Here is a 56,982-nt window from a genome sequence, read left to right as displayed (position 1 = left end):
TTTTAGGGAGTGAGTACAAACGTTTTGAAATCGGTTTGGACAAGGACAATCAGAACGAAGTTCACATCACTTATGGAAGCAATTCGGCACTTACATTCAACGATGCAAAGGAATACAGGAAAGTAAGTTTAGAATACCAAAGTTTGGTGATGTTGCGAATTGGTTATGCTCTCGGTTTACACCACTTCCATCGGCTTTCACTCAGTCTATCGAAGCCATTTTTCATCCAAGGGGAGAAGAATCCAGAGACGGAAATCCAAGAAGCGGAAATTCTTAGAACTACGATGGAAAAGCTCGCGTTAGAGAAATTTTTTGAAGACCATCCCCAATATGATCCTTACAAAGCACCGATGATTGGAGAAAAAGAATGGGAATCCATTACGGGAGAGGTCCAAAAACTTTGGAAGGTGGAGTTGGATGAAATCAGTCGTGTGAAAGTGGAATGACCCAAGGGGTTGGTTCTGCCACCGCTTTTTCCAATCGGTTTAGATAAGATATTTTTGGAATTTCATAAGCACCCAATTGCCAAGTCACATGATTGAGTTGTTGGGTGTCAAATAAGACAAAATCAGATTCTCTTAGTTTCGCAAATAGATGGTAAAGGGCAACTTTTCCCGCATCTGACTCAAAGGAAAACATACTCTCCCCTGCAAAAAACTTTCCAATCGCCACTCCATACACCCCACCCACCAAAACATTTTCCGAATTCCATACTTCTATGGAGTGGGCCCAACCTTGTTTGTGTAGTTCCTTATACCCTTCAATGAAACCGGGTGTGATCCAAGTATTATCTTTTTCACGATACGCACACGCTTGCATGACAATGGGAAAGGCTTCATTGAAGCTGACACGAAAACGATTTTGTTTTACCTTTCGTAATACGGTTTTTGAAAAATGGACTCGATTCAAATCAAAAATCGCACGAGGGTCAAGGCAATACCAACGGATTGGATCTTCTGACCAAGGGAAAATTCCATGAGTATATGCATATAACAAACGCTCAACGGAAAAGTCACCACCAACGGCAACTAAGTCTTCCCTCCACTCTCGTGGGTTTTTGAAAAATTGTGCAAAACTCCTTTTTGTCAAGGTTCCAAAACTTCCTTTGGGTAATCGTAAACAATTTTGACTTTTAAACTTTTTCCATTTTCATCATTGATATTGGAGAGTCCTTCAAATTGCAAAATACGTCGTGTTTGCACATCATACACCAGTAAAAATGGTTTTACGACTTGTTTCAAAACAAAGTTATCAATTTCCAAACGTAAATAGAGTGCTTGCCTTCCCTTCCATTCTCCATCTTTGATTTTTAAGACCGCAAATTTATAATCATCTAACTGTACTGGTGCGATAAAATGAAAGGAGAGCCTCGTCCCATTTGCCAATTCGTCCCAGTGGTTCCTTACAAAATAATCAAATCCACCATCGAGTACGGCTGGAGATTTTGGTGTGTAGGTCTTTTCGGAAAGTGGATCTTCTTTTTTCCTTTTGAAAAAAAGGCGGACAGATTTCCCTTTTACATCGGCACCTTCCGTATACCCATCCCTCTCATCCACAGTTTTGAAAGTGGGGACTTCTGGGTTTTGGTCAAACTCAATGTGTTTGGAACCAAACACTTTCCCATTTGCATCCTTGTACTGGATTTCGGAGTGAGTGTGCTTTCCATTATTATAATATTCTTTATGATTGTCCGAATACATGTACTTTCCAGTGGAAAGGTCATAGGCTTTACCAAAATACTGGTACTTTGGTTTTTCTGCCAGAAGTGGCAAAAAGGATGGAAAAACTATGGCGAAAATTAGAATTTTACGTATCATATTGCTTAGACCATGAAAAAATACAGACTGACCGACCAACGGACACTTTTAGGGATCGTTTCCAAACTCACCACCACTGTTCTGCAGGACCGTGACACCAAACAAAAGATCACATTAACCAATCCCGTTGCCGTCAACGATATCTTAAAATCAGTCCATATCACAATTGAAACCACAGAACCATTGGTTTCCAAACCCAAATCTCTGGTCTGTGTTCTAAAAGAAAATCGAGTGGAACTCCGGGTAAAACCTGTGAACCCCTACCAAGATGATTTACTCCAAGTTTACGAAATTTTGATCGAACCGCTGGAACGATCTGCCAAACGAGCTGCCATCGAAGACATCGCCGCCTATGAAGTGCAAATGGCACAAACAGCCGATTTGGGAACCGTCATTTCTATTTATGGGAAAACATCAATCATCAACCAGGCTTTGAACCAATGGCAAGTCCACTTGGAACAAGTTTTAACCAATTTCGGATACTTTATCAAAAAAGTTCAAATTGGGTTTTATTATGCAGCAGACACCCAACTCATGGAAGCTTTGGCTACATCAAAAGCTCCGTATTACGTACGTGATGCGAATCGCAGAATTTTTTATACCGACAGAGGGTTTTATAGCCCTAAGAAACTAAGTGAGATATATGTTCGCTCCTATTTAGATTCATTATTGCTAAGTAACACAAAATCTACTTTGATCTTTCCATTTTTTTCAAATGGTAAAGTATTACTTGGTTATTTTGAAATCATCAGCAATTTACCCGACTTAGGAAATGTTTCCCTCCAATCTGATATTGAGGGTCCAGAAGGCATAGGGCCACTGTTATCATTTTTGGACCAAAAGGCAGAAGAATTTGTTTTCCAACTTGAATTTGCTTATGCTAAAGATTGGGAAACTGTGATTCGCACAACACCCGTTAGGGACATTAGCCAGGATGGACGAGGAATTGGTATGACCCTTCCCAAAGGCACCAATTTAGAAGCAAGGCCCATTGGATCTCCTGTATCGTTCCAATTAAAAATCAACTCTTCACCATATACTTTTTTTGGAAGTTTGCGGAGTCTAAAAAAAGGAGAGAATGATACCACACAGATTGGTTTACAAATTTTCCAATGTGATAAAACAGAAGGTATGTCACTCCTTAGCACCTACGCATCAAATTTAATTGGAGAAGCTGTCTCATGACACCCGAGCAGTATGAAACGATCCTAACAATTTTAACAGAAATCCGAAACCAAGGGGGTTCAGATCCATATCGTTTGGCTTTGTATTTGGTTCCCCATATTGGGATCATCTTTGGTACCACATTTTTGTTTTTTTTGTTTCAGTGGTGGCATAAACAAAAAATGGCCCTCATCCAATCCGGGCAGTACAAATCATGGAGTTTTGACATCAGATTGTATTCATTTTTCCTTGGTCTTTTGTTGACATTCACTGGATTTGCCTTATCGTTTGTATTTATACTCGTCTTAGGTCGTTCTATGGCGATGTTAGGAGGGTTAATCCCATTCGCAATTGGACTCGGTCTCTTGACCTTCTACAAACAACACAGGTAACAGAGACCAAACGGAAATGCAACGATGAGGACTGGAATTCCATCCAGTTGGTCTTACGGGGCAATGTGTCTCAATTTGAAGTACTGATGAAACGGTACGAAGGAATGGTATACTCTCAAGCAAGGAAGGCATTTTTAACGAAAGAAGAGGCAGAGGATTTCACACAAGATGTATTCCTAAAGGCCTATGAATCGTTAAGTCAATTCCGAGGTGAGGCACAATTTTCTACTTGGTTATTCCAAATTGCCAAATTTCACATAACAAAAGTTAATAAAAAGAAATCCCATATCCAAGCTGACTGGACAGAAGATGTCGCAACTGTTCCCGACAATTCCAAACCTTCCACAGTGGAAGTGTTAGACAAAGAAGAAACCCATCATATTTTACATTCCCTCATCTGTAAACTTCCTAAGTCCTACCAGTTACCAATTCGATTGCATTATTTTGAAAACAAACCTTTAAAAGAAATAGCAAATGATCTCAATATCAAACTGGGAACCATCAAAAGTCATATCTCAAGAGGCAAGGAACTCTTACGAAAATGGTGGTCACATGAAATCGAAGGATAAAAACAAATTGGTTCCCGATTCATTTGGAGATGTGGATCCCTTTCTCAAATATGCCGAGGCCCCTTCGATCATTAAGATCCGTGTCCTTGGGCAAATTTTACCCTTAAAGTTTTTATTTTCTTCCTTATTTGTATCGTTTTTGCTTTTACTCATTCCGTTTGGAACCATGCTTTTTACGATCAAACAAGACACAGACTCGTTGTATTTGTTACCACTTCTCATCAGTTCCAGTTTATTCTTTTGTTTTTATTCACTCGTACTTGGCTTTTTACTCCTCAATACAAGAATTCCTTTTCTGAATGCATGGAAAGAGAAACTTGGATTTGAAGAGGTTTGATCATTCGTGAAAGTCATATTCGTTTTTTTTGTTTTCCTTTTTGTTTCCTCCATTTCCGCTGAGGTTTTACCTTCCGCTGAAGAATTTTTGAATATGGATTTGGACAAGTCCATTCGATTGGTAGAGTCCCTTTCCAAAGAAGATTCCAAAACATTGGTATCAGAACTCCGAATGGAAATGAAAAAATCTTACCCGAAAGCAGATCATTTTTATTTCCTCATCTCCCACCTGGAAGAAATCCAAGCCATCGAAAAAGAACAAGCTCGACTCAAATCATTACTTTGGGTGTATACCTTGGCATTTGTATTGTTCACTGGATTTTTGGGTTTGATTTTACTCCGCCAAAGGAAAGCAATCCGAGACATCAACCAGATGCTTGGTCATTAAAAAGGAATCGATTTTTTGTCATGGTTTTGTATTCTTTTTGTAACGAACCCATGTTAACTTGAAATATATTCATGAAAATATTGATTGTAGATGACGAAGAAGACATTGCAGGCCTAATCCAATTCCACTTGGAAGAGGAAGGTTTCCAAACCGAAGTTTGCCATAATGGAATGGAAGTTTTACCTCGTTTAGAAAAAAACCTACCTGACGGAATTATCTTAGATTTAATGTTGCCTGGCATCGGTGGTATGGACCTTTGCAAACGGATAAAAGAAAAATACCCGCAAATCCCTATCCTTATGGTGACTGCAAAAACTGGGGAAACTGATGTGGTTTTAGGCCTTGAGCTCGGAGCCGATGATTACATTCGTAAACCATTTAACATTCGAGAACTAGTCGCAAGGGTGAGAACTGTAACTCGAAGGACCACTGACCCAAACCAAGAAGTCCAAGGCACAATCACAACGGGAAAAATCCAAATCAATCCAACTGCGCACAAAGTTTTTGTAGAAGGAACAGAAATTGATTTAACCTTAATTGAATTTAAACTATTACAACTGTTTGCTGGCAATCCTGGTGTTGCATTTTCTAGGGACAAATTATTAGACCGCATTTGGGGAAAAGACGTATTTGTCACCGATCGAACTGTGGATGTCAATATCAAACGCTTAAGAGACAAACTGCTCTCCGAAAAAGAACGACTCGAAACCATTCGCGGAGTCGGTTACCGATTCCGAGATGCGTAGTTTTTTTTCCACTCTCCTCCTTCTCAACTGGGGTTTGTTACTGGTACTACTCACCCTTGCACTCGGCGTATTTTATATTTATGACCTAGTCGTACCTGCTGTACGCCCTCTCATTTTATTTAGCTTTGTACTCATTGCTATTTTTGGTACCTTCTATATTTCCACAAACATTGCCATGCGGATCACAGATCCACTCGCCACTGTCGAAAAAAAAACCAAAGAAATTAATGCAGGTGATTTTGGTGTAGAATTGTCATCACCTGAAATCCGTGAGTTGGCAACACTCGCTTCGTCCATCAATGAAATGGCAAGACGACTAAAAGTACAATTTTTGGATTTAACAGTCGAAAAAGAAAAATTCAATTATTTACTTCAAAACTTAAAAGAAGGTGTTTTTGCAATCGATCGCAATCATAAGTTTTTATTTTTAAATCGAAATATTGCTGACACTTTGATCGAACAGAATTCCCAATTCAAAGAGTTTGCCCCTTCCATCAAAAACAAAGAATTATTAAATTTTATCACCGACAAAATTAAATCGGGAAAGGAAGGTAAAACCGAATTCCAAGATGGACTCCATTTTTACACTGCACGCATTTATCCAATTAAATCCGATGCAATGGTCCAACTTTATATTGGTGTGATTTCTGATATTACAGAAGACCGCCAAAACCAAATGATTCGGGAACAATTTTTTCAAAATGCTTCCCATGAATTGAAAACCCCAATTACATCTATTAAAGGTTATGCGGAAACACTCGAATATAAATTAAAACTAAATCCTGATTCCAATGAACGTAAGTTTTTAGATGCCATCCTTAGGAATACGGAAAGGCTCATTCGCATTGTGGAAGATATGTTGACCGTCTCTCGATTGGAAAGCCACAAAACCGTTTTGAATCTGACAGATGTATCGTTATCAGAACTTGTAAAAAATGTTTCAGAATCCCTTGGAGTGATTTATTCCCAGAAAAAACAAAATTTGATCTTAGACATACCCATTGATTTAAAGGTGAAGGCAGATCGATTGCTGTTAGAAGATTTGTTGGTCAATTTGATTTCCAATGCATCCGCATACAGTCCGGAAGGTTCTAGTGTGATTGTAAAAGCGAGTTCTTTAGAGGAAAATCATTTGATCCAAGTGATTGACCAAGGGATTGGAATTTCTGCGGAAGATGCAGAGAGGATCTTTGAACGTTTTTTTAGAGTGGATACAAATCGTTCCCGAAAGGAAGGAGGCACGGGACTTGGGCTTTCCATTGTGAAACACATTGCGAGGCTCCATTCCGGTGAGGTTTCTGTATCTCCGAACCCCAAGGGTGGGTCCATTTTCTCCTTTGTTTTTCCTAAAAAATAGATTCTCGTAAGAGAAGTCCCCGGATAAAATATTGGTATCCGGTAGGTAATTATGAAGTATCCTTTGGGTTTTTTCTCCTTTGGCAAAAACATTGGTATCAAAGATACTAGTTTGGATTTTGCAGTGATTTATTCTGATGTACGTTGCCATGCCGCAGCAGTATTCACACGGAATAATTTCCCAGGGGCGCCTATCTATGTCGGACGAGACCACATCCAAGATGGTTTTCTGCAAGCCATCGTCATCAATTCCAAAAACTCAAATGTAGCAACAGGAGAAAAGGGAATCCAAGATTCTTACCAAATTTGTGAATCATTGGCGAAATCATTACAAATCAAAAAAGAAGATATCCTACCATCTTCTACCGGAGTGATTGGAGTTCCACTTCCCATTGAAAAAATCTTAAACGCTTGTGCGAGTGCCAAAGAAAATTTAAAACCTGGAAATTTAGATGAAGTGGCTGAGGCTATCATGACCACAGACACCAAGAAAAAAATTTCTTACCGCACAATCAATCACAACGGAAACGAAGGAGTGATGTTTGGAATTGCGAAAGGTGCGGGGATGATTGAACCGAACATGGCAACCATGTTGTCGTATATCCTATGTGATTATCTACCTGAATCAAAAGACCTAAAAGGGATTCTCAAGCGAGTGGTAGACCAAACCTATAATTGTATCACAATTGATTCCGATACATCGACAAGTGATACTGTTGTTTTGATGTGTTCTGGAAAACTAGGAACGATCCCTGATGGACTGTTTGAATCCAATTTAAAAGAAATTGCAACAGAACTTTCCAAAAAAATTGCAAGAGACGGTGAAGGAGCAAGTAAGTTAATCGAACTCACCGTGAAACACGGTCGAGACGAAAGCCAAGTCACAAAAATTGGAAAATCGATTCTCAACTCACCACTAGTAAAAACTGCCATTTACGGAGGGGATCCTAATTGGGGACGATTCATTATGGCGATCGGGAAAGTTTTTGATGAACCAATACCGTATGAAAATTTAGAAATCCAACTAGGTGGAATTTCAGTCAAAGGAGCAGATCACGAAACCAAATCAAAGTTAGCCGAATATCTCAAATCCAATGAAGAAATTTATATTCTTGTGAAATTAAATACAGGTAAGTTCGAAAAAACGTTTTGGAGTTGTGATTTTACTGAAGGTTACATTCAGGAAAATGCTTACTACACAACATGATTTCGCATAAATTAAAAAATACGTTTAAATTTTTTTTACCGTCGAGTTACCAACTCAAACTCTCTGTAACCAATTTATTCACTCGTACTGTTTTTATTTTATTCGTTTATATTTCTTATTTTATTATCTTATCCCAGATTCCAGAACCGATGTCATACCGCCTGGAACTTGCACTTTTACTTACCTGTGCCTTTTCTTTGATTTTATACCTTCCATTAATTGAACGACTCACACGTTTGATTCGAACAAAATTTTTGTCGGAATACCTGACAGAAGATGCAGAATCCTATCGCCAGGCAATCAAACGATTTAACTTTGATGCCTTAATCAAAAATGTATTCCCCGATATGGTGAAAATTACCGGTAGCCAATCTGGGACCATGGCCGTCCTCACACAAAATGGAACGTTTGCCTTTCACTCCTATTTTAGAGGGAGGCAAAAAAAACTTAGCCCAACCAAAGACATTTTGGTTAAAACAAGTTTCCAATCATTTTTACTTGCAAATCGAAATGGGGCATCCGTTGCGAATACGTTCTCAAACGAAGACATTAATAATGACTTTATGGAACTTCACGCGAATTATATATACCCATTTATCTTTCGCGAAAAATTGTTTGGTTTTATTGCTGTATCCAATATTCCCAATTCTGATGCAAGTCACAGTTTATCTTTGTTAGCTGGTCAATCGGCATTAACGATTCATAATCATATTCTTTCTTACCATATCTCAGAAAACAAAAAATACCAAAAAGAAGCAGAGTATGCGGTTCGAGTGCAAAACCTACTAGAAACCGGTACAATTCCAAAATTAATTGGATGGGAAATTACACCTTTCAAACGCACAAATCGGAATTTAATCGAATTTTTCCAAGTGGAAGACGGAAGTTGGTTTTTTGTGATCCTGAATGCGGGAAAATCTTACCAACATATTGGAATCATACTTTCTTATATTTTAGGAGTTGTGTACTCGCAATCCAGATTAAAATTATTAAAAGGATTTTCTGATATTAAAACTTTAATTCAATCCACCTTTCAAAAGTTAGACTGGAAAGAAAACTATGAAATGATCATTGGAAAAATTGGTTATTCTGAGTTGTACATCATCCAAGAAGGTAAACAATTTAAAATCTTACGTAATTCTGAAGAAGTCGTCGCAAGTATGGGTTGGAAAAATATGATCAGTATGGACAAAGGACCCATCATCATCCAACAACGCGGTGAACCTGTTTTAAAATTTAATTTTATCGAGTCAGAATTAAAATGAGAGAACTTGCGATCACAATCCTCTCATCACTATTGTTTTTTTTACTCCTATTTTTTTCTTTTTTAGGAGTGCAAAACAGTTCCAAACGACTTCCATTCTATTATTATCCATCAGGACTTATCGTTAATATTGGTGAAGAAAATCGCACCCACTGGGGAAATGCCATCGAGTCTTCCGATTTGGAAAACTTTGAATCTAACCAGGATTTATCCAAAATAGATACGTATCGTTTAAAAATTCGAAATTCAGATGGGACTTTCTATGAAGAAGAATTCAAACTAAAAAATGTTCGTAAAACGGATGTTTTGGGAGTATTTTTTTCTGATTTATTTTTAGCTTTTTTTAGTTTAGCGATTGCAGTTTATTTTTATTACTCAACTCGAGATGCCTTAATCTTTGGATTTTTTCTAAATTTTGGACTCATCATCCTATCCAATGTTTTTGTTTTGGCATTTAAAAATTCTATTTTTTTATTCATCCTGACTCTATATTTGGGAAGTTTCCTCCAATACCATTTGATTTACCGCCTTCGTGGAAAAGAAATCAATTCTAAGTGGCTGTTACCACAAGTGTTGATTTCGTTCATTATGGCAATGATTGCTTCTCAAGAAAAATATGACATGATCTTAATTGAACGTATTGCAATCGTCGCACACGCAATCACTGTTCTGTTTGGATCCATCAATATCATCGCAAACGTTTTTGAACTCATTCGTTCCAAACCACAAGAGGAAGCACTTTTAAAACGATTGGTTCTCGTGATATCAATAGGGCTTTATGTGGCACTTCCTACAAGTATTCTGTTTTTTGATGGTTATCCTTGGTTTTATGTCCATCGCTCACTTTTTATCATAACCTATTTACTTTTTATTTTAAGTTTTTTTTATGGAACCTATCGTTACACCTTTGTTCCTTCTTTTGTTATCTTCACACCTAGTCTCGTCACATTAATATTAGTTGGTATCATTTTAGGTACATACATTGGTTTTATTTTTGTATTAGATTATGTATTTCCCATCCGTTACTTGAAAGACCGATGGGTGTTTAATTTTATCTTTTTGTTTTTAGTCACTGCGTATTTGATCCCACTCAAACTTAAAGTAAAGGAGTTGTTTGATTATTGGTTCTTTGAAAAAAATCCAAAACTTAGCGCTGGCATCAACAAAATCACAGCTTTATTGTCGTCCCCCCTTTCTATGAGAAAAACCATTCTCACGATCAATAATACAGTCAAACAAACTGTAAATGTATCCAACATCATCATTCTGATCCCTGGTGACCAATTTGCCAATACTGACTTAAGGAATATCAATTTCATGAGAATCTCACCTCAGTCAGAAATTTGGAACTACTTCAAAAGTACGGACCGAGTGACGGTCACCTCTCATTTAGAATATGGAATTGGTTTAAGAGAAACACTTTATAATTTTCTAAAGGGATTACAAATCCAATTGGCCTTCCCCGCCTACGACTCATCGTCTAACAAAAAGAATATTCAGGCAATGATCTTAATCGGGGAAAAATTGGATAAAAAATATTTTTCCATCGGTGAATTAAAGTTTATCAATGAAGTTGTGAAAATTTCAGGTATGTTACTCGAAAACTATAGTTTACTCGAAGATGAAATTCAAAAACGAAAAATCGTCAGGGATATCCAAACAGCTTCTATAGTCGACAATACTCTACGTTTAATTTTACCAAGTGAAATCAAAGGGATCGATTACGGATATATCTCCAAACCAGCCGTTGGAATTTCTGGTGACTATTTGGATATCATTCCCATATCCAATACAAAAATGATAGTACTGTTAGGCGATGTGGCCGGCCATGGATTAGGGACTGGATTTTTAGTGAGCGCAATTAAGGGAATTGTAAGAGAACAACTCCGTAATGGAACTTCTCTCGAAGGATTGTTCAGAGAAATCAATAGCTTCTTTCGTGCGAGATACAAGGGGAATGAATTTATGACCTTACTCGGAGGGATTTTTGATTCCACAGAAAATGTATTCAAATATGTGAATGCAGGACATCTTTCTCTCATCGAAATGCGCACAGATGGCCAAATCAAATTGCATTCAAAAACACAAAGGGTACTTGGGATTTTGGAAACCGATTACCATGTCCAAGAACTTAAATTATTACCCGGCACCAAATTGTATTTATATTCAGATGGGATCACGGAAGCCTTTAGTGAACGCGATGAAATTTTTGGGGAAGAAACCCTCATTGACTTTTTGCATTACAATGCTCACAAATCGGTAAAAGAACTCCCCGCCCTCCTAGACCAGAGAATGACCCAGTTTCGTGGCAACCGCGAACAATCTGATGATATTACATTTATTGGTCTTTCTTTTAGCCCAAACTAGCCGATACTTAAATCGATGATGGCAGAGAAACCAGTTAAGTTTGTCATTTTTTTATCTCTCATTTTGAGTTTAGTGGCGTTTTGGGATCACCAATTCACATCTTATCTAAAAGAATTTGTGGTTCTCATTCATGAGATCTGCCATGCCACAGCCGCCCTCTTTAGCGGTGGCGTAGTCAAGGGCATAACCTTACACGGAAATGAAGGTGGCGAAACCATTGCAATCCCAGCTTCGTTCCGAGGTTCCTTTATCCTCGTTGTATCAGCAGGTTATATCGGTTCTTCCCTGGTTGGGGCTATGTTATTACGATTAGGATTCCAAGGACGTCATGCTCGCCAAACAATGATTTTGTTTGGGTTGTTTTTAATCTCCGTCAGTGTATTGTATTCGAAACTCGGAGATTTGGCCTATTTTACAGGAATCTTTTGGGGTGTTGGAATCCTCGTAGTCGGAATGTTAGGTGAAACTGCATCCATCCTATCCCTTGTATTTTTGGGGACGAGTATCTCTTTGTATTCCTTGTATGATTTATCCGATTTTGCAGACCGTTTGACAGAAACGGATGCTGGGATCTTAGCATTTTGGATGGCTGGACTTGGCCCAGAGGATTTACAAAACGAAGAAATTCCAACTGTGGTCATCATTTTGGGTTACCTCATTGCAACACTTTGGTCCCTACTCAGCATCGGGATCATATTTATGTCACTCAGATCCTCACTCTCCCATGAAGGACACCACGAACCGCAAGAATCCTTGGAACAGTTTGAACGATTCCCAGGTGAATTGTCACCAGAGGCCAAACTTTGGTTAGAAAAACGAGGAGTTGACCCAGAAAGTGGGATCGTTTTGCCTCCCAATTTCTTTTTGGAACCACCCTCGAAAGACAACCAGGGCTAATCCTTCGCGCAAATTTTCATTTGCGTAGGACACCGACTTCACAAATATAGAATCTCAATGGCAAAAAGAATTCTCATTACCGGTGGAGCCGGCTTCATCGGGTCCCATTTGGCAGAAAGTTTGTTAAATGCGGGAAACAAAATCATTGTCTTAGACAATTTCCACACGGGACGAAAGGAAAATCTCACCCACTTACTTTCGAATCCCAATTTTGAACTCATCCGTCATGACATTACCGATCCAATCAAACTAGAAGTGGATCAAATTTACAATATGGCATGCCCAGCATCTCCTGTTCATTACCAAAGTAACCCTATCAAAACGATCAAAACGAATGTATTAGGGATGATGAATATGCTTGGCCTTGCGAAACGAGTGAAGGCTCGGATTTTGCAAGCCAGTACATCAGAAGTGTATGGAAACCCTTTGGAGCACCCACAAAACGAATCATATTGGGGGAACGTGAATACCATTGGTATCCGCAGTTGTTATGATGAAGGGAAACGTGTCGCCGAAACTCTATGTTTTGATTACCATAGGCAACATGGCGTCGATATCCGTGTGATTAGAATTTTTAACACATATGGGCCACGGATGATTCCTGATGATGGCCGTGTGGTCAGCAATTTTATTGTCCAAGCCTTACGTGGCGAAGACATTACGATTTATGGTGATGGAAGCCAAACAAGGTCATTTTGTTTTGTGGATGATCTCGTAAAAGGTATCATCGATATGATGAATGTCGAAAACTTTGTAGGACCAGTGAATTTAGGCAATGAAGGCGAATTTACTGTAAAAGAATTGGCTGAACTTGTGATCAAAGAAACAGGAAGTAAATCCAAAATCATTTACCTTCCACTTCCACAAGATGACCCAACCAGAAGAAAACCAAATCTTAGTTTGGCGAAAGAAAAATTGAATTATGCAACCACTGTTCCACTTGTGGAAGGTGTAAAAAAGACAATCGAATATTTTAGCAAAAGAGTATAAAATGAAAATAGGTGTAATCAAAGAACCATCGTTTGAAAATCGTGTTGCGATCACTCCAGATGTGATTGATCCTCTAAAAAAATTAGGATTCAGTGTTTCTATTGAATCCACTGCTGGGGATAATGCATTTTTCTCTGACCAAGATTATAAAGACGTTGGAGCATCTGTAGAATCAAGAGATTCTATTTTATCTGGTTCTGACATCATTGTTTCCATTCATGCACTGGATGAAACTAGTGCCAAAAAAATTGGAAAAGACAAACTTTACATTGCAACTCTTTCTCCTTTGGCATTCCCAAAAAAAGTAAAAGAAATTGCGACTGCTTCCTTCAAAATCTTTTCAATGGATACAATCCCACGGATCACACGTGCCCAATCCATGGACGTACTTAGTAGCCAAGCAACAGTTTCTGGATACAAAGCAGTATTACTTGCCGCTTCTAATTACAGTCGATTTTTCCCAATGTTGACAACCGCCGCTGGAACGATAACACCTGCTAGAGTTTTGATTTTAGGTGCTGGTGTTGCAGGATTACAAGCAATTGCAACCTCGCGAAGGTTAGGTGCTGTTGTCGACGTATTTGACACTCGACCTGAAGTGAAAGAACAGTGTATGTCACTAGGCGCAAAATTTGTGGAAGTAGAAGGTGCCGCCGATGCATCCAACACAGGTGGTTATGCAGTGGAACAATCGGAAGATTACCAAAGACGCCAAAAAGAAGCAATTGCAAAGTATGCTGAAAAAGCAGATATCATCATCACAACTGCCCTCATCCCAGGAAGGAAGGCCCCTGTTCTCATCACAAAAGAGATGGTAGATAAAATGAGACAAGGTTCTGTGATCGTTGACCTTGCTGCAGTAAATGGTGGAAATTGTGAGTTAACAGAAAATGATAAAACCATCGTTTACAAAGGGATCACCATCATCGGAAACTCAAACCTACAAAGTACCCAACCAATGGATGCAAGTAAAATGTATGCAAAAAACATTGTTAACTTTCTGAAGTTGTTTGTGAACAAAGAAAAACAATTTAACATCAATTTGGAAGATGAAATCATCAATGCTTGTATGATCGCAGAAAATGGTTCCATTCGCCACAAACCAACACTCGCTCTTTTAGGAGAGTGATCTAAACACAAAGGCCAGATCCTTCTGGCCTTACTTTCCACTAATCCAAATCTTCCAATCTAGTTTCGTTCCAGCGGCTTCCTAGCTATATCCAAAGAATCAGAAAATTTGTAATCCCCCAAATGGAGTTGTATACAAATTTTAAAAACTCAAATTGCACTGGTTGTATTACTTGCGACCTCGGGAGCGGGTTGAGTCCGCCAACGGCGGTGCACCCAAAAGTATTGTTCTGGGAATAACTTCACTTCTTCTTCTAATGTTTTGGTCCAAAGTTCTGTATAATGGCGGATGACTTCATCTTTAGTAGGATATAATTTTTTATCCACAAATCCAAGATCCTTCACTCGAACAATGACCTTTCCCTCTTTACCAGCTAACACAGAATAATAAAGCATTTTGGCACCAGTAAGGTATGCCATCAGTGCTGGTCCAACGAACGTAGAAGCTTGTCTGTTCATAAAGGGAACAAAAATGCCCGCCTTACCAGCGTTTTGGTCAGCTCCAAAACCAATCCAATACCCTTGTTTGAGTAGTTTGATCACCTGTGTTGATTCTTGTACGGGAACCAAAACCACTCCATTTTTGGAACGCATTCGTTTTAAAAGAGAATCTACAAAAGGATTTCTCACTTTTTTGTAAATCCCACCACCCTTCATTCGAATCCCTAAGAATTGTACCAAAATCTCCCAAGTTCCAAAATGACCAGAGATGAGGATGACACCCACACCTTGTTTTTTCGTTTCTTCTTCAATTTTTAAGCTGTTTTCATCAACTTCTAAGTATTCATCTAACCAAGCACGAGTCATCCGTGGTGCCCAAAGGGTGTGAGCCAGTAAAATTCCCAAATGTTGGTAATGTGCTTTGACCAAATCTAAAATTTGATTTTCAGAGTAGTTTGGAAACGCAAATGAAATATTTTCTGCTGCAACCTTTCTATGTTTTTTATCAAACTTGTAGATTAAGTTTGTTAAAAACATTCCGTAAGACAAACACCACTTATATGGTAAAATTTTAAAGGGAGAATAAAAAAGGTAAACTATGATAAAGGAAAAAAAATAACCAATGTATTTCATAAACTTACTAAGATTGGCCATAAAAAATAATGAACTGTAACAGCCACAAGTCCAATACTAAATCCAATCATCCATCCTCCGACAATATCACTAACAAAGTGATGTAAGGTAATTAACCTCCCAACACCTGCAAACAAACTAAAGAAAAAGAAATATGGAGTTTCTCCAAAGGCAAATACAAGAATAGTTGCAACAACAATTGAGTTAGCACTATGAGCAGAAGGGAAGGAATGTTTCATATCGGGATTGGAATCCACTTTGCCCATCACACTCACGAGCGGACGTTTCCTAGCAAAATATTTTTTTAAAACCAAAACCAAACGATCAGTCATATAGGTGAATACCAAAACAAATGGCAAACTGAAGTAAACGGGTTTGTATAAATCACTGATAAACATCAATGGCAATAATACCAAGGCAAACATTTCTCCACGATTCACTCGAGATAAAACCCAACTCAAGTTTTTATGATGTAAATGTTTTTGAATCCAAGTGGAAAATTTTAAATCAAGGGAACCAATCCAATTCATTTCAAAAGCTCTTCTTTAATCTTTTGAAGTGCTTCCGAGAAACTAAATGTAAACTGATTTCTTGAGGCCATATCCTTTAACGTAACAGTTCCCGATTTAATTTCGTCTTCCCCTCGAAGTAATATCCATCGGTATCCTTTCTTTTCTGCATAAGAAAGTTGTTTTCCCATTTTTTGGGAAACTAATGAAACTTCGACATTGATTTTCTCTTTGCGTAACTCTTTTGCAAAATTATGATTCTCTGCAAAAGAGGAATCATCGAGTAGAGGGATATAAACCGTTGCATCATTGGCAAAACTAGGTAACAAATTGTGAGCAGTTAAGAAGTTTTGTAAAGTAACATCCCCTAATCCAAATCCGATCCCTGTCAATTCTTCATTGGAAAAAAGGCCAATCAAATTATCATACCTTCCCCCACCATACAACGAACGTTTGTTTTGCGGAGAAGTGTCAAAGATTTCAAATATAAAACCAGTGTAATAATCAAATCCTCTGACTACAGAAGGATCAAAATGAACAATGTCAGCAAGTCCAATGGTTTTGATTCCTTCAAACAACTCTGAAATAACTTTTAAAGTATCTTCTTTGATACCCGGGATTTGTTTGAGTGAATCAACAGTCGAATTTAAAAATAAATCAATTTTAGAAACTGCAGTTGGATCGTTTGGTATCGTTTTACCGACAAGTGCAACGTATTCGTCTTGGGTGATTTTGTTTTTTTTGTCCAAAATTTTTGAAACTTCATGCGCTTGGTTCGGACTTACTTTTAGACCATCTAACAAAAATTCATCTAGAAGGGACCTATGTGAGATCGTAACCTTAAAACTGCTTTTGGGGGCTCCAAAGGCAAATAAAATGTCACAGGCCAAAGATAAAATTTCTAACTCGGCACGGCTACTTGCCACACCAAACATATCGACATTCAATTGCCAATGTTCCCGCAATCGACCGTGGCCTGGTTGTTCATATCTCCATAAATTTGGAATCGAAAACCAACGAATGGGTCTTGGTAATTCTCTTAATTTTTTAGCCACCATACGCGCAACCGTAGGTGTCATCTCAGGGCGAATCGCCACTTCGCGATCCCCTTTATCGATAAAGTTGTAAATTTGTTTTCCAACGATTTCTTCGCCAGTTTTTGCGCGGTACAAATCAAGGGATTCTACCATCGGACCATCGTACTCTTCGTACCCATAGGACCGAACTACATCTTTCATTACGGAAAATAAATAATTCCGAAGGCGCATATCCTCAGGATAAAAATCCCTGGTGCCTTTATAATTTTCTGTGGTTAACTTTTGTTCTTTCAATGATGGCTCCTATTGAACCGAGTGAATTAATTAAAAAAATCAATGAGACTATGGTAAATCTCTTTGGCTTTTTTATCACCACTCACACCAGTAATCCTTCCTCCCAATCGATAAAAATCATTTACTTCCTCCAAATGGCGTAGTTCAACAGCCATCCGAATTGGAGCTTGTAATTTAAAATTTATATCCAATGTAAAAGTTGGTTTCACTTTTAGTGCTTTTATAATTTCCATATCGTTCACTTCCAAGGCGACTCCACCTCGGGAAACGTTTAAAACGTTTTGTTTAATATCAAGAATATGGGTATTAGAATCCATAATTCTTTCTTGAAATGTACGTTCAACCTCTTTAAACAAATCCAAAACTTCACTAGGAATTCTGGTTCGTTCGGTTTCCAATGAAAGGTATGCGAAAAAATGCATTTCTTTCATCTGGATGAAAAGTGGGTAATAGATGTAAGATCCAATTTTTTTCTTTTTGTATTCTAAAACTTTGTCATCGAGTAAAAATTCATCTTCAAACGTTTTTTTAGGGTCAAAAACTTCATCAGAATTAAGTGACTCAAACGTTTCTGTATCCAAAATGAAAATTGGTTTTTTATGCTCTTTCATCAAATCAATTTCATCACTGTGGATGGAAGAGGATAAAAAAACTACTTTTGACTGTGGGTAATTTTTCAAAACTGTCCTTTGGATATCAGACAATATCACTTGAGAACTAACGCCAGTTAGTTTTGAAAAATCAATATTTGTTTTTGCGATTAGAAAGTTAGAAGCAACTACATTCCCTCTCACTTTCTCATTTCTTGGATCTTGACGAGTGGTGTAGGTTTGCCTACGATCGATCACTTTACCAAGTAACAAATTATCTTTTTGGTTTTGTAGTTCGTAATCAAGTTCAACATGGAAACTGGGAGTGGCTTGGATTGTAAAAATGGTTTCGATCATTTCAGGCATTGTTTCCAATTCCCAAATATGAGCTCCATCAGGGCGTTCACCCTTAAACTTTACCTTAACTTGTGAATCATAACCTTTGAGGTACAAACCATTCCCAGCCATCATTTGTTTGAAAAACTCTGGCAAAACACGAACTGCTTCCAGTGGAAGATAGTCGCGTTCTTGGTCGAAATGGATTTTGACTCGATTGATCATATTAGTCTATCTTCTTAAAATTCACACGTCTATTGCGAGATCGCCCTTCTTCCGTTTCATTGTCCGCGATGGGTTGAGAATAATGATAGGCTTGCACCTTCATTCGTTCTTTAGGAACTCCTTTGAGACGTAAGTATTGGTAAACAGAAAGTGCTCTATCTTCACTTAGATTGATGTTGTATTCCTTATTCCCTATATTATCAGTGTGCCCACCAATTTCAACTTTTTCATTTTTATGTTGGATGAGGAAGTCCGCGAAAAGGTCTAATTTTCTCTTATCTTCATCACTCAATGTTCGTTCATTGAACGGGAAATAAATAATTGTATTGTACAAATCATCAAAGTCTTTTATGTTTCGGAGATACAATACCGTTTCTTTCCCTGACATCTCGGCAATTTTTTCCTTGGAAAACAAAAAGGTTTCTTCTTTGTATCCTTTAGCCCGGGCCAGGATTTCAAAATCCATGGTCGGTGTTGCTTCCAAATCAAAATGACCATCTTTCGCCACCAATGATTTCCCTTTCCTTGTAAGATCGTCAAAGTAAAAGCTAATGGCATTCGGAATCACAAGGTCTGTTTTTTTATCCTTCACAACAAAACGAATACCTTGGATGGTTTTATCAGGACGGTTCTCTTTGATGGGTCTGATCGGCTGTAAAATGATCTGCGAGTACTGCTCTTTGTCTTTACCAACATTGCCCCGAAGGTCGAGGAGTAACTCTGTTGGATGAAACCCAGGTGACGAAACTTCCACCCGATACAATTTGCCTGTTCGAATTGTGGTACGAAAATTTTCTGCGTCTTCAGTAGAGAGATCTGCACCGATTCGTTTAGAAGTGATCACTTGGATTGGCTTTGTATCATCATAGATTTTCAATGTGGAATCCAATCCAATCATGATGGCTTCCGATCCATCTAACACTAAACCTCGGAAAACAAATTCATAGGTACGTCGTAGGTCTTCTGGAACCATGGTTCTGTAGATATCAAACTGCCCTTCTCCCCCTGGACGATTTGATGCAAAGTAAAACCATAAGTCGTCAAAAGTAACCGAAATCCCCTCGTTATCACTTTCTTCCCACAAACTATAGGTTGAATAATCTGACGGAGTATCAAAAGGAAATCCTGTCGATTCGCCTGACAGTGGTTGGTTGGTATTAAATGGATTTCCTAGTAGTTTCGGAGTTTCAAACTGACCACTTGCTTCGTTCAATTCACTGTAATAAAAACTAAACTTTCTATTTTTGTCCCCTCGGTTAGAACTAAAATACAACCGAAGTCCATCCCAATGAAAATTCGGACTAATTTCATCTTCCCCCGTGTTGATCACGGGTCCAAGTGAAATTGGTTTTTGCCAAACTCCATCTCGGCATTTGATTTTTGGTTTGTCAGGGCTCTTTTCTGTGTCTTTTGTTGTTGGTTCTCGTTTGGAGATCCATAAATCGAATCCACCGAGTCCACCTGGCCTATTAGAAGAAAACACAACCGAACAGCCATCAGGCGAAACCGCAGGCATTTTGTCTTCGAAGTTAGAATTGATTTCGTTTAAATGGATAGGTACTGCCCAAAGCCCTGTCCTTTGGTTGATTTTTGTGTAATAGAGGTTTAAACCGTCATACCCTTCTCGGTTTTTCTTTATGTCTTTTTGGGTTTTATCTCGAACAGATGTAAAGTAGAGTTCGTATGGTTTTTCTTCTTCATCAAAAAGAATGGAAAACATCCCTTCGAAATTGGTAGTGTTGAGTTCACGAAAATTTTTAGGCGCTGACCAAACAGGCAATTTCATTCGGTCTGGAAAACTTAAGTTTTCTGAAATCCAAATGTCCATCCCCCCTTCTCCCCCTGGCCGATTTGATTGGAAAACAAGATACCTTCCTGTAGGCGAAATGATGGGATTGTATTCGACATTTTGGGTGTTGAGCGGTGGATAAAACCTTACATCCTTCACCTTCGGAAGTGGCTGGCCAAGGAGTGGAAACACCGAAATGAGTAGGGAAATCAGGAATTTTTTCATCTGCCGTCTCTCCTATGTATCGGCTGAACGGAATTTTCTGCCAAGGGAAAATTTGGCTTTAAGAGGAAGCATCCCAAGGAATCCTCTAAAACATGGCTGAAATCTTTGGAATCTTAAACATAACCACCGACTCATTTAGTGACGGAGGTAAGTATTTAAACCCAGACGATGCAATTTCCAAAGGAATCGAACTTTTGCAAGAGGGTGCTGATTGGTTGGATGTCTCCGGCCAATCCTCAAACATCGACGCAAAACTTGTCACCGAAGAAGAAGAATGGAACAGAGTGGAACCTGTCATTCGGTACTTTGTCCCAAAAGGCATTCGCATCAGTTTGGATAGCTTCCGTCCCAATGTGCAAAAAAAAGCGATTGAGGCAGGTGTTCGGTGTTTGAATGACATTACGGGTTTTACATACGAAGGGGACCGTGAATTTCTAAAATCCTACGCAAAAAAATATCCAGAACTGAAATTCATCATCATGCATTCGCATAACAGAAATATTGCGAAAGTCAAATCAAACATATCACCAGAAAAAGTGATTAAAAAAATCCAAATGTTTTTTCGGGATAGACGAAATGAGTTGTGTTCTTTAGGAATCGAAGAATCCGCAATTGGTTACGATCCAGGCATGGGATTTTTTTTGAGCGAAGATCCCATGGTTTCTTTTCGTGTTTTGCAAGACATAGAGATTCTAAAATTGGAATTCCCTCAGCTTATGGTGAGTGTTTCTCGAAAATCCTTTTTAGGAAATGTATTGGGTAATTTACCGATTGATGAGCGAGAGTTTGCCACATTGGCTTGCGAATTACATTTATTAAAAAGTAAAATCCCTTACATTCGGACGCATAACGTCCTTAAGCTGAGACAAGCAGAAAAAATTTGGAACTTATGCCAAGAACATGAATGAAATTTTTGAGGTTCATTACAAAATGAATCTCAAGAATTTGGATCTTATTTTTAGAAAACTTGGATTTAAATATTAACTCCTGCCCGAACGGACTGCTTTTCTCACATCTTTTCCTTCTTTTGAAAGGGTAGGGAAAAACACAGATTCAGGGACCGAATATCCTTTCTCTTTTGCCTTTCGATAATAAGGCAATAAGGTTTCCCATTTTGGATGGTCTTTTAACACAAGCAGTGTATCCCTCCAAAGTTCTAAAAAATGGATTTCTGTTTTTTCGTTGGCGGAAGCAGATTCAGCCCACTTAAGTGCAACGTCATACCGACCCAATTCATAATTCCCTTTTAAAAAGTAGTAGTGGTATTCTTTATTCTTTTTGGCAGATAATTCTAATGACTTTGCATAATCCAATAAACTATACCAATTCCCCTTGTGGATTTGGATATCACTCATCCCATAAAGTGCATTTTCATGAAACGGAACGGCTTCTAAAATTTGATTGAAATAACCTTCCGCATAAACAAAATTCCCGGCTTGCAAGTAATAATAAGCCAATTCTTCATAGGCATACAATTCCCAACCTTTCACACGGGAAAGTGCATCAAGTAATATCACTTTTTCTTCATAACGGAGCCTTTGGTCTAATTCTTTTAAAATAGATTGGTATGTCACCGAACTTCGCGAAGGTGATTCTTTTGCTACCTTTTGTTTAAAGGTTTCATATTCTTCCAAAAGGTAATAGAACCTTAATCGATTCAGATGGACTACCACTTCATTCGGATTCGATACTAAACAAGATTCCCAAGTCGCAGAAGCAATATCCAATTGGATTGATTTTGTCAATCGGATGGCATCGTCGTTGCACTGCTTTGCATTTGGATGACTGGTTTCTAAAAATAAAGTGTCGGACTCGATGGCATCTTGTTTTGCAATTGGATAACGGCAGCTACCCAAAAGAAATAATAAGACTAAAAATGGAAAGTATGGGATACGATGTCTCAAGTTAAGAAGTTCCGTCAGAATCTGATTTTTCCTTCATCTTTTGGGCAAATACCAAATATTGCATCGCTTTTTCTGGGTTTCCATTGAAAAGATACAACAAACTTAGGTCTAGTGCCTCTTGGGGGTCGGGTGGAGAAAATTCATCAGGATTTTCCTTGGAAAGTTCTAACTTGGTTTTGAATTCTTTTAATTTCTTTTTCGCTTTTGATTGGATCCTTTCCAAACTTTCCTTTGCGATCGCATCCTCTTCTTGCCATGAAGATTGTAAGGTTTCATTAAAATGAGTAAAACCAACATCTTCTTTCACCATTGCTGTTAAAAGATTGGCGGATGCTTTGTAATTTCCTTGTTTGGCTAAGATTTCAGATTGGATGATTTTTAACTGAGCATTTCCTGGATACAAAATCAAATAACGCTCAATCATTTTTAAACTTTCTGGAAAACGATTCCTTTCGTAATAAAACATCGCAAGCCCTCCTAAAGCTGATTTATGGTTCGGTTCAATTTTGATGACATTGTTTAAATACACTTCAGTTTTCTCATCATTTCCCAATTTTTGATAAGCCTGGGCTAAGAGCAAATGAGCAGAGATGAATTTTTTCTCAAACGATAACGTTTGTTTGAGGAAGCTAATCGCTTTTTCGGTTTCGTTGTGTTTATAGAGAGATACTGCTAAATTATAACAATTTTTTACATTGGCATGTAACTTGTATGCTTTGGAAAACAGAGGAATGGCATCTGCATGTTTTCCTTGTTTGGCGTAAATCACACCTAAGTTCTGTAATGCCAAGTGGTAATCAGGATTTTTTTCTAATAAAACTTTGTATTGGGTCTCGGCACGATCCCACTCTCCATTCCGCTCCAAACGCACTGCTTCATTGAAAAGGGCCAAAATTTCCTGTGCCATACAGAGGGATTATCGTTTCAGAATCGATTCTCCCCCAAAGAATTTTTATCAGGAGATTGGAAAAACCTTCCGAAAGGTACACACAAGAGTCCAGAGAAAGGGGAAAAATATGCAAAGGCTCATATTCATCACCATTGTATTGTGGTTCGTGTCCTGCACTTCTGCAGATGCGACGCGAAGGGATTATAGTGCTTCTGGTGACCCAGAAGATATTTTCTTCGAACGTTCACAAAAATCGAAATCATCCGGGTCAAATGACCCAGTGGCAAGGTCCATTATGGACGATTTGGATGCAAAATCCAAACCCAATGTCGCAGTGGCACCCGTGGAATTACCTACGAAAAAACCAACCACTCAGTTTGATGAAGTGGGACTTTCTTCTTGGTACGGACAAAAATTCCAAGGCCGTCCTACAGCAAGTGGGGAACCTTTTGATCGGATGAAGATGACAGGTGCACATAGAACCTTACCGATTGGAACTGTAGTCAAAATCCAAAACTTAGAAAACCAAAAAGAAGCTGTTGTTCGTATCAACGATCGAGGGCCTTTTGTGGATGAAAGGATTGTGGATGTCTCGGAAAAAACCGCTGAAATCTTAGAATTCAAAGACAAAGGGATCACCAAAGTTGGGATCAAAGTCCTTAAAAAAGGGGAAGAAGAACTGGCGGATGATTTAGATGATGCCGACCTTTTGGACGATACTCCAGCAAAACCTGAAAAATTGACTCCCGTAAAACCTGGAGTGGCAAAACCAATTGCAGCAGGAAAAGGATTTACGGTCCAAGTAGGTGTCTTCCAAGAAAAAGAAAGAGCAATCAAATACCAAGAAACCATCAAGTCTGAATACAACCAAAACGTGTTTGTGACTCCGAGAGATGGAAAATACGTCGTTCAAGTTGGTGATTTTTCAGACCGAGCCAAGGCTGAATCACTCAAGTCAAAGTTAAAATACGACGGGATTGATTGTTTTATCGCAACCCGTTAGCCATTTCCCCTTTCCTCCGAGCAAAAAAGTACAGTTCTGATTTGCTCGGGGTGAGTGGAAAATGGATTGATTTCACATTTTCCCCTGTTACGATTTCGTATTAAATTCACATCTAGAAGACCCTATGGAAAGCACCTTATCCGTTGACCACATACTAACAAATTATTATACATTCGGTAGTTTAATTGTCACTGTCCTCCTTGCGGTCTTGTCGACATTCTTCTTCTCTCTCAAAGACAAAACTGTCGCCACCAAACACCTTGCTTTAGCATGTCTGTTTTTAGCTCTTTTCCAACTGGGTTATCTGCTTGGAGCCTTTTATTATCATCCTATAGCCTCTTACCACCGCTGGATGACAGGTGGGATCATCATCTTTGGTATCATCCACTTTGGACAATACTTCTTTCGTTTCCCTGACAACCGAAATGCAAAAGCAGCAAACATCATCCAAGCAGTTTCTTACGCAGTTGCTGTAGTTGTTGTCCTTTGGTTTTTGGTTAGTGTATCACAAGGTGAACGAAAATACCACTTCACTGCACACCACTGGGATTTTAATTCAGAAGGAGCAAGTCGGATCCTTAGTTTATTCATCGCAGGGTATTCTTTTATCAATTTTATCGCATTACCTACCTACAGACTGATCAATGTTGAGAAAGACAAACGAAGTACACTCTTTGTCATTATGATTGCTGGGTTAATTGCAGCTGTTGTTCCAAATTTGACAAATGTGATGAGCCGTGATGGTGCAATGGAACGTTCTACATATTTAACAGCCATTGTATTAACTTTCACGTTTTCATTTTTTATCATCACCATTACATTTATCAACAATAGTATAGAACGTACCACATTTATGGTGAAAATTGTCGGGATTTCGTTTGTGACTATCCTACTCATCATGCAAGCTTTTTCGTATTTGGTGGACCAAGAAAAAGAACTCTCTTACGACAACACGGCAATCCAAAAAGCACTTCGGGTTGCGGAGGGTGGGGAAAGGTCAAAGGACATTGTCTTTGTGATCGAATATGATTCCAATGGACAAAATTTAAAAAAGGCATACCTTCCCACAAATGTAACTTTGGACTTACCTCTTGTCCAAGCTGACTTATACAATACTGCATTGTATGATGAAGTTTTAACGATTAACGAAGCTGATTACAGAAGTTCAATAAAAGTAATTCTTGGAAAAACTCCTTATTACTTTGAAGGTTATAAAAATGCAATTTTGAATTTCCTAGAAGAAAATGGAGATTTAGAAGGCAAAGAACTCAAAGCGGAAGTATCCAAACTCATTGAAAAACTGAACAAAAGAACGTTTATCAATACCAACAAATTGGCTGACATTGATCCTGAAGATTTCTGCGAAGAAGGTGTCAAATACATCGAAAAAGTGAAAAATGTGGATACCTTCCGCGACTCCATTTTGAAACATGTGAACGAATGTAAATGGGATGGAAAAGAAATTTCTGGTCGGGACTTAAAAGTGGAAATGTTAAAATATTTCCGTTATTTCAAACCTGACTTAACTCGCCATTATCGAAAAGATTTAGACGGACTTTCGCATTACGTAGCTTATATGACGTATGATGCAAAAAAGAAAATCAATCGTGAAGTAGGTTTTAATTATCGCGATTATAGAAACTACATGCACAAATCGGCAAAACTAGAGTTAGTGATCCTTGCCATTGTGATGATTGTCCTATTGGTTGTATTCCCTCTATTCTTCCGATCAGCACTTGTCAATCCACTGTATGCACTCCTTGCCGGGGTTGAAAAAGTAAACCAAGGGAATTTAGAAGTAGAAGTTCCGATTAAGGTAAACGATGAAATTGGATATTTGGCAGAGTCCTTTAACGGCATGGTTTCCTCTATCCGAGATGCAAGGCGAGAACTACAAGATTATGCAGAGAACCTAGAAGAAAAGGTAAAAGAAAGAACCAAAGAACTACAAGAAAAAATGGATGAAATCCACCGTTTGAAAGTACAACAAGATGGTGATTACTTCTTAACATCCTTACTCGCCAAACCTTTGTTCTTCAACGCGAATAAATCGGAAAATATCCGATGTGATTTTTTTGTTCACCAAAAGAAAACCTTTGAATTCCGAAATAAAACGGGAGACCTCGGTGGAGATATTTGTATCACAGGAAACTTAAAATTAGGAAAACCTGACGACTTCCGACGTTACACGATGGTGATGAACGGAGATGCGATGGGAAAATCCATGCAAGGTGCCGGTGGATCTCTCGTTATGGGAGTTGTGATGAACTCCATTATGGCTCGTTCTGCGGGAAACAAACGAATTTTAAACAGAACACCTGAAGAATGGCTAACCGATGTTTATGAAGAAGTAAATGCCGTATTCAAATCCTTTAGTGGAACCATGGTGATCTCAGCCACAGTCATGCTCATTGATGATGAAACAGGTAAAGTTTGGTATTTTAATGCAGAACACCCTTACAGCATTTTATACCGTGACGGCAAAGCTAGTTTTATCGAAAGCGAATTAAAACTCAGAAAACTAGGACTTGATTCAGAGTATCCATTTGAAGTACAAACTTTCCAGTTACTTCCTGGTGACCAACTCATCTTAGGTTCGGATGGTCGGGATGATATCGACCTAACTCCTGACGAAGATGTTCGAACCATCAACGAAGATGAAACATTGGTTTTACGTTTTGTAGAAGAGTCTGATGGAGACATATACGAAGTGGAAAGGCTTGTGAAAAACGCAGGAGATATCACAGATGATATCTCCATGTTAAGTGTTGTCTTCAAAAGTGAAAAAACACCTATCCATCACGCACAAACAAAAGATGATTTATCCCAACAACCAATTGATGACTTTTTTGATACCCCAGGTGATGATTGGGACGAAGCGCTCACAACAGCGGGTGCCTTTGAAGAAGGAAAAGCCCTTTACCAAAATGGTGAAATCGAACGTGCCATTACGGTAATGAAAAAAGCATTCCTTGCCGATCCGTACAACCAAAAACTCAATAAGTTCCTTGGACTCGTCAGTTACAAAGGCAAAGAGTATGATATCGCTGCAAAAGTTTTAACTGAATTCTTAAAAGAGAACGAAGGCTCGGGTGAGTATTGGTATTACCTCGCTATGTCCGAGAAAAAACTCGGGAATTATGAACGTGCGTTAAAAGCCGCACAAGAAGCCCTCAAACACGAACCTGAAAATTTCCAAAACTTGATCAATTTGGCCGATGTAAGCCGGTTGTTAGGCAATGTAGACCGAGCTCTTACTTATGTGACAAGAGCCCAATCCATTGATCCGACAAACAAAAACGTGGTCAAACTTTCAAAATTATTAGAAAAAGCAACAAGCCTCAATTGATTGAGGCTTGTTTTATTTTAAAAAATCCAGCTTGCCATAGATTTCAAATTCTGACAAAATAAGCGAATCCATTTTTTAGAATAAGGATCTGTATGAATTTAAGAATTGTATTCAGTGTATGGGCAATCGTACTACTCTCTAGTACTGCATTACTCGCGCAAGATGCCGATGTGGCTTTAGGAAGATACCTTCCACCAGAAAAAGATTCCGTCATCGAAATCTTCAAGTGTGGAGATAAATACTGCGGAAAAACAGTTTGTATCAAAGACAACGCATACCCAGAAAAAGACAAAGACAAGGGAGTTCCTGGTACTCCTTACTTGGACCACAATAACGAAGATCCGAAACTCAGAACTCGTCCTAATTTAGGAATGGTTTTCATCACTGGTTTTGATTATGTTGGTGAAGGTGTTTATAAAAACGGACGAATTTACAACCCACGTGATGGTAAAACATACTGTGGAAAATTCACTGCCTTAGAAGGTGGTAACAGATTGGATCTAAAAGGAACACTCTGTTCCATTACCTTCATTGGAAAAACCAATAATTGGGTGAAACTTGGTTCTATGAACTTAGATGACCCTCGTTGGGATTGTACATTTAAATCTAAAAAATAATTGAATTGATCAAACACCTGCCGACCAAGTTGGCTGGCAGGTAACGTTTGTTAGTAGAACTAAATCTTATTTTTTCTCAAAATCTTTGTACAACAAGGAAGGTTGGATTCCTTGGTTCGCTTGGTACTTTCCAGATTTATATTCACTAATCTCACCTTCTACCGTATGGTAAAAGATTTGGCAAATTTGTACTCCAGAATACACGCGTAATGGATGAGTCACTTGGATTTCCAATGTCCAAAATCCTTTAAACCCAACATCACCAAACCCAGCTGTAATGTGAACAAACATACCGAGTCTGCCAATGGAAGAACGACCTTCTAACATTGGTACTAAATTATGAGTTTCCGTAAATTCAATCGTTCTACCGAGATACAACTTTCCAGGTTCTAATAATAAACCTTCTTCAGGAATTTTTAATGTTTCCACTGGATTTGGTTTTTTCATATCCAAAGGAAATTCCGAATAAACCAAAAGATCTTCGTGTAATCGTAAGTTATAAGAATTGGGATTTAAAAGTGTTTCATCATAGGGTTCAATTTTTATATCAGAACCCAATCGTTTCAAAATTTCTTTACCAGTTAAAATCAAAGTTCATTCTCCCTTAAAATGTGGTTTTCTTTTTTCAGCAAATGCTTGTAAGGCTTCTAATCGATCTTTCGTTGCCAGAGTTTCAGAATAACACAATTGTTCCCACTTGAGTGCCGATTCCATAGACAATTGGAATCCTTGCCGGATTGCTTTTTTGGCAGCAGAAACAGCTATAGGTGCAGATTCCGATATCTCACCTGCTAAGGCAAGAGAAGATTGTTTTAACTGCATAGGATCCACTACTTTGGAAACAAGTCCTCGGCGAAGTGCCTCCTCACCATTTATTTTTTTTCCCGAAAAGATCCATTCCATTGCGGTGGCCTCTCCCACAATTCTTGAAAGTCTTTGTGTTCCCCCGGCTCCCGGAATGATGCCTAATTTTGTTTCCGTAAGACCCATGATGGCCAATTCACTCGCATAACGAATATCACACGATAGTGCCAATTCCAATCCACCTCCAAAGGCATATCCATTGATTGAAGCGATAGTAGGAATTGATAACTCGGCCAAATGAGTAAAACAGTTGTTTATATTCCGTAAAAACTCCCTAACTTGGGATTCGGACATGGATTTTCTTTCCTTTAAATCCGCTCCAGAACAAAATGCGTCACCCACACCCATGATGACAAGTGCTCGGAAGTTCCCTCTTTGCACTTTAGCAATGCAATCTGTCAATTCCTGCAAAAATTGAATGGAAATGGCGTTTTTAGCCTCAGGTCGGTTCAGCTCTATGAATGCTACATAATTGTCTAATGTTTCGAGTGTGATAGTGTTCATAGAATTTCCTTGGGAACAAAAAATAGAAATGAATCTAAGAAAAAATATCCGATAATGGAAAAGGTAGCCATGAGAAGGATTTTATACACAATCGGATTCTCACTAGTGTTTGGAAACAGTTTTTCCTGCGTGAAGTCTTCATCAGAAGATCCCCTTGCGGCCCTTCTCACCTCTCCACCGGTCATCACCTCAGTGACACCTCAAATCGGTACACCGGCCCAAAACAACTCCAATGCGACCTATTCTGCAACGGAAGTGATCATCAAAGGGGAAAATTTTGGTGTGGATCCAGTGGTAAGGTTCAATGACCTTGTCGCAACAATCACAGCGAACCTAGGCACAGAACTTTATACAAAAGTCCCGGATGGAGCCTATTCGGGGTTTATCACCGTTTCTAAATCGGGTGGATCTTGTTTGCCCAATTCGAAAACAGGTGTGAACTGTGATGGAACTGAATTTTTCGTCGACTGTTATGCGGTAACAAATAAACAATATGGTCCTGAAATCGAATTAAAACAAGGCCAAGGGATTTCAGTTGAATATAGTGGAAATGAAACCAAAGCATTTAGAACCGATACATTATTAAGCGAACGGAATTTAACAGTTGGTTGTGATAGCGTTGTGACGGTTCGTGTTTTTAATAGGTCTTGCCAGGCTACTGATTATGTTTTGCAAAACAATCCAATCATTCCTTTTCCAGCGGGAGTTGCGACACAGTTTTACATCACAGCCGAATCGGTCACTTGTAGTTTTGTACTTTAAAACGATTTGTTTTTCACAAAACGTTTGAAGACGATTAGATTGGCCGCTCCCATCCATTCGTTCATGTTTTCTCTAAAAATAGTTTCTCTCGGTTTCGATGCTTTGATTTCAGGATCAAGTGCATCATAATTTTGAATTGCCAACTTAGATATTTCTTTGTATTTTTCTTCGATTAACTCTGTAATTTTTTTGAGAAGTGCTAAATTGTTTTTTTCTTCCCCAACATTTGGTAAAATCACTTCATTCCAATAGTCGATCACGTGTTTTTTTACATATTCACCTGGTATGACACGAATTACTTTTTTTCCATCGTTACCGCGAGCATGCACATAACCCGTGTTTACTTCCATCAGGAATTTTTTTGCAATCATATAAAAATGGGAAGGTCCTAGATGAAATAAAAACACATATTTAAATTGGCTTGGTAACATCATATTCATTAAAATGATGTTTTCGCAAAACGTAAAAAATTGTTTTAAAAAATTTTGGTATTCTAATTCAAAATCATCACCAGACTTACTTTTTTTTTCGATACTCGTCATTGATCGGATTAATTCGGAGCGTAACACTTGTTCATCAGCACCGAGGTGGCTATCTAAACTTATTGCATTTTTAAATAAGGCTTTTTCTGCTTGGTATTTATCGATTTCATATCGGAAAAAATAATGTTGGTCTGAGTTCCAAGTGTATTTTCCATAAGCTTGGATGTAATTGGGTTCTCCACCTGATTTTACTTTTTCTTTGATTGATTTCCAATTGTCTTTGGACTTTTCCTTATGATTTTTGATCACCTCATCTGCTTGGTATTCGATTCCAGTGTCTTCCGGTTCCAATTCTTTTGGTTTATCATAAAGAGATTCTTCAAATACTGCGGATAATCGATACGTTCCTTTGTCGCGATACTTTGGTTTGGTGGGTTTGAATTCATTTAGAGCATTGGGATTATCAATTTGCAAAATATAACTCATTCGTTTGAGTAATATTTCCAATGAGTTTAGCTTTTCTAAAGCAGGTAATATGCGGTAGTTTAATAATCCATTCTTTTGGAATTCCAAATCAGTGAATTGATTGTTTAGAACGGATGTTTTTAATTTCTCCCAACCTTCTTTGGTTTCGATATAAAAATACCGTAACATTTCAAAGATCAAATGGAATTGGATAAAATCATCACGATTTTGATCTTCAATAAACCTGGAGAAATAACGTGGGTAGTCCTTTCTCACTTGGGCATATAAATGTTTTTCATCTAAATTAAAGATGATTTCTTTGATTTTTTTTTGTGATTTGTCGAGTTCTTGGTCGAGAGATTTTCGAAAGGATAAGATTTCCCGTTTGTTTGCTTCCGTTAGGCCCGTACTAAGGAATTGCAAAAAACTCCCAACGATGTTTTGGAAATTATTGAGAAAGTAAACATACCCTTTTTTGAAATCAGCAATGGATTGAAGTTCGGGCCCACCCTCTTGGATCTCTAAAGACATACCAAAAGGATGTTACGAATAAAAGACTAAAAAAGCAACAGGATTTAGTTGGAGTAAAAAATCTCGATAAGATTTTGACTTGGGTCAGCAAAGGTAAGAATTTCCCCAGAATCAGTTCCTTCTGGTCCTTTGATGATTTTTACGTTTTTTTCTTCCAATTCGCTGATGGCTTCTGTGAAATCATCCACATCCATCACAAAACTTAAGATCGGAAGCGATCGATCTGCTACCTCTGCCTTTACCAATCGAATTCGGAATGCATCGAGAGAAAGAATTGCCTCAGTAGCCTTCTTTGTCTCCAATTCGAAGTCAAAAATGTCCCGGTAAAAATCGATAGAGGTGTCGAGTTGGGAGACGGGGATACTGACGTGGCCAATGCCTTCTACAATGATCATAATGGAATTACACCTTCGTGAACTTTTCTGTCATCATGCTTGAAAAACCGGCTTTGTCGAGAAAAAAGCAATTTCCTTCCAACAAACTCGGCTGTAAAATTTGAATTCCATTTCCGAGTAAGGTAAAAAAAATCAAATTATGAAAGTATTTCGGATTTCACTCCTCGTTTTCGCCTTTTTTGCCATTTCTTGTAAGGAAGTCGTGGTTCCGTTTGACGCAAATCATGAAAAAATGGTGGATTCACTCTTGATAAAGAACCAAGCCATCTTGGAAGTTTTTTTAAACGAAAACCCAAAACCAGATTGGAAAGATTTTTCAAACGCTGTGCAATCACTTATGACAAGTAACCACCCAAAACTAAAATCCTGGGGGGAAGCGATCAATGTTCAAATCCCAACCTCTGAAACGGATTTAGATACAAGTTACGAAAAAATTTCCAAAATCCAAGAAATATTGATTCAAATAAAAGCCGAAGTACCAAACCAATCGAAGTACAACCGATTTTACTGTCCAATGGTCGATAAATCATGGTTAATGACTGGAAAAGAAGTAAAAAATCCATACGCTCCCGAAATGAGAGATTGTGGAGAGTTGATGCAATAATTCATGCCAAAATGTTTTTTAGGAACTTCACTTTATGAAGCCTGCCCTCCAAGTTGCAGGCATTCATTCGCTAAACAAGATGTAGACGAAGATTGTATTGCGAAAAGTAAACTGGAAGCATTTTTAGAAGACAAAGTTACATTTAAAATAGGATTCTCCGCTTTTTCACAAATCCCTGCTAAAAATTTAGAAAAGTTCCTTTGGTACGGAAAAGACAACTTAGAACTCATCACTTACTTTTTGTACATTGGTGAACCAACTCTTGTTAGAGAAATAATAGAATCATTTTCCAATCATACATTGAGTTATTTATTCAAAGTTGATTTCGAAAACTATATGAACCTTCGCGATTCCATCAAACGCGAAAAATCAATCAAACACATGTTTGATATTCGAAGTTTCAAATATTGGACCTTTGTTAGTTATTTACGAATCTGTGACTTAATCCAATATTTTGTGCGGTATTTAAAAGAACCAGAATATGCATGTCAGTTTTTAATCATTTTGCCATCGGAAGTGGTTTCCAATTTAAACAAATACACTGGCCTTGATTTTGATGAAGAAAAATCCCTTTATACTGCACTTGGCGATTCCATTTATGAACTTCCTTTGCAATCTCCCAAAATCTACGACCATATGATGCAATTATTCGCAGAAGATCCGGAAGTATCGATCATTTTATCGACGATGGAAGAACTGGTCCGCCGTCAAAATTTAATTTTAGAAACAAGTGCCAAATTACAATCCTACATCTCTGGCCATCGTATTGATAAATACTTTCAATTTATTTTTTCTGAATTGAGTGGAATCGAAATTGGTACTGCAGAAGAAATTTTGAACCAACTTCTAGAAAAAAAGATGATCACAAATTCCCAAAAACATATGATCATCGATTTTCTTGAAACGGGAAAATTAGAATTATAGTATAATCTAACTTATGCTAGTTCTTGGTTCAACCAGCTATTTTGATCTTTTTGGCTAAATAGATACTAAACAATAAACTAAAAACAGAAATCATTCCTACCAATTCATAATTTTCAAAAACTTTTTCTGAGTTTTGGACGACAATCAAACCTGCTACATAGGATGCAGCCCCGGAAGCAATTTGTTGGATTGCCGAATTGACTGACATAAAACTCCCTCGAATCCGAGGTTCCACGGCAGAAGTTACCATGGCAAAGGCAGGCACCATACGACCTGATACAAAAATCATAAACACTGTCGTGATCGCTAAGACCACAGGTAAGGATGTTTTTGTCATCGTTACGACCATGATCACCGGTAATATAGCAATGAGGGTAATGATTTGGTAAATGAAAAACTTTCCAAATCGATCTGCTAATTTTCCAATATACCGACTTGTAAAAAAAGTAGCAAGGCCACCAAAAAAATAGATATAAGGAATTTGTTTGATGGTTAAACCCACGTTAGAAACTAAAAATGGACTTAAAAAAGGTATCACTGTAAATCCACCAAACATCAGAAACACCATAAACAAAAAGGGAGCAAAATGAGATTTTTTGAATAGGACTTCAAATAATGATTTCAGTTGTGACTGCTTTACCCTCACATCTGAATCAAGATGGTATCTTATGGAAGGCAACAAATGATACGCAAAAGGCAAAATTAAAAAACCAGCAATTCCCAATGACAAAAAAGGAAAATGCCATCCAAATCGATCAGCTAACTCGAGTCCAAAAGGAACTCCCACAACCGAAGCGACAGAAAAGGATCCCATGACCACACCGGTTGCCGTTCCCCTTCGGAAAACAGGGATGATGTCACCAATAATGGAAAGGACAGTAGCACCAATCATCCCACCAAATCCACCTGCAATGATACGAGCGATGAGTAAAAAAAGATAAGTGTCTGCAAAGGCGCATAAAAACGTTCCAAAGGAAAATCCGAAAAACAAAACAAGTAAACTCAACTTGCGATCGAAGGAATCTAAAAACAGAGCTCCTAAAAGTCCAAAGACACCCGCACTGATCGAATAGGATGATACCAACAAACCAAAGGCAGCCGCATCAATTTTGAAACTTTCCATAAAAACGGGCCCAAGTGGCATCATGATAACAAAATCCAAAACATGTAAAAACTGGAGACTTGCTAGGATGAAGATAATGGCTCTTTCTTTTTGAATGGTATGGAGTGGGTGTGTAAGCGGTTGGTCCATAATACGATCATTGACCAGGTGGTCAAAAATGCCAAAACAATTTAATTAAGAATTGCCAAGTTTTCGAAATCGAAATAAATTTCCCTAATGAAATACGTATTAATTACTGGTGCATCAACTGGACTTGGAAAAGATTTTGCAATTTCTCTGGCAAAAATGGGTTATTCTCCCGTACTTGTGGCGAGAAACATTGACCGACTCAAAAGTTTGGCTTCCGAGATTAAACTCAAATTCGGATTAGATTCCTTTGTCATCGCGGAAGATTTATCAAAGCAAGGTGCTGCAGAAAAAATATACAAAGCTGTTAAAAAATTAAAACTTCCGATTAACATACTCGTGAACAATGCCGGGTATGGATTGAATGGAGAGTTTCATAAAAATTCTTTTGATGAAGAATCAAAAATGATCCAAGTGAATGTAACCACCTTAACTGAGTTATGCCATCTATTTTTGCAGGACATGGTGTCGCGAAAAGAAGGTTATATTTTAAATGTTGCATCCACTGCTGCATTTCAACCTGGGCCATTCATGACAAATTATTATGCAACCAAAGCATACGTTCTTTCGTTAAGCGAAGGATTAGCGGAAGAAGTCAAAGATTATGGAATCACCGTCTCTTGCCTTTGTCCAGGTCCAACCAAAACGGAATTTTTTGAAAGAGCAAAGATGTCAGGAAGTAAACTTGTCAAATCATCCTTTTTGGCAATGGACTCTCAAGAAGTTGTCGACATTGGATTAAATGCGCTTTTTGCAAAACGTGTTGTGAAAATCCCAGGGTTCATTAATTTTATTTTAGCCGAATCGGTACGTTTCACACCAAGATTCCTGATTCGTAAAATTGCAAAATTCCTTAACAAAGTTGGATGATTTGACAAAAGAAAACAGTTCTTTTATTTCAAACCGATTGCAATCGTTAGGTGATCTGGAATCTGAGAATGAAATATCACTGACCAAAACAAGGTTGATCCAATCAGGACAAAAAATTCTGGATCTAACAAACTCCAATCCCACACAAGTGGGTTTGGAGTTCCCTACTTCTGTTTTATCTCATATTTTATCCAATCTGAATGTTAGTGTTTATGATCCCATCCCTGAGGGATTGGAGCTAACGCGCGGAGAAATTGCCTCTGAATATAGAAAACGTGGGATCATTGCAGAAACGAACCAACTCCACCTAACAGCTAGCACATCTGAAGCCTATTCCTATTTATTCAAACTTCTAACCAATCCAGGAGATGAGGTATTAACACCGAACCCTGGTTACCCACTTTTCCATTTTCTTTTAGGATTCGAAAATCTAAAAGAAGTCCATTATGACCTAAAAACCGATCCTTTGACTGGCCAATGGGTCTATGATGCAGAGACAATCGCAAGTTCCATCAGTACCAAAACAAAGGCCATCATCCTTGTCAGTCCCGCAAACCCTACGGGTTCCAAAACCACAGAAACATTTTGGGAGGAGTGGGATTCTTTTGGAATCAACCTACCAATCATCATTGATGAAGTCTTTGAACCCTATGATTTTTCTGGAAATCCACACCACTTGCCTCAATTTCCCAAATACCCTGTTTTTGTATGCAATGGATTTTCCAAACTTCTGGCTTTGCCCCAAACAAAATTGGCTTGGATTTTGAACCTTTCCCCTGAACCATACTTTGCCCAAATGCAGAAACACTTAAGTTTTCTAGCAGATACCTATTTATCCGTAAATTCTTTCATCCAATTGGCGGCAAAAGAACTTTTACCCTGGAAAACGATGATCCAAAATCGAATCCGAACAAGAGTTATGCGAAACAGGGCACTTTGTTTTGAATTTGTTACCCAATCAACTGCTGTTAAAAAGATTCCAGAAACGGAAGCGGGTTGGTATTATCTCTTGGAATTGGAAACCGAACAAAAAGATGAATCCATTGTTTTAGACATTCTCACGTCAACTGGTGTTTTTGTCCAACCAGGATCTTGGTATGGATTTTCGCATAACAAGTGCATCCTGGTGATTAGTTTGATCACAGAAGAAGAAACACTAGAGAAAGGATTAAATTTACTTCAAACCTTTCTCAAATAATTGATGATTTCTGTTTTTTTTGCTAAGGCGTCAGCTTTTCCCATTTCATAGGTATCTCTCACCCCTTTCGGATTTGTATAATCAAAGGAAGTGATGGGAAGAGGTTTGGAAGGTGTGATGAGAAACGTTCGTGCCAGTAAATCTGGGTCTTTTCCTACGATGGTATTGGGTTCGTAATGGATGCCTATGATTTTTGCATGAGGAGAAAAAGTTTCAATCATCATATTATTGGTAAGTCCACCATCTAAATAGTATTCGTTTCCAACGGACTGGAAGTCAACGATGGGAGGAATGGAAGAAGAATTCATGATGAACTGCTCGATGGTTTCTGGATTCGCAAAATCTTTTTCTGTAAAATCCACATCCTCCATATTCCATTTTTTGATGATCTCCGCCGTACGATTGGCAGGGATTCCTTCTGACCTATCCCTATCATCTAATAAAAATGCCCTACCTGTTTCCGAAATCAACCGAGCCAATCGAAATTTGTTTTTTAAAGAGTCCTCTTTCGGGTGGGCTTTCACAGAATGGATCCAAATTTTTGCTCCAGATTCTAAAACACGATCGAAACGCATTCCAAACCGAATGGTACGCCTGTACATGTCTTCGTGAGGAAAGGTTGATTCCCCCCTTAGTAAATTGGAAAAATGAAAGTTACGTGAATTCCGTTTGGTGATTTCTTCAAAGTATTCAACAGATTCTTCTTCCGTTTGGGAAAGGATACAAAGTGCCATGGCAGCCCCTGCAGAGACACCTGACAATTCTGTAAAACGAACTCCCCACTCACGTAAGGTTTTCCCTACACCCAAAGCATAAAACGCCTTACACCCTCCACCTGCAATGGCAAGTGATGCATCATAGGAAGGAAATATCTTTACTAGTGTTTGTAATACTTGTTCACGGACGCCCATAAAATCGGCAAATTCTAATCCCCTTCCCAACGAAAGCATAGTGTATTGTTTTCTCCCAGAAATCTGTCAAAATACAAACTCGCACGACAATCTTCTTCCGTAGCCAGAAAGAAGTCATACCCTCCCGCAGGGTATTTGATTTTACAACAACCTTTTTTGTCCTTCCGGTCTGGCGGTTGCCGAACTGACTTATCTTGTCCTTTCAAATCACCGAGTGTAGGTGGCAATTCTTGGCGAGGGTCAGAAAAAACTCCTGTTACTGTTACGAAACTTAGGAGAATCATTATGAGTGTTCGCATACTGTACATGTAGACGCTACGAAAGAAGGACAAGTTCGGTGGCTCCCAAAAAAAAGTGAATTGTGTTCAACCGTATAAAGTGTATTTCTAATGGATAGGAAATATTTTTCTTTACCCTTTTCTATCATACTATATAATCTGCACACTAATCATCCTTTGGGGAAATCAATGAGCAACACAAGACTACAATACCACGCCACGGGCGGACAACTCTTCATCCTCTTTTTGAAGAATATGTTTCTTACAGTAGTGACACTAGGGATCTACAGCTTTTGGGCAAGAACCAACATTCAAAAGTTTATGGCAGAAAATTTAGAATGGGCTGGAGAACGTTTTTCGTTTCATGGAACAGGAAAAGAAAGATTCATCGGGTTTTTGAAAGCAGTTGGAATTTTCATCGTACTCTTCATCGGTATGATCATTGTCCAATGGATCTTAAGTTTCATTCCGATTCCCTATCTCTCACAGATTGTGGGCCTCTTACTCTATATCGCAGTGATTTTGGCTTTAGTGCCGATCATCATCGTTGGTGGACGAAAGTACTTAACTTCACGCACTGGCTACCGAAACTTACGTTTTGGTTTTGATGGTAAAATCATTGAAGTAGCAAAAATCTATGGAAAAGGAATCCTTCTTACCATCGTTACCTTAGGGATTTATTACCCATGGTTTTTCGCTGAAAAAGAAGCTTACTTACAAAGCAAAACTCGTTATGGAAATACAAACTTTGGATTTTCAGCAGAAGGTAAGGAAATTTTCTTTTTATACTTAAAAGGATTCCTTCTTAGCATTGTAACTTTGGGAATTTATTATCCTTGGTTCCTTGCAGACGTGCAAAACTACATCTGGAATCGGACTAGTTTCCAAGGGAAAAAATTCCGATCTGACATTACTGGTGGCAAAATTTTTGTGAATTTTCTGATCGCTTATTTGATCATTCTCTTCACTTTGGGTATTGGATTTGCTTGGGCCGTAGTTCGATTGACAAAACTTTTCATCGAATCTGTGAGTTTAGAAGCAGAAGTTGATTTTTCAACGATTTCTGCCCAACCGGATACCAAAGCAAATGCAACAGCGGAAGGACTGGAAGCACTTGCAGAAACTTTAGAAGCCTTCCTATCGTAAACATTGTTCCAAAACCAAACATTTACATCACGGTATTTCAATGGTGTATCGGCGGTCCCTGAAGACGGGACCGTTCTTGTCCACGGACAAACCATTCAATTTTCGTCGGCCGATACCAATCACAAAATCAGTTTATCCCAATTTACCGAATTCATTAGGACGCATAACGGATGTAAATTGGTCTTACTACCTGACGAGATCAAAGAAAGCCCGATTTTAGAAATCTTTTGTACAAAAGATGAATCAAAATTATTAGAAAAAATCTGGATCCAAAACAAAAAGTCGCAAAGCCATTCGAGTGCTTTTTTTTATTCCATCCGGGAAATGAATCCCATCGTCCTTGGACTTTTATCCCTAATCGTTGTTTCTATCATTGGATTTTTTTACTTCAAAGGATTGGAAGTTGTTACGAATTTCATTCCTCTCTCAATGGACAAATCCTTGGGTGATTCTGTCCAAGTTAAGATGGAAACAGGGTTTGATGCCTGTGATTCCAAAGCCACTGATCGTTTTTTTTCAGAAGCATTAAAACAAATTGTACCCAAAGATAGCAAACACCAATTCAATGTTTCTGTCATAGGTTCTGCTGTTCCAAATGCCTTTGCTTTATCCAATGGCAAAATTTATTTTTTCTCTGGATTGCTAAACGAAGCAAAATCACAAGAGGAAGTTTTGGGAGTTTTGGCGCACGAAATTGCCCATATCGAAAAAAGACATCATATGCGTAATCTTGTCAAAGCAGGGGGTACATCACTTGCGATCAGTTTGGTGATAGGACCTGGTCTTGGCAATATGGAGTTTTTGGAAACATTCACCGAAATTGGTTCTACAATTTTGGTTTTAAAATTTTCAAGAGACTTTGAGACGGAAGCGGACATCACTTCACTTGACTACCTAAAATCAAAAAATATTTCCACGGATGGTTTACTCAGCTTTTTCAAACGTATGGAAGAAATGGAAAATGGAGAAAACGAATCAGAAGGCACTGAAGATGTTGTCAGTGCAAAGGATGAATCGTCAACCGCGAGAAAAATCACTGATTTTTTGAATACCCACCCTGCCACAAAAGAAAGGATGAAAACTTTAGAATCTTTGATTCAAAAAGGGAAAAAAGGAACCATCAAAAAAATTGTCTCTGATACAACTTGGAAAGAAGTTCAATCAACTTGTTTGGATCTCAAAAAATCCGACTCTAAATGATCATAAATTTCTTTTAATGTTTCGCTTAAGCTGTGTTTGTTTTTCCAACCTAAAGATTTCAGTTTCGTATTGTTTCCGTACACTCTAGAAGTTTCGGAAACTCGAACACGACTTTCATCGACAACAAAACGGATGTCTTCACCTGAAAAGTTTACAAGTGTTTCGACCATGGAACGGATACTTCGTTCTTCACCCGAACAAATATTATAAATTTCACCAGACTCACCTTTTTCAATTAAAGTGAGATATCCATCTACGATGTCTTTGACATGTGAAAAATCTCGGGTTGGTTGTAAATCTCCCACTGAAATTTCTTTTTTTCCAGCATACTTCGCTTCGATGATCTGTGTACAAAAATTGGGGATCACAAATTCTTTTCTTTGTCCAATGCCAATGTGATTGAAAGGTCGCGCGATCACAACTGATACATATGAACTGTATTTTGCATACTGACGGCAATAGGATTCCGCTGCCAATTTACTACCTGCATATGGATTGACTGGATTTGGTAATAATGTTTCTTCTAGAGGGAGTACATCCATGTTTTGTTTTCCATAAACATCTGCAGAAGATACGTACAACATCTTACAAGGTTTTTGCAATCGATGTAAGGTTTCTAAAAGATTTAAGGTTCCACCAACATTAATGCCTTCGGTTTCCCATGGATTTTCAATGGCACTCGGAACAAAGGCCTGCGCAGCCAAATGGATCAAAATATCAGGTTGGACTTCTTTTAATTGCTTGGAAACGGTTTCTAGGTCGCGAATGTCACCTTGGAAACTATGGATTTCGTGATTCCCTTGGGATTCGAGTGCGGGGAGGAGATAACTTCCCACAAATCCGCTGGCTCCGGTGACTAAAGTTTGTTTTTTTTTCATAGAAAAGGGAAATTTCTGATCTGACCCTAAGATTTAGTTGCCATTCTCCCAATTTTTCAAATCCTCTCAACAAAAGAAAGAAAACTGTGGAAGACAAAAAGAATTTCAATCCCTCCCCCTTTGTCGCAATCCGTGACCCACAGATCAATGTACAAGAAATTGTCCAAAATTTGGAATCCAAGATTCCCCTTGATCCCAACAAACAACGGGAATGGTCCGACCTGACCAAAATCAGTTATAAACCTGAATCCCCTTTGGGATTTCGTAAATTTGATCCTGCAGGCACAGCCCATCTGTTTGAAAAAGGGATTGCTAGTCCTAAATTTTCGAATCCCAAATTTTGGTACATCAGAGGGCCACTGAAGTACATCATCAATCGATTGGTTTCTCTCTATGGACAAATCGACAAAAAACTTTCTGAAAACCGCATCCGAGCCTTTTTCTCCGTATTACACGAACTTGTGCGTCTTGGAAAGAGAATGGAACAGATGGAAAGAAGGTTTGATGGTTTTTACAGAGATCATTTGTTACATTCTGACGGGAATCATTCGCCTAATTTTAGTTGGGCGACTTCATCATACTTTGTAGATGCAGGAATGAATCCCATTTGGAATTTGGCAATTGAGGATTTAAAAAATAGAAAACAAGTTTTTGTTTTGTTCCCGGAATGGGGAGAAATTTTAAAAGAATTTACCATTTCAAAAATCCCATTTCGTTCAGTGACAACAAACAACCTCCAATATAATTTTATCAAAAGTAATATCACACAAAATATCACATATACTGAATCCCAATTCCCTATTTCAAATCAGAACCTCGACAGTGGAGATGTTCTTGTTTACTTAGCTCTCAATAAATTTCCGTCTTATGCTTTGGAACGGTTGTTTGCAGAAATTTCTTCTCTATTACATAAAGGAAGTCATCTATATTTTTCGATTTCCATCGTACCTGAGAAATCAAATCGACCTTTCCGCGATCTCCAAGTAACGGAAATTAATTTAAATTTACTACCTAGTTATTTAGAAACATTGGGTTTTTCCTCACCAAGAGACTTATCTATTTCAGAAGAAACCAAAGTTTTCCGTTATACAAAACTCTAAAATGAATGTCTTTCAACATCTAGATGAATTAAAAGATTCTGATGGTGTCGGCAATGATGCGATTGGACTCGCTGACGTTTTTCGGTCGTTAGGTTATAAAACACATTTCATCACAAGGATTCCAAGAAAAGGAAAACCATTACAAAGTACATTCCATTTAGTTGGAAATTTTCATGAAAAAACAAATGCAAATGATATCCACATTTTACATTATGGTGGAGCTGGATACCCTTATACCCTTTTCCAAAACTTACCTGGAATCAAAATTTTAAGATTCCATAATATCACACCTGCAAAATTTTACAAAGATACGACAACGGAAGATATTTTCCATGCGATGGAAAAATTTGAATCACTATCTTATTTGGAATTGGCTAGTTTGTCAATTTTTTGTGATTCAGTTTGGTGTGATTCCCAATTCAATTACGAAACGCTCAGTGGATATGACTTTCGCAATCCTTATGTGATTCCAATTTGTAAGTCCTATCAAAAATTTCCTAAAAAAGAAACTGATTCGCATAACAACCATTCCTTAGCATTCGTTGGACGATATTCTCCTCAAAAAAAATGGGAGGACTTAATTACTTTTTTTTCCTTTTGGGAAAAGGAATACCCAGATGCCAAATGTTATTGTATTGGATCCATCATCGGTGCATTTGATGGTTACTTTGAGCGACTAACAGATATTGTGCGAAAACTCCAATTAGAAAACAAAGTTCAATTTTTGATGGGTAAATCGGATTCAGAAGTTTTAACAATCATTCAAAACTCATCTGCTTTTGTTTCGATGAGCGAACACGAAGGATTTTGCCTTCCCATTCTGGAAGCTTTTGGTTGTGGGATCCCAGTTTTTGCATTTGCTGCGGGTGCCATCCCTGGGACCATGAAAGAAGGTGGAAAATTGTTTCATTCAAAAAACTACTCCTCACTGGTTCAAATGATCAAAAACAATTTGAGTGAAAAACATCATCGTGATCAAATGATAGGGTCCCAATACAAAGTATTGGATGATTATAATGATTTTCCTTTCAATAAGGTGATCTCTGGCATCTTACAAAGTGGTATCAAATGAACATTCACCAATTTTCAGCTGGTTTTCAATTAGGTGACGCCATTTCACAGGAAATGTTGGAAATCAAACGATTGCTTGCCAAAGAAAATTATGAAGGGAAAATTTTTGCGGAAAACGTATTATCAAGTGATCGCAAATTTGCAGAAAAGTTAACAAAAGCAAACATCAAACCAGAAGATGTCATTGTTTACCACCATTCAATCCATTCAAAAGTTTTGGATTTCCTCTTACAATTTCCAAACAAAAAAATCCTGATTTATCACAATGTAACTCCAGAATCTTTTTTTGAAGACTATGATCTAAGGTTTAGTTACCTACTCAGAAAAGGTAGAGAAGATTTGACTGTGATCAAAAATCATTTCCAACATTCGTTTGCAGTTTCTCAATTTAATTTGAATGAACTCATTCACTTAGGATTCAAACAATCTAGGGTATTCCCATTACACTTAAATTTTCAAAAATGGAATTTGAATTCGGAAGATATTAAATCCAAAACACATTCTAATCAAACTCCATCGTTTTTGTTTGTTGGCAGGATCGCACCGAATAAATGCCAAGACGATCTCATTCGTTTTGCTAGAACCTGGAAATCAAACTACGGTAAAAATTTTTCATTAAGAATGTTAGGTTTCTGTAATCCTGACCAACAATCTTATTTAGATGAACTCAATTTTATGATCACCCAACTCGATTTGCAAGAGGAAGTGAAAATCATTCCTTATGTAGATGAGTCTATGTTAAAAAAGATTTATTCGGAAAGTAATTTGTTTTTATCCATGAGCGAACACGAGGGATTTTGTGTACCACTCATGGAGGCGATGCATTTTCAATTGCCGGTAGTCGCTTATGCTGCGGGAGCCGTACCAGAAACATTGGGAGAGGCGGGAATACTATTCCAATCAAAAGATTTTGATCAATTGGCTAAGGAAATAGACAAAATCTTTCAAAAAAATGAATATAGGAATAAAGTTCTTTTCCAACAAAATCAAAGATTGAACTCTTATTTAAAATCAACGAGCATATTACCTTTGTTAGAGGTGATCAAAAGTTAAGATATGGCAAAAATTTTATTCATCACTCCTAGATTTTTGCAAAATGCATCGGGAGGTGCAGAAAAATTAGCCACTGATTATGTAAATATTTTAAAGGAAACCCATGATGTAACAGTTTGCACGAGTACTGCCAAAAACTATGTAAGTTGGAAAAATGAATTCAAACCAGGGCAAATAGAAGAAAATAATTTTAAAATCATACGATTTCCTGTTGAACAGTCGCGTAACATCAATAAGATGAATTCAATTTTGGATCGTTGTTTAAAGGCAGGTGATTCGGTTTCAATGAAGGACCAAATGTCTTTTCTCATCGAACAAGGCCCTTTTTGTCCTAAGTTAGTTGAATTTGTATCCAAACATCAGTTTGACTATGATTTGATTGTCCTTATTGGTTATTTGTATTATCCAGTGGTCTTAAGCATTCCATTATTAAAAGTTCCTTTTGTGATCGTTCCTACCTTTCACGATGAACCACCTTTTCGGTTGCCGATTTATCGACAAACGTATCTCAGCCATTATTTTTATAGTTTTAATGCACCTGAAGAGTTAGAAGTTTATGAATCCATTCACCGCCAAAAAGTGAACCGGTATTTTTTAATTGGAACATATTTGGATGATCCAAATTCAAAATTGGATACTTCTAACTTTGAAAGCGACGAATCCGAAATGTCCTTCCAACTACTTACCATCGGTAGAATAGAACCAGCGAAAGGATATCCAACTTTATTCGAATATTTCCAACAATGGAAACAATTAAATCATCGAACAGATGTTACCTTAAAATGTTTGGGCTCTGTATTTTCAATGGACATCTCAAAAGAAAAAGAGATTCTTTTTTCAGGGTTTGTTTCGGAAGAAAAAAAAGTTTTGGAAATCCAAAACTCATACTTATTATTGAATCCATCTGCTTATGAAAGTTTTTCCATTTCTATCATGGAGTCTTGGCTACAAGAAAAACCTGTGCTTGTGAACGGAATGTCTTCCGTGATGAAAGGACATTGCATTCGCAGCCAAGGTGGTTTGTATTATTCGGATTCGATCTCTTTTCAGAGGATGTTAGAGTATCTTTTGGAAAACAAAACCATCGCCAAAAGAATGGGAAAAAATGGAAGGAAGTATGTTCTTTCCAACTTTTCTAAGGATATCATTAAATCCAAACTCAATCAGATGGTTAATACACTACTCGGTTGATTTGGCCTTCAAATTCCGCTAATAGGTATTCATGAACATGACCATTACTTGCCAGTAAACTCGGAATCATAATTGAAAAATCATTTCCATCCATGGAAGTCAACTTACCGTTTGCTTCCATAACGATGAGTCCAGCAGCCGCCATGTCCCATGGTTTTAATCCTAATTCATAGTATCCTTCGAATTTTCCTTCAGCTAACCAACATAAGTCGAGAGTAGCTGCTCCCGTACGACGAATGCCTCTTGATTTTTGCAAAATTGATTTATAATATTGCATCAATGTATCCAAAGACAAATTCCGATCGTAAGGAAATCCTGTGACAAACAATGAATCTTTCATCGACTTTGTTTGCGAAACTTGGATTTGTTTTTTTTCACGGAAGGCACCTTGGCCTTTGACCGCATGGTAATACGTATTAAGTTCTGGAAAAAAAACCATTCCGATGACAGGAGACATCGTCTCAGTCTCCACAACACCGACAGAGATCCCGTACAAAGGCAATCCATGAGTATAGTTAGTTGTACCATCTAATGGGTCGATCACCCAGGTATATCCAGATGATCCTTCAATGGGATCACGTTCTTCTGAAAGAATTCCATCCAAAGGAAAGTTTTTTTGGATTTCCTCTAGAATCATTGATTCCGCTTTTAAATCTGCTTCTGTGACTAAGTTGTATAAACTTTTTTCATCAACTTTTAAGTTGGATTCCTTGTGTTTTTCCACAAGGAAGTTCGCAACATTCGGTAAAAAATTTAAAAAATGATAAGATCTATCATGTAATTCAGAAAGCATCAATACCCACCAAATTCGATGTTTTTTTTCATCGCGGTGATCTCAACATCTAAATTTAGGGTTTCGTCTGCTTTGAGTTTATTTCTGACTTGTTCTGTTGTTTTGATGACTTCGCTTAACAAAGAATTGAGTTCCGTTTTTCTTTTTTCAGAATCAGGTGAACTTACGGTTTGGCTTACGCGAATGTATTGGCTGAGAATTTTAGAAACGGTTTCTGGAAAGTAATTGAGAAACTGTTTTGCTTTTCGATATGAGAGTGGATCCTCAGCAAGTTTAACACGTAAATCTGATAAAGAATGAAGGTATTCGTTACACAATCCTTGCAAGGTAACATCCGTTAACAATTTTGCATCTTTTTCAGTGGACAACCGAAACTCATCCAGTTTTTCCATTTGGGTTTTGTATTCGGAAAATTCTACTTTGTCTTCAAATTTCTTTTTTAACTCATTCCAATTTTCTTTTGTTTTGCTGTTAGAAAAGAGGAGTGGAAAAAAACTAAATGGATAATGGTGTGGTTTTCCAATGGTTGTGCGGTAAATGGCGATTCCTAAAAAAATCACATGTAAAAATGCCATAAACACATAGGAAAATACAAGTAATACCCGATCGTCCCCAAACTTCGTTCCAAATCCAAAATACCCCAGAGACAATAAAGCTTGTAAGTACATTGCTTCTAATGACTGTTTGGCGGAGTAAGATGATTTTGTCCGTGATAACCACATCACAAAAGGATAAATCATGGCTCCAAGTGATGAAATATAAAACGGAAAAGGCAATAGTGCCATAGGGTATGTGAGTAAGGTGGAAATATGGGCGCGCCTCGCCCATTTTTTCTCTTCTTGATTTTGTTCTGATTGAATTTCTGTCATTCTATTTGGATTCCAATAGTTTTTGTTTGATATCCGATTCGATTTTAATCATCTCTTGTTCAGCCAACTTACGTTTTTGACGGCCATCTTCTTGGATTTTCAAGGTTTCTGTGATTGTTTCGATCAATTGTTGGTTCACATTTTTTAAGGTTTCAATTTCGATGATCCCTTTTTCGGATTCTTTTGCGATTTCAACCGTTCCTGATTTTAACATCTCTGCATTTTTCTGGATGAGGTCGTTCGTGGTTTTAGAAACTTGTTTTTGTGCTTCCAGTGCTTTCCTTTGGCGCATCAATCCAAGGGCGATGACAATTTGATTTTTCCAAAGTGGGATCGTATTCAAAATCGAACTTTGGATTTTTTCAACCAAAACTTGGTTTCCACTTTGGATCAAACGGATTTGTGGACCAGTTTGTAAGGACAAAATACGTGTGAGTTTTAGGTCATGGATTTTTTTCTCAAAACGATCTACCATTTGCACCATGTCTTGGTATTGTTGGGATGCAAGAGTATCACCTTGCGCTTTTGCCTTTTCCAACATCTCCGGTAAAATTTTATCCCGAAGTTCCTGGATCTTTTTGTCACCGGCTGCAATGAAAATTTGAATTTCTTTGAAATATTCTAAATTTTTCTCGTATAACGCCTGCAATAATGTGATATCCTTCGTCAAGTTGGTTCTGGCTGAATGAAGTTCATCAACAATTTTTCCAATTTGTGATTCCAAGTCTTCGAACTTGGCTAAAAACTTTCGAGATGCATCAAATAACCCACCAATCAATGGAATTTTAGAAAGTGTGTTCCCTTCTCCAGCGAAACTATCCATATCTAAGTCTTTAATTTTGAATAGCAGTTGGTTTAACAATTCACCTGCGTATCCTGAATCTTTTGTTTTGATTTCGGATAAAACTTTGTCCGCAAAATCGGAAACTTTTGCTTGGGCAGAAGATCCATAGGAAACGATGTCGTTGGGATTATTGAGTTTAATTTGTCCGGTCAATTCCTCAACTTTTTGAATGTCTTCCTTTGTCAGTTGTAGTTCCGGGTCATTTGATTTTAGTTCCAGAGAGTCCATGCGTTTTGATCCTTTATTGTTTCTCCCAAAGATAGAATCGTTTTTAGAATATGAATCAAGCAGAAAAATACTTTGTGCAGAAACACGAACTTGGAAATTTATTTCTCCAAAAATCCGATCCAAAACTACGGTTTGGTGACAATTTCTTTGTAAGGATTGTTATACTTTGATACATTCCCCGAGAAAAATATGCTAAATACGAATTTGAATTTACCAACCTTCCTCCCTCCGATTCTCACCGTAGACGTATTGAATTTAGGTAACCGGTTACTCGCCCAAACCGAAATCCGGAATCTACTAGAGAGACTTAGGAACAAAAATCACTTTCACTATTTAATCATTAAATTCTTAGTTTGCACTGGTTTGTCCTTACCCGAGCTCATCCATTTAAAAATCGCTGATTTTAATAAAGAAATGGATCGATTTTATATAACGAACGTTGGTCGTTTGAGAAAACGACATATCTTTTTGGATCCAAAATTTGCGGTGGAATTGTTTCGTTATGCCTGTGAGTTTTCACCTGGTGATTATCTATTCCCTGGCAGAGATGGGGAGTTACGAACCCGAACCATCCAAAAGATTCTGAAGACCGCAAGCCGAATCATCTCTCGCGAAATACACATCCCCTTTTTACGAGATGTGATTGCACTTGATTTATTCCAAAAAGGATTCCCACTCGGGGAAATCCAAGAATTTTTGGGCCACCGCACCCAACGTTCCACCCGCCATCGGATTATGTTGCATATGACAGAGAGAGACCATGGGGATCCACGACTTTTTACGAGAAACAGAAACCAAGCAGCGTAAAAATTTCTTGAACCTTTGGTGTTTTCAAAGATTCTAGTCACCAAGTAGGCTCGCTTTGGAAATAAAAACCAAAAAAATCGGAAAGCACACACTCGTTCACTTAAACGGTCGTTTGGATATCACTCATTCAGATGAGGTAGAAGCAAAATTAGCTGATGATGTGCAAAACGGAGATGGTGACATCATCATCAATTTAGAGCTCATATCCTATATCTCATCTTCTGGAATTCGTATCTTTGTTGGTATGGTGCGAGAGCTCGACAAACAAGGAAGAAAGCTCAAACTCTGCTGCATCACTCCTCCCGTAAAAAAGGTTTTTGATGTGGTAGAACTTTTGGATTTGTTTGAAGTTTTCGAAACGGAACAAGAAGCCGTTAATTCCCTTTCTAAGTAAGACAAACGTGGCGTATGCCTCGTTTTGCATCATTTCCCTCGTCTATTTTTTCCATGTTGGGATTAACTTAGGTGTTTTTCCCGTCATTTGGCCTGATGAAGTTCTCTTTTTTTCCCCCGCCCATTCGTTTTCCCAATCGGGAGAATTCAAAACCGAAGTTTTAAAAGGGCTCATCCCCGGGATGGAATCCAAAACCCTTTGGATGCCTCCAGTGTATTTGTTATTTTCTGGATTTTCTTTATCCGTTTTTCCAGATACATTCATTACCCCTCGCCTAGCAAATGTTTGCTTAGTTTACATCACATCGTTTGCATTTTATCGACTTCTGAAACGATTTTCAATTTCAGAAGTAGCTGCACAAATTGCTTTTGTAAGTATACTTTGGGAACCTCTTGTATTCCGCTTTGGTACTGTTGCTAGAATGGAAGCGCTTACAACATTTTGTTTTATTCTAAGTTTAATTTTTGCCACCAATTCAAAAAGAAACACATGGAACCCCTTTTTCTCTGGGTTACTTTTATCTTTCGCCGCTCTCTCTCATCCATTTGGTGCTTTTTTTGGTTTGGTAAGTTTGTTTCTTGTGTACCAAAATTTTGGTAGTCGTGGAATTGTTTTTTTTGTGTTAGGTGGCGTATTACCAGTTTTAGGTTGGATTTATTACATCCATCCAAATTGGGAATGGTTCCAAATCCAATTCGGAGCACAACTCACGCGAAAACAAAACCTGCTGAAAACATTTACTTGGGTAGATAAAATCAAAATATTTTCGTTTGGATTTGGTTTTTCTAAATTCCGTTTGGTTCTGATTTTGATTGAGTTATTGTCTTTAGGATATATTTCTTATCAACTTTACAAACGAAATCAAAGCCTTTCCAAAACATGGATTCTTTTTTGGTTATGGATTGGATCTGTTATATTTGCTTTATATTCTTCTTCGGAAGGTTGGTATGTTTTCCATATTATGTTTCCTTTGTCCTTTGGTATGGCTTTGTTAGCAGAAGAGAAGTCAATGCTAAACCGAATTCCGATCTTTGGAATCATACTTTCCTTTTCTGCAATACTCTACATATCCCATAATCATTGGTCAAAAACGGATTCGGATGAAATCCAAAATGCACATTTTCAAAATATATCAGCCAGTCTAGTTCATTCCAAAGCTGTGTACTTACAAAGTTTACCTGATCCCTATTTTTATCTGAAATCAAAACGTCCTGACTTAGATATTTTGGAATTCATACCTGGTGAGTTGGAAATCCCTTCAGAAACTTTTTTAAAAACAATCCATTCTCGAGATAGTTTTGTTTTTTACGATGAAACTCTCATCAATGAAGCAATCAAAGATTATCTAAAGTCAGGAAATTGGAATCGGATCGAATGGGAAATCCCTGTTCCCTCCAACCATTGGTTACACTACAAAACCATTGTTTATACAAAAAAATGAAACAAAACCTATTCTTAGCTTGTATTGTTGTCATTTTTTTAAGTTTCCCAAACTGTTATCATTCTGACAAACCTTCGGGCCAGTATTTGTCGATTTTAGGAGCAAATGTTATGACTCGCAAAATTACAATTGTTGGTGATTCACTTGCACAGTGGTCTGATGGATTTGGATTAAGAAGTCGATTGCCAGCTGAATTTAGCGTAACAGATGTTTCCGTTGCAGGTTATACAACGGAAGACTGGTTACAAAACAAAGATCAATTGAATCGAATCCCTACAGACCTTTGGATATTAGAACTTGGAACCAATGATGCAATGGCATATGGGACAAATGGATATGAATCAAGAACCCTTGACTTGATCAACTTTTTGCAATCCAATCAAATTTCCATTGTATACCTAACTCTCATTCCAAGAACTAATATGACTTCTATCAAAGAAACCATACGCGAAAACAATGAGACACTTCGAAAAATAAAATTACAAAAAGAAAAAGTAGATATTGTTGATATCGAATCGATTTTTGAGTCCTACCAAGGCGAGATTCCCTTATACCCTATTTCTGACCCGATCCACCCCAATCAAATTGGATATGATCTTATGGGGGAAACGTATCGAAAAAAAATTTTAGGAATTTAGATCAGCTAAGATTTTTAGCCCTTTTAATGTCATCATTGGATCAATTTCATCAAACACTTGGTTATGCGAAGCATGAATGGTTGTAACAAGTCCACCAGTCCCAACAACAACATAATCACCAGGGTGTTCTTCTTTGATAGCCCTTACGATTTCTTTTAGCAACCCAATCCAACCAAAGAAAAAACCAGCTTGGATTGACTCAACTGTCGATTCCCCTAATACACGTGATGGGGAACCAAAAACGATTGGTGGAAGTTGTGCTGTGTTCCTTGTAAGGGCATCCATCGAAATTTTTAGTCCAGGTGCGATCACACCACCAATGTATTCTGGTTTTTCGCTTATCACACAAAAGGTAGTTGCAGTTCCCAAATCCACTAAAATGGCTTTTTTACCTGGGTATGTTTTGGCACAGTATGCCGCATTCACCAAACGATCGGCACCTATTTCAAATGGTCGCGGGTAACTGATTCCAAAGTTTAAATTCATTTGGTAATGGACCCTCAACGGGTTTACATCAAACCAATCTTCCAACATCCTTTCTACGATGGGATTAAGTGAAGGAACAACACTTGAATAAATAGCTTTTTTAACACGATCAGCTTTTACATTTTCTTGTGTTAAAAATCCTTTTAAAAAAAGGCCAAGTTCGTCAGAAGTACGATCCCTTCGAGTAACAGTTCTTTTATGAAAATCAGGAGTTTCTTCGCCTTCACGAAAAACTCCAAACACTGTGTTTGTATTTCCAACATCGATGACAAGTAATAGTGGTGATTCTGACATTTATATTATCCGAAATTTTGGCGAAGTATCCATGAGTTCAATTTTTTGGCCAGTTTCCGTCATTATGAGAAGGAATCCTAATTCATCAATTCCCAAAACTCTTCCTCTCACCATTCTTTCTTCCCATTCTGTTTCGATGACTTTGTTCTTTAATAAAGAATGTTCTTCAATCCATACCAAATCTTTTAGTACTTGGCCTGGATCAAGTAGGGTGATGATCGCTTGGTTGATTTCTACTACCAATTGATTGGCAAATCGTTCCAACTCACCCTCAGAAAGAGAAGTATCAGATAAAAAACTTGCTTTGTCTTGTAATGGATCAGGAATCTGTTTTCCAAAAAAATTCAAACCAATGCCAATGACAACATCATACACACCATTGATGAATTCCGATTGGACAAGAATCCCTGCTACCTTTTTCTCATTTTTGTAAATATCGTTTGGCCATTTGATGGTCGTGTCATCAACTCTTTCTGGAAAAAAACGAAAGATTGTTTTGAGTAGTGCTGATGAAATAAAAATAGATACCAGCGGGAGTGAAATTTCAGCCGCTGATAATCGAATTTTTCCAGAAAAAATCAATGGGTCTTCACCTAACGATTGCCATACATTTGAACCTCGTCCTTTACCTGCAGTTTGTTCCTCTGCGATCACCCATGAACCAAAAGGAATCTCTGGATTGCGTATCCAATCGTTCGTTGAGTTCACCGTGGGAAGTCTATGCCCTAATTCTGGTTTTAAGAGTCGGTATTGCATTTCAGTCTATTTCCTATATGATTCGGATTGACGAAACTAAAAAAATTCAATAATGTATTTGTATGAAATTATCTGGAAATACGGTTTTAATCACTGGATGTGGAATGGGTATTGGTGCCTTAACCGCAGAACGTTTGGCAAAGGAAGGAAATGATATTATCGGTGTTGATATAAACCTTTCACATTTAAAAGAGATTCAAAACAAAGTGGAATCACTTGGAAAAAAGTTTTACGGATTTGCCTGTGACCTCTCCCAAGCAGAACAAATTACTTCCCTCATTAAAAAAATCAAAAAAAACAAACTCCAATTTCAAGTATTAATTAATAACGCAGGCATCGCTCCTAGTGGCCCCTATGAAGGAAAAAACTTTTCGGTTTGGGAAAAGGCACTTCAAATCAATGTACATGGACCAATGCAACTTATATATGAATCCTTACCGATATTAAGAGAACAAAAAGAAGCAAGCATTATCAATTTGGCAAGTATTGCCGGCAAATTTGGAACAGAAGGAACGGTAACATACTCTGCCACCAAACATGCAATGGTGGGATTTTCACAAGCTTTGAAAATGGAACTCTACGATACCCAAATCGGAGTTAGTTGGATTTGCCCTTCCATGGCAAAAACAAGGATGATAGACGGGGTCAAACCTTCCTTTTTTACCCCGGTCATCGAGCCTATCCAAGTCGCAGATGCAATTTGTAAGGCCATCCAAAAGAATCCTGGTGAGGTCCTAGTCCCGTCTTATTTACGGTCTACCATTGTGATCATGCCAGCGTTATTCCCTAAATTTTCCCTATGGCTTGCCGTGAAAACAAAAGCATCAAAAGGTTGGTTATTAGCAAACAAGGGACTTGAGAAAAATATTCCTGTTTAGAGGATAGGTTTTATGCACATTTCTCAGGTCCTCCAGAAAAAACAGACTACGATCAGCTTCGAATTTTTTCCTCCCAAAAACGAGGAAGCATCTGAGGATTTATTCCGCAACATCCAAGAATTATCTCAAATGAATCCAGCCTACGTCAGTGTTACGTATGGCGCTGGGGGCTCCACAAGGGATCTGACTCATGACTTGGTTGTGAAGTTACAGGAACAAACTGGACTAACAATTGTTAGTCATTTAACCTGTGTCGGTTCTACAAAAGAGGAAATCCGTGAGATTTTAAAACGATACGAAAAAAGTGGAATTCATAATATCATGGCACTCCGAGGGGATCCTCCCAAAGGGCAAACCGAGTTTCAAAAAACAGAAAATGGATTTGGGTTTGCAGGGGAACTAGTAGGATTTATCAAAAAGGAATTTCCAAATATGGGAATTGGTGTTGCAGGGTTCCCTGAAGGACATCCATCCACACCCAATCGTTTGAAAGAAATCGAATTTTTAAAATGGAAGGTTGACCAAGGTGCAGATTATATTTGTACCCAAATGTTTTTTGATAACAATTCATTTTATGATTATGTTGAACGCTGTGAAATTGCCGGGATTAAAGTGCCGATCATCGCAGGGATCATGCCCATCACTTCCAGAAAGGGAATGGCACGTATGGCAGAACTTTCTTTAGGAACCAACTTCCCCGCAAAACTTTTGAAATCTTTATCACGTGCCGAAGATGATTCTTATGCAGAAAATGTAGGAATCCACTGGGCTACGGAACAAGTTCGTGATTTGTTGGATCATAAAATTGCAGGAATCCATATGTATACCTTGAACAAATCAAAAGCTACTCGCAAAATTTATGAATCACTCGGGATTCGAAATTTCGATACGATTGTTTGATCCTTCTTTTGGTTTGATTCCTAAAAATTGGTTTTGGTTCCAATAACCCTCCAAAACCAAACTTCCTTTTGCATTGGTGATTTTCGCTTTGCCCACCAATCCATTTTGGTCCCAATATCCTTCTAAAAGGAATCCATCGGCAAAACGATATTTGCCATATCCTTCACGTTTCCCTTTAACATAATTGCCAATGAATTGATCGCCATTCGCATAACGGTAAATACCTGGGCCATCTTTGGATCCAAATTTGTATTCACCTTCAAATATGTCTCCATTTGCATAACGGTAAATTCCATTGCCATGTTTTGAATCCTCTAGAAATTCACCCTCAAACTGATCACCGTTATCATAATGGACCAGGTGTTTTCCATTCCGGCAATTTTCGCCTTCACAAATTTTTTGATTCGACTGACAAAAAACAAAGAGAGATAAACATAAAATGATCAGGTATTGAGAACGCATAGATGATTTCTAATTATTTTTTCGTCAACTGTGTATGCATACTGGTATAATTCAAGTTTGGAAATAAGGCAATCTATATGTCACAAAAAAAAGCCCTTGTTGTCGATGACAGCACCGTCACCAGATTGATGATTCGGAAAATTATCTCTGAAAAACACCCGAATTGGGAAATCTTGGAAGCCGATTCTGCGGACAAGGCTAACCTCATCCTCCCTGATCATCCAGACATCGATTTCTTTAGTTTGGATCAAAATATGCCTGGCACAATTTCAGGCCTTGATCTAGCTGAAAATTTAAAATCATCCTACCAAAATGCCAAAATAGTTCTGATCACTGCCAATATCCAGGATTCGATCAAAAATAAGGCCAAAAATCTAGGTATCGATTTCATTGAGAAACCAATCACTGCCGATAAAATCATTCCTGTTTTGGAAAACATATGAACCACCTTACAGAATTAGAACGAGATTCTTTATGTGAGTTGTTTAATATCAGTTTAGGTGGGGCCGCCAAATTGATGAGTGATATGATTGCAGATGAAATTTTATTAACAGTACCAACATTAAAACTCATTACAAGAGCTGAAGCTAGAAATTTTGAAAACCTATCACAACACGAAGTTTGCACTGTAGAACAAAAGTTTGTTGGTGATATTGGAAATGGATCAGCGTTTCTTTTATTTCATAAAAGTTCAAGTTTAGAAATTGTTAAGATGATGATGAAAGACTACGTGGCACTAAATGAAGTATCACAATTTGAAAAGGATGCTCTTGTTGAAATTGGCAATATCATTCTCAATGCAATTTTATCGAATTTAGCAAAAATGTCAAATTACCATATCGAAACAAATGTTCCTGAATTTTTCTCTGGAAAATATGAAGATTTACTTTTAAATCAAGATCAGAATGAGGATAATTCAATTTTATTAGTATTTATCGATTACCAATTAAAAGGAAAAGAAATTAAAGGTTATATTTTTTTCATCTTGAATTTTGATAGCATTAAAAATTTATCTAGAGTTCTCATTGATAAGTTAAAATAGTGAATGTTTTAA

60 protein-coding genes (1 of these 60 only partly in view) are annotated in these 56,982 nt (G+C 37.9%); 37 read left to right on the top strand and 23 right to left on the bottom strand.

Annotated features, from left to right (window positions below; translation table 11 throughout):
• On the top strand, positions 1 to 446 hold the 3' portion of the coding sequence (locus EHQ62_RS02660; RefSeq protein WP_135640714.1) for a hypothetical protein. Its footprint begins 145 nt before the window's first position; 446 of the gene's 591 nt are visible here — the last part of the coding sequence; the start codon falls outside the window, past its left edge; the stop codon is at positions 444 to 446.
• Here EHQ62_RS02660 and aat read toward each other — a convergent pair.
• Together aat and EHQ62_RS02650 are read right to left on the bottom strand one after the other, a co-directional pair.
• Positions 424 to 1,089, bottom strand: coding sequence for a leucyl/phenylalanyl-tRNA--protein transferase (gene aat / locus EHQ62_RS02655; RefSeq protein ID WP_135640713.1), 666 nt, complete (start codon positions 1,087 to 1,089; stop codon positions 424 to 426). The two genes, EHQ62_RS02660 and aat, sit on opposite strands and share 23 nt — an antisense overlap.
• Entirely contained in the window at positions 1,086 to 1,817 is a 732-nt protein-coding gene (locus EHQ62_RS02650; protein ID WP_135640712.1) for a hypothetical protein, read from the bottom strand. Before EHQ62_RS02650 ends, aat begins: the two co-directional genes overlap by 4 nt.
• Before the next feature lie 12 nt (positions 1,818 to 1,829).
• On the opposite strand from EHQ62_RS02650, the gene EHQ62_RS02645 reads away from it, so the two are divergent.
• From EHQ62_RS02645 to EHQ62_RS02585, 13 genes are all read left to right on the top strand, one after another.
• Positions 1,830 to 3,002 carry a hypothetical protein gene (locus EHQ62_RS02645; protein WP_135640711.1) on the top strand — a complete coding sequence of 391 codons (1,173 nt, stop codon included), beginning with the start codon at positions 1,830 to 1,832 and terminating at the stop codon, positions 3,000 to 3,002.
• Positions 2,999 to 3,373, top strand: coding sequence for a hypothetical protein (locus EHQ62_RS02640; protein ID WP_135640710.1), 375 nt, complete (start codon positions 2,999 to 3,001; stop codon positions 3,371 to 3,373). Before EHQ62_RS02645 ends, EHQ62_RS02640 begins: the two co-directional genes overlap by 4 nt.
• A 47-nt stretch (positions 3,374 to 3,420) precedes the next feature.
• A complete protein-coding gene (locus EHQ62_RS02635; RefSeq protein WP_279638321.1) occupies positions 3,421 to 3,942 on the top strand; it encodes an RNA polymerase sigma factor in 522 nt (173 codons plus the stop codon).
• Complete coding sequence (locus EHQ62_RS02630) at positions 3,926 to 4,279, top strand: hypothetical protein (RefSeq protein ID WP_135640708.1); 354 nt, start codon at positions 3,926 to 3,928, stop codon at positions 4,277 to 4,279. Before EHQ62_RS02635 ends, EHQ62_RS02630 begins: the two co-directional genes overlap by 17 nt.
• A gap of 6 nt (positions 4,280 to 4,285) precedes the next feature.
• A complete protein-coding gene (locus EHQ62_RS02625) occupies positions 4,286 to 4,666 on the top strand; it encodes an FxsA family protein (RefSeq protein ID WP_135640707.1) in 381 nt (126 codons plus the stop codon).
• 71 nt (positions 4,667 to 4,737) lie between these two features.
• A complete protein-coding gene (locus tag EHQ62_RS02620) occupies positions 4,738 to 5,412 on the top strand; it encodes a response regulator (RefSeq protein WP_015676633.1) in 675 nt (224 codons plus the stop codon).
• The gene (locus EHQ62_RS02615) at positions 5,405 to 6,769 is read left to right on the top strand and encodes a HAMP domain-containing sensor histidine kinase (protein ID WP_135640706.1); all 1,365 of its coding nucleotides are present in this window, start codon (positions 5,405 to 5,407) and stop codon (positions 6,767 to 6,769) included. Before EHQ62_RS02620 ends, EHQ62_RS02615 begins: the two co-directional genes overlap by 8 nt.
• Positions 6,770 to 6,820: 51 nt before the next feature.
• Positions 6,821 to 7,975 carry a bifunctional glutamate N-acetyltransferase/amino-acid acetyltransferase ArgJ gene (gene argJ / locus EHQ62_RS02610; RefSeq protein WP_135640705.1) on the top strand — a complete coding sequence of 385 codons (1,155 nt, stop codon included), beginning with the start codon at positions 6,821 to 6,823 and terminating at the stop codon, positions 7,973 to 7,975.
• Positions 7,972 to 9,240, top strand: a complete 1,269-nt coding sequence (locus EHQ62_RS02605; RefSeq protein ID WP_135640704.1) for a hypothetical protein — start codon at positions 7,972 to 7,974, stop codon at positions 9,238 to 9,240. Before argJ ends, EHQ62_RS02605 begins: the two co-directional genes overlap by 4 nt.
• Positions 9,237 to 11,606: a SpoIIE family protein phosphatase gene (locus tag EHQ62_RS02600; protein ID WP_135640703.1), complete on the top strand. Its 2,370-nt coding sequence runs from the start codon at positions 9,237 to 9,239 to the stop codon at positions 11,604 to 11,606. Before EHQ62_RS02605 ends, EHQ62_RS02600 begins: the two co-directional genes overlap by 4 nt.
• A gap of 15 nt (positions 11,607 to 11,621) precedes the next feature.
• Complete coding sequence (locus tag EHQ62_RS02595) at positions 11,622 to 12,503, top strand: M50 family metallopeptidase (protein ID WP_135640702.1); 882 nt, start codon at positions 11,622 to 11,624, stop codon at positions 12,501 to 12,503.
• 57 nt (positions 12,504 to 12,560) lie between these two features.
• Positions 12,561 to 13,493, top strand: a complete 933-nt coding sequence (locus tag EHQ62_RS02590; RefSeq protein ID WP_135640701.1) for a UDP-glucuronic acid decarboxylase family protein — start codon at positions 12,561 to 12,563, stop codon at positions 13,491 to 13,493.
• A gap of 1 nt (position 13,494) precedes the next feature.
• Entirely contained in the window at positions 13,495 to 14,622 is a 1,128-nt protein-coding gene (locus tag EHQ62_RS02585; RefSeq protein WP_135640700.1) for a Re/Si-specific NAD(P)(+) transhydrogenase subunit alpha, read from the top strand.
• Positions 14,623 to 14,771: 149 nt separating this feature from the next.
• Here the strand turns inward: EHQ62_RS02585 and EHQ62_RS02580 are convergent, their stop codons facing one another.
• From EHQ62_RS02580 to EHQ62_RS02560, 5 genes are read right to left on the bottom strand one after another with little or no spacing between them, the layout of a single operon-like run.
• Positions 14,772 to 15,695, bottom strand: coding sequence for a lysophospholipid acyltransferase family protein (locus EHQ62_RS02580; RefSeq protein WP_135640699.1), 924 nt, complete (start codon positions 15,693 to 15,695; stop codon positions 14,772 to 14,774).
• Positions 15,692 to 16,225 (bottom strand): phosphatase PAP2 family protein, encoded by a 534-nt coding sequence (locus EHQ62_RS02575; protein ID WP_135640698.1) that lies wholly within the window; start codon positions 16,223 to 16,225, stop codon positions 15,692 to 15,694. Before EHQ62_RS02575 ends, EHQ62_RS02580 begins: the two co-directional genes overlap by 4 nt.
• The gene (gene hisS, locus EHQ62_RS02570; protein WP_135640697.1) at positions 16,222 to 17,535 is read right to left on the bottom strand and encodes a histidine--tRNA ligase; all 1,314 of its coding nucleotides are present in this window, start codon (positions 17,533 to 17,535) and stop codon (positions 16,222 to 16,224) included. Before hisS ends, EHQ62_RS02575 begins: the two co-directional genes overlap by 4 nt.
• 26 nt (positions 17,536 to 17,561) lie before the next feature.
• Positions 17,562 to 18,686: a DUF1577 domain-containing protein gene (locus EHQ62_RS02565; protein WP_135640696.1), complete on the bottom strand. Its 1,125-nt coding sequence runs from the start codon at positions 18,684 to 18,686 to the stop codon at positions 17,562 to 17,564.
• 1 nt (position 18,687) lies between these two features.
• Complete coding sequence (locus EHQ62_RS02560) at positions 18,688 to 20,700, bottom strand: OmpA family protein (RefSeq protein ID WP_135640695.1); 2,013 nt, start codon at positions 20,698 to 20,700, stop codon at positions 18,688 to 18,690.
• A 92-nt stretch (positions 20,701 to 20,792) separates the two neighbouring features.
• On the opposite strand from EHQ62_RS02560, the gene folP reads away from it, so the two are divergent.
• Positions 20,793 to 21,608, top strand: coding sequence for a dihydropteroate synthase (folP, locus tag EHQ62_RS02555; RefSeq protein ID WP_135640694.1), 816 nt, complete (start codon positions 20,793 to 20,795; stop codon positions 21,606 to 21,608).
• 72 nt (positions 21,609 to 21,680) lie between these two features.
• Here the strand turns inward: folP and EHQ62_RS02550 are convergent, their stop codons facing one another.
• Both EHQ62_RS02550 and EHQ62_RS02545 read right to left on the bottom strand, forming a co-directional pair.
• Positions 21,681 to 22,604 (bottom strand): tetratricopeptide repeat protein, encoded by a 924-nt coding sequence (locus tag EHQ62_RS02550; RefSeq protein ID WP_135640693.1) that lies wholly within the window; start codon positions 22,602 to 22,604, stop codon positions 21,681 to 21,683.
• A 1-nt stretch (position 22,605) separates the two neighbouring features.
• Positions 22,606 to 23,511, bottom strand: coding sequence for a tetratricopeptide repeat protein (locus EHQ62_RS02545; protein WP_135640692.1), 906 nt, complete (start codon positions 23,509 to 23,511; stop codon positions 22,606 to 22,608).
• Between the two features lie 109 nt (positions 23,512 to 23,620).
• Between EHQ62_RS02545 and mpl36 the strand changes: the two genes are divergently transcribed.
• From mpl36 to EHQ62_RS02530, 3 genes are all read left to right on the top strand, one after another.
• Entirely contained in the window at positions 23,621 to 24,496 is an 876-nt protein-coding gene (gene mpl36 / locus EHQ62_RS02540; protein WP_135640691.1) for an RlpA family plasminogen-binding lipoprotein MPL36, read from the top strand.
• A gap of 124 nt (positions 24,497 to 24,620) precedes the next feature.
• Positions 24,621 to 27,845, top strand: coding sequence for a SpoIIE family protein phosphatase (locus tag EHQ62_RS02535; RefSeq protein WP_135640690.1), 3,225 nt, complete (start codon positions 24,621 to 24,623; stop codon positions 27,843 to 27,845).
• Between the two features lie 92 nt (positions 27,846 to 27,937).
• The gene (locus tag EHQ62_RS02530; RefSeq protein ID WP_135640689.1) at positions 27,938 to 28,462 is read left to right on the top strand and encodes a DUF2147 domain-containing protein; all 525 of its coding nucleotides are present in this window, start codon (positions 27,938 to 27,940) and stop codon (positions 28,460 to 28,462) included.
• Positions 28,463 to 28,528: 66 nt separating this feature from the next.
• Here EHQ62_RS02530 and dcd read toward each other — a convergent pair whose 3' ends face one another.
• Both dcd and EHQ62_RS02520 read right to left on the bottom strand, forming a co-directional pair.
• A complete protein-coding gene (gene dcd, locus EHQ62_RS02525) occupies positions 28,529 to 29,053 on the bottom strand; it encodes a dCTP deaminase (protein WP_135640688.1) in 525 nt (174 codons plus the stop codon).
• A 3-nt stretch (positions 29,054 to 29,056) separates the two neighbouring features.
• The gene (locus EHQ62_RS02520) at positions 29,057 to 29,830 is read right to left on the bottom strand and encodes an enoyl-CoA hydratase-related protein (RefSeq protein ID WP_135640687.1); all 774 of its coding nucleotides are present in this window, start codon (positions 29,828 to 29,830) and stop codon (positions 29,057 to 29,059) included.
• 69 nt (positions 29,831 to 29,899) lie between these two features.
• Here EHQ62_RS02520 and EHQ62_RS02510 point away from each other — a divergent pair, with 69 nt between their 5' ends.
• Entirely contained in the window at positions 29,900 to 30,592 is a 693-nt protein-coding gene (locus EHQ62_RS02510; RefSeq protein ID WP_135640685.1) for an LIC10067 family putative lipoprotein, read from the top strand.
• Here EHQ62_RS02510 and EHQ62_RS02505 read toward each other — a convergent pair.
• Together EHQ62_RS02505 and EHQ62_RS02500 are read right to left on the bottom strand one after the other, a co-directional pair.
• Positions 30,589 to 32,070: a hypothetical protein gene (locus EHQ62_RS02505; RefSeq protein WP_135640684.1), complete on the bottom strand. Its 1,482-nt coding sequence runs from the start codon at positions 32,068 to 32,070 to the stop codon at positions 30,589 to 30,591. The two genes, EHQ62_RS02510 and EHQ62_RS02505, sit on opposite strands and share 4 nt — an antisense overlap.
• A 44-nt stretch (positions 32,071 to 32,114) precedes the next feature.
• Entirely contained in the window at positions 32,115 to 32,465 is a 351-nt protein-coding gene (locus EHQ62_RS02500; RefSeq protein WP_135640683.1) for a VOC family protein, read from the bottom strand.
• A gap of 139 nt (positions 32,466 to 32,604) precedes the next feature.
• Here EHQ62_RS02500 and EHQ62_RS02495 point away from each other — a divergent pair, with 139 nt between their 5' ends.
• Positions 32,605 to 33,069 (top strand): DUF3347 domain-containing protein, encoded by a 465-nt coding sequence (locus tag EHQ62_RS02495; RefSeq protein ID WP_135640682.1) that lies wholly within the window; start codon positions 32,605 to 32,607, stop codon positions 33,067 to 33,069.
• A gap of 3 nt (positions 33,070 to 33,072) precedes the next feature.
• Positions 33,073 to 33,993 carry a hypothetical protein gene (locus EHQ62_RS02490; protein ID WP_135640681.1) on the top strand — a complete coding sequence of 307 codons (921 nt, stop codon included), beginning with the start codon at positions 33,073 to 33,075 and terminating at the stop codon, positions 33,991 to 33,993.
• Between the two features lie 28 nt (positions 33,994 to 34,021).
• Here the strand turns inward: EHQ62_RS02490 and EHQ62_RS02485 are convergent, their stop codons facing one another.
• Positions 34,022 to 35,245 carry an MFS transporter gene (locus EHQ62_RS02485; RefSeq protein ID WP_135640680.1) on the bottom strand — a complete coding sequence of 408 codons (1,224 nt, stop codon included), beginning with the start codon at positions 35,243 to 35,245 and terminating at the stop codon, positions 34,022 to 34,024.
• Positions 35,246 to 35,332: 87 nt separating this feature from the next.
• Between EHQ62_RS02485 and EHQ62_RS02480 the strand changes: the two genes are divergently transcribed.
• Together EHQ62_RS02480 and EHQ62_RS02475 are read left to right on the top strand one after the other, a co-directional pair.
• Entirely contained in the window at positions 35,333 to 36,112 is a 780-nt protein-coding gene (locus EHQ62_RS02480) for an SDR family NAD(P)-dependent oxidoreductase (protein ID WP_135640679.1), read from the top strand.
• Position 36,113: 1 nt separating this feature from the next.
• Positions 36,114 to 37,310 carry a pyridoxal phosphate-dependent aminotransferase gene (locus tag EHQ62_RS02475; protein ID WP_135640678.1) on the top strand — a complete coding sequence of 399 codons (1,197 nt, stop codon included), beginning with the start codon at positions 36,114 to 36,116 and terminating at the stop codon, positions 37,308 to 37,310.
• Here EHQ62_RS02475 and EHQ62_RS02470 read toward each other — a convergent pair.
• Positions 37,292 to 38,260 (bottom strand): patatin-like phospholipase family protein, encoded by a 969-nt coding sequence (locus EHQ62_RS02470; RefSeq protein WP_135640677.1) that lies wholly within the window; start codon positions 38,258 to 38,260, stop codon positions 37,292 to 37,294. The genes EHQ62_RS02475 and EHQ62_RS02470 overlap by 19 nt on opposite strands.
• A complete protein-coding gene (locus tag EHQ62_RS02465; RefSeq protein ID WP_208720603.1) occupies positions 38,236 to 38,520 on the bottom strand; it encodes an LIC_11321 family protein in 285 nt (94 codons plus the stop codon). Before EHQ62_RS02465 ends, EHQ62_RS02470 begins: the two co-directional genes overlap by 25 nt.
• Before the next feature lie 168 nt (positions 38,521 to 38,688).
• Here EHQ62_RS02465 and EHQ62_RS02460 point away from each other — a divergent pair, with 168 nt between their 5' ends.
• Both EHQ62_RS02460 and EHQ62_RS02455 read left to right on the top strand, forming a co-directional pair.
• Entirely contained in the window at positions 38,689 to 39,645 is a 957-nt protein-coding gene (locus EHQ62_RS02460) for a YjgN family protein (RefSeq protein ID WP_208720602.1), read from the top strand.
• Positions 39,646 to 39,648: 3 nt separating this feature from the next.
• Positions 39,649 to 40,845, top strand: coding sequence for a M48 family metallopeptidase (locus tag EHQ62_RS02455; RefSeq protein WP_135640674.1), 1,197 nt, complete (start codon positions 39,649 to 39,651; stop codon positions 40,843 to 40,845).
• Here the strand turns inward: EHQ62_RS02455 and EHQ62_RS02450 are convergent.
• Positions 40,803 to 41,723 carry a GDP-mannose 4,6-dehydratase gene (locus EHQ62_RS02450; protein ID WP_135640673.1) on the bottom strand — a complete coding sequence of 307 codons (921 nt, stop codon included), beginning with the start codon at positions 41,721 to 41,723 and terminating at the stop codon, positions 40,803 to 40,805. The two genes, EHQ62_RS02455 and EHQ62_RS02450, sit on opposite strands and share 43 nt — an antisense overlap.
• 86 nt (positions 41,724 to 41,809) lie before the next feature.
• On the opposite strand from EHQ62_RS02450, the gene EHQ62_RS02445 reads away from it, so the two are divergent.
• The 4 genes from EHQ62_RS02445 to EHQ62_RS02430 are packed head-to-tail and all read left to right on the top strand — an operon-like array spanning position 41,810 to position 46,138.
• Complete coding sequence (locus EHQ62_RS02445) at positions 41,810 to 42,823, top strand: LIC_10202 family protein (protein WP_135640672.1); 1,014 nt, start codon at positions 41,810 to 41,812, stop codon at positions 42,821 to 42,823.
• 1 nt (position 42,824) lies between these two features.
• Positions 42,825 to 43,895, top strand: a complete 1,071-nt coding sequence (locus tag EHQ62_RS02440) for a glycosyltransferase (protein ID WP_135640671.1) — start codon at positions 42,825 to 42,827, stop codon at positions 43,893 to 43,895.
• Complete coding sequence (locus tag EHQ62_RS02435) at positions 43,892 to 44,947, top strand: glycosyltransferase family 4 protein (protein ID WP_135640670.1); 1,056 nt, start codon at positions 43,892 to 43,894, stop codon at positions 44,945 to 44,947. Before EHQ62_RS02440 ends, EHQ62_RS02435 begins: the two co-directional genes overlap by 4 nt.
• 3 nt (positions 44,948 to 44,950) lie before the next feature.
• The gene (locus tag EHQ62_RS02430; RefSeq protein WP_135640669.1) at positions 44,951 to 46,138 is read left to right on the top strand and encodes a glycosyltransferase family 4 protein; all 1,188 of its coding nucleotides are present in this window, start codon (positions 44,951 to 44,953) and stop codon (positions 46,136 to 46,138) included.
• Here EHQ62_RS02430 and EHQ62_RS02425 read toward each other — a convergent pair.
• From EHQ62_RS02425 to EHQ62_RS02415, 3 genes are read right to left on the bottom strand one after another with little or no spacing between them, the layout of a single operon-like run.
• Entirely contained in the window at positions 46,119 to 46,931 is an 813-nt protein-coding gene (locus tag EHQ62_RS02425) for an inositol monophosphatase family protein (protein WP_135640668.1), read from the bottom strand. The genes EHQ62_RS02430 and EHQ62_RS02425 overlap by 20 nt on opposite strands.
• Entirely contained in the window at positions 46,931 to 47,800 is an 870-nt protein-coding gene (locus EHQ62_RS02420; RefSeq protein ID WP_135640667.1) for a DUF4870 domain-containing protein, read from the bottom strand. Before EHQ62_RS02420 ends, EHQ62_RS02425 begins: the two co-directional genes overlap by 1 nt.
• Position 47,801: 1 nt before the next feature.
• Complete coding sequence (locus EHQ62_RS02415) at positions 47,802 to 48,872, bottom strand: toxic anion resistance protein (protein WP_015676460.1); 1,071 nt, start codon at positions 48,870 to 48,872, stop codon at positions 47,802 to 47,804.
• Between the two features lie 189 nt (positions 48,873 to 49,061).
• On the opposite strand from EHQ62_RS02415, the gene EHQ62_RS02410 reads away from it, so the two are divergent.
• The 4 genes from EHQ62_RS02410 to EHQ62_RS02395 are packed head-to-tail and all read left to right on the top strand — an operon-like array spanning position 49,062 to position 52,152.
• Entirely contained in the window at positions 49,062 to 49,679 is a 618-nt protein-coding gene (locus EHQ62_RS02410) for a tyrosine-type recombinase/integrase (RefSeq protein ID WP_135640666.1), read from the top strand.
• 55 nt (positions 49,680 to 49,734) lie between these two features.
• On the top strand, positions 49,735 to 50,073 hold the full coding sequence (locus tag EHQ62_RS02405) for an STAS domain-containing protein (protein WP_012390191.1): 339 nt from the start codon (positions 49,735 to 49,737) through the stop codon (positions 50,071 to 50,073).
• A gap of 7 nt (positions 50,074 to 50,080) precedes the next feature.
• A complete protein-coding gene (locus tag EHQ62_RS02400) occupies positions 50,081 to 51,514 on the top strand; it encodes an ArnT family glycosyltransferase (RefSeq protein WP_135640665.1) in 1,434 nt (477 codons plus the stop codon).
• Positions 51,511 to 52,152: an SGNH/GDSL hydrolase family protein gene (locus EHQ62_RS02395; protein ID WP_244241604.1), complete on the top strand. Its 642-nt coding sequence runs from the start codon at positions 51,511 to 51,513 to the stop codon at positions 52,150 to 52,152. Before EHQ62_RS02400 ends, EHQ62_RS02395 begins: the two co-directional genes overlap by 4 nt.
• On the opposite strand, the gene EHQ62_RS02390 is transcribed toward EHQ62_RS02395, so the two are convergent.
• Entirely contained in the window at positions 52,141 to 52,932 is a 792-nt protein-coding gene (locus tag EHQ62_RS02390; protein WP_135633070.1) for a type III pantothenate kinase, read from the bottom strand. The genes EHQ62_RS02395 and EHQ62_RS02390 overlap by 12 nt on opposite strands.
• A complete protein-coding gene (locus EHQ62_RS02385) occupies positions 52,933 to 53,688 on the bottom strand; it encodes a biotin--[acetyl-CoA-carboxylase] ligase (RefSeq protein ID WP_135640664.1) in 756 nt (251 codons plus the stop codon).
• A 62-nt stretch (positions 53,689 to 53,750) separates the two neighbouring features.
• On the opposite strand from EHQ62_RS02385, the gene EHQ62_RS02380 reads away from it, so the two are divergent.
• On the top strand, positions 53,751 to 54,566 hold the full coding sequence (locus EHQ62_RS02380; RefSeq protein ID WP_135640663.1) for an SDR family NAD(P)-dependent oxidoreductase: 816 nt from the start codon (positions 53,751 to 53,753) through the stop codon (positions 54,564 to 54,566).
• 12 nt (positions 54,567 to 54,578) lie between these two features.
• Entirely contained in the window at positions 54,579 to 55,466 is an 888-nt protein-coding gene (gene metF, locus EHQ62_RS02375; protein WP_135640662.1) for a methylenetetrahydrofolate reductase [NAD(P)H], read from the top strand.
• Here metF and EHQ62_RS02370 read toward each other — a convergent pair.
• Positions 55,431 to 55,928: an MORN repeat-containing protein gene (locus tag EHQ62_RS02370; RefSeq protein WP_135640661.1), complete on the bottom strand. Its 498-nt coding sequence runs from the start codon at positions 55,926 to 55,928 to the stop codon at positions 55,431 to 55,433. The two genes, metF and EHQ62_RS02370, sit on opposite strands and share 36 nt — an antisense overlap.
• A 77-nt stretch (positions 55,929 to 56,005) precedes the next feature.
• Here EHQ62_RS02370 and EHQ62_RS02365 point away from each other — a divergent pair, with 77 nt between their 5' ends.
• The gene (locus EHQ62_RS02365; protein WP_135640660.1) at positions 56,006 to 56,371 is read left to right on the top strand and encodes a response regulator; all 366 of its coding nucleotides are present in this window, start codon (positions 56,006 to 56,008) and stop codon (positions 56,369 to 56,371) included.
• On the top strand, positions 56,368 to 56,970 hold the full coding sequence (locus EHQ62_RS02360) for a chemotaxis protein CheX (protein WP_135640659.1): 603 nt from the start codon (positions 56,368 to 56,370) through the stop codon (positions 56,968 to 56,970). The genes EHQ62_RS02365 and EHQ62_RS02360 overlap by 4 nt, the downstream gene beginning before the upstream one ends.
• Positions 56,971 to 56,982: the final 12 nt, after the last annotated feature.

This window comes from Leptospira jelokensis (assembly GCF_004769635.1).
Classification (GTDB): domain Bacteria; phylum Spirochaetota; class Leptospiria; order Leptospirales; family Leptospiraceae; genus Leptospira_A; species Leptospira_A jelokensis.
The sequence above is the reverse complement of the archived record's forward strand: the minus strand, read 5'-3'. Positions and strand labels throughout refer to the sequence as shown.

What these genes read in the sequence shown, in the direction of transcription:
- EHQ62_RS02650 (WP_135640712.1), bottom strand. Translation starts at nt 1,817, where the DNA reads ATGATACGTAAAATTCTAATTTTCGCCATAGTTTTTCCATCCTTTTTG.
- EHQ62_RS02645 (WP_135640711.1), top strand. Translation starts at nt 1,830, where the DNA reads ATGAAAAAATACAGACTGACCGACCAACGGACACTTTTAGGGATCGTT.
- EHQ62_RS02640 (WP_135640710.1), top strand. Translation starts at nt 2,999, where the DNA reads ATGACACCCGAGCAGTATGAAACGATCCTAACAATTTTAACAGAAATC.
- EHQ62_RS02630 (WP_135640708.1), top strand. Translation starts at nt 3,926, where the DNA reads ATGAAATCGAAGGATAAAAACAAATTGGTTCCCGATTCATTTGGAGAT.
- EHQ62_RS02620 (WP_015676633.1), top strand. Translation starts at nt 4,738, where the DNA reads ATGAAAATATTGATTGTAGATGACGAAGAAGACATTGCAGGCCTAATC.
- EHQ62_RS02615 (WP_135640706.1), top strand. Translation starts at nt 5,405, where the DNA reads ATGCGTAGTTTTTTTTCCACTCTCCTCCTTCTCAACTGGGGTTTGTTA.
- argJ (WP_135640705.1), top strand. Translation starts at nt 6,821, where the DNA reads ATGAAGTATCCTTTGGGTTTTTTCTCCTTTGGCAAAAACATTGGTATC.
- EHQ62_RS02605 (WP_135640704.1), top strand. Translation starts at nt 7,972, where the DNA reads ATGATTTCGCATAAATTAAAAAATACGTTTAAATTTTTTTTACCGTCG.
- EHQ62_RS02600 (WP_135640703.1), top strand. Translation starts at nt 9,237, where the DNA reads ATGAGAGAACTTGCGATCACAATCCTCTCATCACTATTGTTTTTTTTA.
- EHQ62_RS02595 (WP_135640702.1), top strand. Translation starts at nt 11,622, where the DNA reads ATGATGGCAGAGAAACCAGTTAAGTTTGTCATTTTTTTATCTCTCATT.
- EHQ62_RS02590 (WP_135640701.1), top strand. Translation starts at nt 12,561, where the DNA reads ATGGCAAAAAGAATTCTCATTACCGGTGGAGCCGGCTTCATCGGGTCC.
- EHQ62_RS02585 (WP_135640700.1), top strand. Translation starts at nt 13,495, where the DNA reads ATGAAAATAGGTGTAATCAAAGAACCATCGTTTGAAAATCGTGTTGCG.
- EHQ62_RS02580 (WP_135640699.1), bottom strand. Translation starts at nt 15,695, where the DNA reads ATGAAATACATTGGTTATTTTTTTTCCTTTATCATAGTTTACCTTTTT.
- EHQ62_RS02575 (WP_135640698.1), bottom strand. Translation starts at nt 16,225, where the DNA reads ATGAATTGGATTGGTTCCCTTGATTTAAAATTTTCCACTTGGATTCAA.
- EHQ62_RS02565 (WP_135640696.1), bottom strand. Translation starts at nt 18,686, where the DNA reads ATGATCAATCGAGTCAAAATCCATTTCGACCAAGAACGCGACTATCTT.
- EHQ62_RS02560 (WP_135640695.1), bottom strand. Translation starts at nt 20,700, where the DNA reads ATGAAAAAATTCCTGATTTCCCTACTCATTTCGGTGTTTCCACTCCTT.
- folP (WP_135640694.1), top strand. Translation starts at nt 20,793, where the DNA reads ATGGCTGAAATCTTTGGAATCTTAAACATAACCACCGACTCATTTAGT.
- EHQ62_RS02545 (WP_135640692.1), bottom strand. Translation starts at nt 23,511, where the DNA reads ATGGCACAGGAAATTTTGGCCCTTTTCAATGAAGCAGTGCGTTTGGAG.
- mpl36 (WP_135640691.1), top strand. Translation starts at nt 23,621, where the DNA reads ATGCAAAGGCTCATATTCATCACCATTGTATTGTGGTTCGTGTCCTGC.
- EHQ62_RS02535 (WP_135640690.1), top strand. Translation starts at nt 24,621, where the DNA reads ATGGAAAGCACCTTATCCGTTGACCACATACTAACAAATTATTATACA.
- EHQ62_RS02530 (WP_135640689.1), top strand. Translation starts at nt 27,938, where the DNA reads ATGAATTTAAGAATTGTATTCAGTGTATGGGCAATCGTACTACTCTCT.
- EHQ62_RS02520 (WP_135640687.1), bottom strand. Translation starts at nt 29,830, where the DNA reads ATGAACACTATCACACTCGAAACATTAGACAATTATGTAGCATTCATA.
- EHQ62_RS02510 (WP_135640685.1), top strand. Translation starts at nt 29,900, where the DNA reads ATGAGAAGGATTTTATACACAATCGGATTCTCACTAGTGTTTGGAAAC.
- EHQ62_RS02505 (WP_135640684.1), bottom strand. Translation starts at nt 32,070, where the DNA reads ATGTCTTTAGAGATCCAAGAGGGTGGGCCCGAACTTCAATCCATTGCT.
- EHQ62_RS02500 (WP_135640683.1), bottom strand. Translation starts at nt 32,465, where the DNA reads ATGATCATTGTAGAAGGCATTGGCCACGTCAGTATCCCCGTCTCCCAA.
- EHQ62_RS02495 (WP_135640682.1), top strand. Translation starts at nt 32,605, where the DNA reads ATGAAAGTATTTCGGATTTCACTCCTCGTTTTCGCCTTTTTTGCCATT.
- EHQ62_RS02490 (WP_135640681.1), top strand. Translation starts at nt 33,073, where the DNA reads ATGCCAAAATGTTTTTTAGGAACTTCACTTTATGAAGCCTGCCCTCCA.
- EHQ62_RS02485 (WP_135640680.1), bottom strand. Translation starts at nt 35,245, where the DNA reads ATGGACCAACCGCTTACACACCCACTCCATACCATTCAAAAAGAAAGA.
- EHQ62_RS02480 (WP_135640679.1), top strand. Translation starts at nt 35,333, where the DNA reads ATGAAATACGTATTAATTACTGGTGCATCAACTGGACTTGGAAAAGAT.
- EHQ62_RS02470 (WP_135640677.1), bottom strand. Translation starts at nt 38,260, where the DNA reads ATGCTTTCGTTGGGAAGGGGATTAGAATTTGCCGATTTTATGGGCGTC.
- EHQ62_RS02465 (WP_208720603.1), bottom strand. Translation starts at nt 38,520, where the DNA reads ATGCGAACACTCATAATGATTCTCCTAAGTTTCGTAACAGTAACAGGA.
- EHQ62_RS02460 (WP_208720602.1), top strand. Translation starts at nt 38,689, where the DNA reads ATGAGCAACACAAGACTACAATACCACGCCACGGGCGGACAACTCTTC.
- EHQ62_RS02450 (WP_135640673.1), bottom strand. Translation starts at nt 41,723, where the DNA reads ATGAAAAAAAAACAAACTTTAGTCACCGGAGCCAGCGGATTTGTGGGA.
- EHQ62_RS02440 (WP_135640671.1), top strand. Translation starts at nt 42,825, where the DNA reads ATGAATGTCTTTCAACATCTAGATGAATTAAAAGATTCTGATGGTGTC.
- EHQ62_RS02435 (WP_135640670.1), top strand. Translation starts at nt 43,892, where the DNA reads ATGAACATTCACCAATTTTCAGCTGGTTTTCAATTAGGTGACGCCATT.
- EHQ62_RS02430 (WP_135640669.1), top strand. Translation starts at nt 44,951, where the DNA reads ATGGCAAAAATTTTATTCATCACTCCTAGATTTTTGCAAAATGCATCG.
- EHQ62_RS02425 (WP_135640668.1), bottom strand. Translation starts at nt 46,931, where the DNA reads ATGCTTTCTGAATTACATGATAGATCTTATCATTTTTTAAATTTTTTA.
- EHQ62_RS02420 (WP_135640667.1), bottom strand. Translation starts at nt 47,800, where the DNA reads ATGACAGAAATTCAATCAGAACAAAATCAAGAAGAGAAAAAATGGGCG.
- EHQ62_RS02415 (WP_015676460.1), bottom strand. Translation starts at nt 48,872, where the DNA reads ATGGACTCTCTGGAACTAAAATCAAATGACCCGGAACTACAACTGACA.
- EHQ62_RS02410 (WP_135640666.1), top strand. Translation starts at nt 49,062, where the DNA reads ATGCTAAATACGAATTTGAATTTACCAACCTTCCTCCCTCCGATTCTC.
- EHQ62_RS02395 (WP_244241604.1), top strand. Translation starts at nt 51,511, where the DNA reads ATGAAACAAAACCTATTCTTAGCTTGTATTGTTGTCATTTTTTTAAGT.
- EHQ62_RS02390 (WP_135633070.1), bottom strand. Translation starts at nt 52,932, where the DNA reads ATGTCAGAATCACCACTATTACTTGTCATCGATGTTGGAAATACAAAC.
- EHQ62_RS02385 (WP_135640664.1), bottom strand. Translation starts at nt 53,688, where the DNA reads ATGCAATACCGACTCTTAAAACCAGAATTAGGGCATAGACTTCCCACG.
- EHQ62_RS02380 (WP_135640663.1), top strand. Translation starts at nt 53,751, where the DNA reads ATGAAATTATCTGGAAATACGGTTTTAATCACTGGATGTGGAATGGGT.
- metF (WP_135640662.1), top strand. Translation starts at nt 54,579, where the DNA reads ATGCACATTTCTCAGGTCCTCCAGAAAAAACAGACTACGATCAGCTTC.
- EHQ62_RS02370 (WP_135640661.1), bottom strand. Translation starts at nt 55,928, where the DNA reads ATGCGTTCTCAATACCTGATCATTTTATGTTTATCTCTCTTTGTTTTT.
- EHQ62_RS02365 (WP_135640660.1), top strand. Translation starts at nt 56,006, where the DNA reads ATGTCACAAAAAAAAGCCCTTGTTGTCGATGACAGCACCGTCACCAGA.
- EHQ62_RS02360 (WP_135640659.1), top strand. Translation starts at nt 56,368, where the DNA reads ATGAACCACCTTACAGAATTAGAACGAGATTCTTTATGTGAGTTGTTT.